Raw genomic sequence first — 57,671 nt, 5'->3', positions numbered from 1 at the left:
GTTGAAAATTCCCAAAAAACGAACATTGGTAGTGAGATCGATATAGAAACCGATAAGTATACCGATGATGCTTAGCACCAGGTGCCACACGATCACCCATCGGCGGTGGATTACCTTTGCCACAACCAGTTTATCAGGTTTGTTTATAAGGTCTATATCCAGGTCGAAGTAATCGTTGATGATATAACCAGCTGCCGCTATGAATACTGAAGAAACAATAAGGAGAAATAAGTTGATTCCACTGATGTTAGCCACACGCCCTGCATTGGAAAATATAGGATGTATGATAGCATACACAAACAAAAGCTGTGTAATGGCTATGAACACCAGGTTGGGCCAGCGCACCAGATTTAGAAAAGCCTTTATTAATTTCAAACAGTTTGTTTAAGTGAAGCAAATAAATTGATATACATGTTACGACTTTAGCGCGATGGAATATGAGTGTCTTCTTTCCAATGGCCTCTAATCTTCAGTACCTTTTCTATTACATCGCGGCCGCAGCCATAGCCGCCAGCCTGGGGCGATATGTAGGCGCTTACCTCTTTTATTTCCGGAACCGCATCTGATGGGCAACAGGCAAGGGCTGCTTTTTCCATCACCTCCAAGTCGGGAATATCATCACCCATGTACATCACTTCCTGCCAGCTAATATTATTCTCAGCCAGGAAGTTTTGCAAAACAGTGATCTTATCCGTCACCTGCATATACACATCCTTTATTCCTAGCTTATTCAGCCTGTCTATCACTTCTACCGAGGCACCACCTGAAATGATAACTACCTTATAACCCCGCTTTACTGCAAGCTGAAGCGCATAACCATCTTTTACATTCATGGTCCTGGCCATCACTCCACCGGGAAGTAACGTAAGCCTGCCATCCGTTAGCACGCCATCCACATCAAACACTAGTGTAGTAATAGGTTTGAATAATTCCAGCAAATTCATCATTATCTAATTTAATGAGCAGCAACTGTACAGCAGCAAGCAGAAGGTGCAAAAACCTATTGCAACATGTAGAAGTGAAGGTGCGAATGGCGATAAGCGGCTTCTATCTATTATAAGCCGCTCATCTGCCACCCATTATTTCTGGTTATCGCGCCACTCGTACACCCACGAGCTTTGTATCATCTCCAGGTGACCTTCGTTGCTTTGTTCGCGGGTACCGACAAAATTGGGTAACTGAAGCACCCACTCCAGCAGGTCAGTAAACCTTACCCTGTAGATCTTTCCTTCATTGAACTCGTCTCCGAATTTTTCATATAGCTTAAGTGCTATGTCTTCATAATCATTCCAATGAATGGGTGGTTCATATTGTGCCATAATTTGTTCTTTATCGTGTATTGATGTTTGTTGTAAGCCTGCTGCTAAGCAGCAAGAAAAAGCTATTTTATTCTCCTAGGAATTGGGTCTGGTCAGGTAAAGTAACTTCTACTTCACCTTCACCATCCAGCAGAACGCACTGGCAGCCAAGCCTTGAATTCAGTCGAGGGTTTACTGCACGATCTATAAAGTCTTCTTCTTTATCAGTAAGCTCCTCCAGGAAATCCTCACCTTTCATTACATATAAATGACAGGTGCTGCAGGCGCAAACGCCACCGCAGTTATGATGAAGTTCTATATTATTCTTTAGTGCTACTTCCAGCAAACTTTGATCTGCCGTTATGCCTGAAAGGGTTACCGGCTCCTTCCCCTTTTCTTCAAAATTGAATTTGATCGTATACATACATCCTTATTTGAGCTGCAAAAGTATTGGAATGCACTCGCAAAAACTATCCAAATACTAAAGCAGGTTGAAAACTACCCTTACAACAGAATTTCTTCTATGTAGTTCGGCAGCTACTGGTCTAATATACTAGCGCTTATCAGCCGGTACATTCCCTGGAGCCGTGGGTAACTGCTTAGCAGGTCTATATGCATATTGATTGTTGGAATATCCTTCCTTATAGCCGGGCCTGTCTGTACCTCTACAGGTCGATGCATTTTTAAGCGACTGCTGGTTTCTTCTATCAACGGCAGCAGCATTTTAAAATTCAATCCTTCAGCAGTACAATATTCATCAGCCATTACATGCATGAAGGTGGTGAAGTTGCTGGAAAAAACTGCTGCTATATGCATTTTTAAACGTTGATCATCATCTGCAACTGCCACACTCTCAGACCAAATAGCAGCAAACTGAGTTAACTGCTGAATGGTATTTTCATCTACTCCATCAATCAATACCGGCACCTCCGGCACCAGCTGCGCTTCTTTATTTAAAGTTTGTAAAGGATACAGCACTCCATAACTGCAGGTAGCGGTGGCAGTTGATTGCAGTACAGTTTTAGAAACCGACCCTGCCGTGTGAACAATGATCTTGTTTTTTAGTTTCAATTGAGCAGCTACACTACTTATATAAGTATCGGAAACTGCTATCATATATAAATCTGCTTTCTTGCTCAATTCAGAATAGGTGGATGCAAATGCCGTAGAAAGAATACCTGCCAACTGCTGTCCCTGTTCCTTATTCCTGCTCAACACTTGTATTATCTCCACTCCTGCCTGCTTCATTTTCTTCCCCAATACCCAGGCTACATTACCAGACCCTATGATGACTACTTTCATTTAATTTTGATTTAATAACAGAAGGATGAAGTTAACACAAAGAATTGTGCTCGGTTTTTACACGAACAAACTGAAGCTGCTCGGACTTTTTTCGCCACATAAAGCAGCAGAAGAAGCTTTTCGCATTTTTTGCACCCCTTATAGTAAAAGAAAAAATTACCAGGCGCCTCCCATATTCGAAAAAGCAAACAAGGTCAACTTTATTTTCAATGGCGAAACAATTCATGGATTTCAGTGGTGGCCAGCGGTAAGCAATGGTCATAAAATATTGATCTGCCATGGGTTTGATAGCCATAGCTATAAATTTGATAGATACATTGAGCCACTGCTGGAAAAAGGTTTTGAAGTACTTGCCTTTGACGCACCTGCACATGGATTGAGTTCCGGCAAAACCATCAATGCCGCTATGTACCGCGACACCATCCTGGAGATTTGCAGGCGCTTTGGCCCGGTTGATGGCATAATGGCGCATTCACTGGGCGGATTAGCGGTGGCCCTTGCTGTAGAAAAAATGCCCTACAACCTGCACAAACGACTGGTGCTGATCGCTCCTGCTACCGAGTCTACCCGTGCTATAGAAGGTTTCTTTAAGTACATCCCAGTGAGCAAACGTGTACGCGCAGCATTTGATAAGATAATAATGGAAATGGGCGGTTACCCTGCTGAATGGTATTCGGTAGCACGGGTCGTGCAGCATCTTACCACTCCCACCCTTTGGATACATGACCGTGAAGACACCATTACGCCTTTTGCCGATATGGAGCACCTGATTGATCTGCAGTTGCCTCATCTAAACTTTGAGATAACCAAAGGGCTTGGGCACAGCAATGTGTACCGCGACAACGACATCAGCGAAAAGATCATAAAATTCCTTTCTGCCATTGTAAAAGAAGAAGCGACTCATTAAATATTTGCTGTGTTTTCACCGGAAATTGACCACTCTACCTATTATCTCCGGCATTCATATCAATTATTTTGTTGTTTAACGAGATGCTGTAATATTGCACCACTTCGGTTTGATGTACCATTAGCAGTTGATTTGACATTTGATCCCGATGTTGTATGTAGAGACATGATCCTCATTTTTAACCAAAACGGCTGCTGTAAAACATCGACCAGAAGGTGGATACATAATATAATTTTCCTGAATGAGTAAGAATTTATTGATAGTAGAGTCGCCGGCAAAAGCTAAAACCATAGAGAAGATCCTGGGGAAAGATTTTGAAGTTAAGAGCTGCTATGGCCACATCCGCGACCTGGAAAAGGATGACATGGGGATTGACCTGAACAACAATTACCAGCCAAGGTATAAAGTACCCGACGAGAAGCAGAAGGTGGTAAATGAGCTAAAGCAACTGGCAAGAAAATCGAAGGAGGTTTGGCTAGCATCGGATGAGGACCGCGAAGGTGAAAGCATAAGCTGGCACTTAGCGGAAGAACTAGGACTGGACCCCCGATCTACTAAACGTATTGTATTTCACGAGATCACAGCACCAGCAATACGTCGTGCTGTAGAAAACCCTCGTACCATAAATATGAACCTGGTAAATGCACAGCAGGCGCGCCGTGTGCTCGACAGGTTGGTGGGTTTTGAACTTAGCCCCGTACTTTGGAGGAAGATCGGTATGCAGGGTGGCCTTAGCGCAGGCCGTGTGCAGAGTGTAGCTGTAAGACTGGTGGTAGAAAGAGAAAGAGAGATCAACAACTTCAAGGTAGAAAGCAGCTATAAAATAGAAGCACTATTTTCTGCTAATGATATCAATGGAAGGCCTGTTACATTTAAAGCAGAAGGACCTTCAAAAATTGAGAAAGAAGAAACTGCAGAAAAATTCCTGCAAAGCTGTAAAGGTGCAGAATATACAGTAGCCGATGTAACCGTTCGGCCTACCAAACGTTCGCCTGCAGCGCCTTTCACTACTTCAACACTGCAGCAGGAAGCAAGCCGCAAACTTGGCTATAGCGTAAGCAAAACCATGCTGATAGCACAACGCTTGTACGAAAGTGGTAAGATCACTTACATGCGTACCGACAGCATCAACCTGAGCGAAACAGCCATGGCAGCAATACAGGACGAGGTGCAGCGCAGCTTTGGCAACAAGTATTACCAGCCACGCAAGTACAAGAACAAAAATGAAAGTGCCCAAGAAGCACACGAAGCCATCAGGCCTACTTATATGGAAAACAGCTCCATTGATGATGAGGAAGGCCGCAGGCTTTACGAGCTCATCTGGAAGCGTACCATTGCATCGCAAATGAGTGATGCAGAATTTGAAAAGACAACTGCACGCATAGATATTTCTACCAACAAAGACCAACTAACCGCTACCGGTGAGGTAATGAAGTTTGATGGTTTCTTAAAGGTATACCTGGAGAGCAAGGACGAAGAGGACGAGGAAGATACAGAAGGTGTTCTACCACCACTTACTGCACGCCAAAAGCTTGACCTGAAAGAAATGCGTGCATCAGAAAAATTCACACGCCCCGCTGCTCGCTATACGGAAGCTTCGCTTGTAAAAAAGCTGGAGGAATTAGGTATTGGCCGTCCGTCTACTTATGCGCCAACTATCACTACCATCATTAAAAGAAATTACGTAGAGAAGCGTGATAAGGAAGGGGTAAAGAGGCAGGTGAATATTTTACGCCTGAAGAATGACGAAATAAATAAAGAGGTACAAACAGAAAATACCGGTGCTGAAAAAGGCAAACTATTTCCTACTGACCTTGGAATGGTGGTAACAGACTTTTTGAAGCAACACTTCAAGCAGGTAATGGATTATGGTTTTACCGCTGGCATAGAACAGGAATTTGATGAAATAGCAGAAGGAAAAGTGCAGTGGAACAGTATGATTGACGACTTCTACAAGCCTTTTCATAATCATATAGAGGTAACGCTTGAAACTGCAGAACGCGCTAAAGGAGAAAGAGAAATAGGTGTAGACCCACAAACTGGCAAAAAGGTAATTGCCCGAATGGGTAGGTTTGGCCCAATGGTTCAAATTGGCAATGCAGACGAAGAAGAGAAGCCACGCTTTGCAAAATTAAAACCTACGCAAAGCATCGAGACGATCACTTATGAAGAAGCAATGGATCTCTTCAGGTTGCCGCTTACTTTAGGTGAATATGAAGGCAAAGAGGTAGCTGTAAATATGGGGCGCTTTGGTCCTTATGTGCGCTGGGGCGAAGATTTTGTTTCGCTTCCAAAAGGTGAAGACCCGCTGACAGTAGATATGGAACGTGCAATCAGCCTGATAAATGAAAAGCAACAAGCAGATGCGCCCATTGCTATGTACGAAGAGAAACCTGTTACAAAAGGTAAAGGTCGTTTCGGTCCATTTATAAAATGGAATGACCTGTTCATCAATGTTCCTCGTGCTTACAATTTTGACAATCTTACACAGAAAGATTGTGAGGAGCTGATAGAAAAGAAACTGGAAAAAGAAGCTAACCGATTTATCCAGCATTGGCCATCAGAAAAGATAGCAATAGAGAATGGTAGATGGGGGCCCTTCATTCGCTTTGGAAAAAAGATGTTGAAGATCACTTCCAAAGAAGACAAAGGAAAATACACGCCTGAAGAATTAGCTACCATATCGCTTGATGAAGTTAAGCGAATGATTGAAGCACAGGTGCCTGATGCTTTTGCTAAAAAAGCAACTGCTAAGAAAGCTGCGCCTAAAAAAGCTGCAGCAAAAAAGGCGGCTCCTAAAAAAGCATCTAAGAAAGAAAGCTAGGAATAGTTGCCACAAAATTGATGGCATCTTCCACTAGTATAACATCATGTTTATGCCGTTTCATATAAAACTGAAACGGCATAATTTTTTCTTTTTACGTAGCATAAGCCTAAGAATTCCTCCTGCCAACGGTTCAAGAAGAACAAAAGAAATTAACAGTTGTTGAATAACTATTGGTTGACCATCTAGAGAAAAAATCCGTAGTTTGATAAGGATGGATTAGTCAATGCAACAATTGTTTTTGCTAAACCATCCATTCCACTATATGCAGGAGACAAAAGAAATATCAGCACTATTCAATCTTCTCGACGATCCTGACCAGGAGGTTTTCTCTACTGTTTCTGACAGGATAGTTGACTATGGGCGGGGCATTATTCCAAACCTTGAAAACCTTTGGGAAAACACCCTTAGCGAGGAGGTGCAGGAAAGGATTGAAATGCTTATTCATAAGCTGCATTACAATGATCTTACTAAAGACTTCACCGATTGGAAGAGTAATCCTTACCACGATCTGTTGTTTGGTTCTTTACTCGTAGCAAAATATCAATATCCCGATCTTGCTACAGCGCCAGTATTACAAGAGTTGGAAAGAATAAGAAGGAATGTCTGGCTTGAATTAAACAGCTTTCTTACATCGCTTGAGCAGGCAAATGTTATCTCCAGCATTGTTTATAATTATTACAACCTAAAGGGTGTGGAGATGGGTTACAACAACCCTGATGATTTCTTTATTCACAAAGTGATTGAAAGCAAAAAGGGAAATGCATTGAGCAATGGTGTGCTATACTTATTGCTATGCGAGCTGCTGGATATTAATGTAAAAGCCATCAATATTCCTAAGCAATTTATCCTGGCTTACTTCCACAATGATTACGACCAGTACGAAGGAAGCATCAACCCGCAACATAAGATCCATTTTTATATAGATGCCATTTCCGGGCAGATCTTTTCGCACAAAGACATCGAGTCCTATTTCAAACGAATCTCTGTTCCAATTACACCGTTTTACTTCCAGCCAATGAGCCATAAACGCATCATTCAATTGCAGCTGGAAGAGCTGGCTAAATGTTTTGAGAATCCTAAGTTCCAGTACAAGTACGATGAATTAATGGCGTTGAGTAAACTATTGGATGAATAAGATTGCATAGCTGCAAATAAAAAAGAGGTTACAAATTCGCCTGTAACCTCTTTTTGTATACATAGATATTATATTAAGCTAATGAAGCATCCATGGTAATGTTCATGTTATATGCTTTACTTACAGGACAATTTTCTTTTGCTTCCTGTGCACATTTTTCAAACTCTTCAGCACTGATGCCTGGTATAGTAGCACGTACAGTAAGATGAGATGTAGTGATGGCACCATTATCTAGCGTGATCTCGCAATCAGTTTCTATTTTTTCAGGAGTGAAATTTGCCGCACCCAATACAAAGCTAAGTTTCATGCTAAAGCAACCTGCATGCGCTGCTGCCATAAGCTCTTCAGGATTGGTGCCTACACCATCTTCAAAGCGGGTTTTATAAGAATACTGAGCATCCTGTAGCACTGTGCTCTGGCTGGTCAATTTTCCGTTTCCTTCCTTTCCTGAACCATTCCAAACAGCTGTGGCTTTTCTTTTCATAATGTAGTTAAATTTAATTTTTAAAATGATTGAATGATAACCTGGCAAGACTTCGAAAAGATAAACATCCGCACAGGAACAATTGTTGAAGTTACAGATTTCCCTAAAGCAAAAAAACCTGCTTATCAATTGCATATTGATTTTGGACCTCTTGGTATTAAGAAGTCATCTGCACAGATAACAGCGCATTATACCAAGGGACAATTACTTGGAACGCAAGTGGTAGCTGTAGTAAACTTTCCGCCTAAACAAATAGCCAACTTCATCAGCGAGTGCCTGGTGCTGGGCGTATACGATGAGCATAACGAAGTCGTTTTATTGCAACCTAATAAGCCTGTTCAAAATGGTTTACTGATCGGATAATGGAAGCCACTTACCTTACATATTACCAGTCTCCTATTGGCTTGCTGAGGATTGCCGCCACAGAACATTTTGTGCAGGAAGTAACTTTCGTAGATAACGAGGATGACCTGCAACCGCCAAATGACCATCCAATACTGCACACGTGCTTAGAGGAAATCATTGAATATTTCAATGGTCATAGAAGAAGTTTTACCATCCCGGTGCACCAACTAGGAACGGAATTTCAAATTAAAGTTTGGGCGCATTTAATGAACATCAACTTTGGCAAAACCATTAGCTATACAGAATTGGCCAGGCGTATGGGCGATGTAAAAACAATAAGAGCCGCGGCAAGCAGCAATGGTAAAAACAAAGTTTGCATTATCATTCCCTGTCATAGGGTAATTGGAAGCAACCAATCACTGGTGGGATATGTAGGTGGCCTTTGGCGAAAGAAATGGCTGTTGGATCATGAGAATAAAATTGCGAATGGCGTACAAACACTTTTTTAGATGAATACACTACTAGAAGTATTGAAAGGAGATATAACAAAAGTGGAAGCGGATGCAATAGTAAATGCTGCCAATAATTCATTACTAGGTGGAGGTGGTGTGGATGGCGCCATTCATAAGGCAGGCGGGCCAGCAATCCTGGAAGAATGTATACAAATTAGAAACCGGCAGGCTGGATGTAAAACAGGTGATGCGGTTATCACTACAGCAGGCAATCTTCCGGCAAAGAAGGTGATACATACGGTAGGTCCTGTCTACATGGGTGGTGGCCATAACGAAGCTGCGCTACTTTCTAGTTGTTATACAAAATCACTCACACTGGCTATGGAAAACAACCTGCGAACTGTGGCGTTTCCAAACATCAGCACAGGCATATATCGTTATCCAAAACAGGAAGCTGCCATCATTGCCGTAAGAACGGTGCGGCAATTCATAGAACAACATCCTTCAGCTATTGAGAAAATCACCTTTGTATGCTTCGATGATGAGAGTTATTTCATCTACAACCAATTGATGAAATAAAAAAAGCTGGCAGTAAAAACCACCAGCTTTGCGCTTACTAACTCAAGCTCTTATTTCATATCTTTTGATGTAAAACTTAATGGTAACAACATCTCGGCCTTTTCTATTACAAACACCTTTCCTTCCATTCCCCCTAAGATTAACCTGATAGGATGACCTACTCTTGATTCATATTCAACCAAGCTTTGCCTACAAATACCGCAAGGCGATATGGGATGATCGCTATCCCCCTTTTCGTTGTGATAACTAATAGCAAGTGTATCAATAGGTACTTTAGGAAATAAAGAAGAAGCAGCAGCAAGCAAAACTCTTTCAGCACATAGACCTACAGGGAAACTCGCGTTTTCCTGGTTACTACCGGCTACTATTTCTCCATTATTCAAACGGGCTATAGCGCCCACCTGGAAATTTGAATAAGGTGCATATGCATGGTGTGTTACTTCACGTGCTTCATTCAGCAACCATTTATCTTCCTCTTTCAAATCATTGATGGTATCGTATACCTCGAAGTTGAAAGTATAATCTTGTTTTTTCATTGGCTCAAAGTTGATTAGACAAAAAGGCCTTGCTGGTTTGTACCAACAAGGACCCATTCCGCTTTAAAGATAATTATTTAATTGTTTTGAACAAGCGGTTCCAGCGGGGACCTCTATCCCAACTAAACCAGATAAGTGAGGCCTTACCCACAACATGCGTTTCAGGCACAAAACCCCATTTACGACTATCCTGGCTCCTATGCCTGTTATCTCCCATCATCCAGTAATAGTTGTACTTGAATGTGTAACTAGTTGTCTCCTGTCCGTTGATGAAGTATTTCCCATTCGCTTCTACCAATTCATTATTCTCATACACAGAGATTACTCTTCTATAAAGATCAATGTTAGCCGGCGTAAGCGTAATGCTGCTTCCTGCTTTTGGAACATATACCGGTCCGTAGTTATCAAAGGTCCAATTAAGTCCTGCTGTATATGGAAATACTGAACCAGGCACTACGTCGAATGCAGGTTCTATAGATTTAAAATTTGGTAGCTTCTTCACCAATTCTACATCAGCAGGCGAAAGGTTCATGATGTAAGAATTTGCTTTACCCTGGTAAGCCTGTATAATATCGGCTGCGTTCTCTTCAGTAATCTTTAGTTTCTGGGTAAGAAACTCTTCGGTAAAGAACTGGCCGTTGGTTTCCACTATATATTCTGTTTGCGAGCCTGGTGGAATTTCATTCGGCTGTCCGTTGATAAACACTCTTCCGTCTCTTATCTCTAATGTTTCACCCCCAATAGCCACACAGCGTTTTATGTAGTTATCTGTTTTATCCATTGGGTGAACATGAATAGGATAATCAGCCATCAGTGCATCTCGATTGCCATTGTAAGGAGAAGCGCGCAGCACATCGTAATACGGTTGCTTTGAACCAAACTGCGGAAGGTTGATAATGGTATCGCCTGCAGGAAAATTAAAAACCACTACATCATTACGTTTTACAGGACCGAAGCCTGGCAGACGTGTATAAGGTATCTGTACTGCTTTTGTATAAGAAGGCGTGGTAGTAGTAAACGGCATTACATTATGCACAAACGGAAAGGAAATTGGCGTTTGTGGAATACGTGGTCCATAGCTTAGTTTATTTACAAAAAGGAAATCATTTATCAGCAGTGTCTTCTCCATACTACCTGTAGGTATGGTATAAGCTTCAAAAATGAAAGTACGAATGATAGTAGCGGCTACCACAGCAAACACTGCTGCATCAATCCACTCGCGGCTGCCACTTTTTTGGTAGCGTCGCACTACATCATGACCCGCGTATTTTACATCTTTACTAAATCCTAAATAGGGGAAATAAATAAAAGGAAAAAATACAGTAGCTGCGTGGTGAAGGAGGTTGAACTTTCCAAAATGCATTACAAAAATGATCGTGATCCAGATCGTGATGAATTGTCCTGCAATGGGTATGAATTGCAACCAGAACCAGATCTTTCGTATGTTGGTTTTCTCTACAATACACCATGTATTATAAAATGGAACAAGTGCTTTCCAGGGTTCTATGCCTGCTTTCTTAAACATTCCATACATTCCCAGGTGCCAGCCTATCGTTCCAATAATAAAAATAATCCAACCCATAAGTAGTTTTTGAAGTGGACAAATGTAGCATTATAAAGTTTGTATCCGTTCCGGCCAAATAAAAGTTTTCTTAAATAGCCGCTCGTAAAATGATGGCAATCACCTATGTATGCTGCAGCTTTAACAAGAGATAATTACCTTTAATAGCATGAATCATTTTACGATAAGAGATATAGAAAATTTAACCGGTATAAAAGCTCATACGTGGCGTATTTGGGAGCAACGTTACCAGCTTTGCCTACCAGACAGGAAAGAAAGCAATCACCGGTTTTATGATGCAGAAAGGCTAAGACAGATTCTTAGAATCTCTTACCTGTACCATTCAGGGGTAAAGATTTCAAAGCTTGCAAAGATGAATGATGGTGAGCTTTCAACCCTGGCAATGCAGGAAAACCAACAAGGCCCTACCACAGATTTTTATGTAAAAGAATTATTGGAAGCAGCCGTATTATCCGACGATGAGACGTTCGAAAAAGTATCTTCTCATGTGTTCGATACTTTGAATACTGAAGATGCAATTTTGAAAGTGATATATCCATACCTGGAGCGTGTAGGTGTGTTATGGATAACTGAACATCTTGTGCCTGCGCAGGAACATTTCTCCAGTAGCATTTTACGCAACAAGATAATCGCTGCTATTGACAGCCTTCCACCTGTACGCAATACAGGAAAAGAAAATATAGTTTTATTTACGCCTGAAAAAGAATACCACGAACTACCGCTACTATTTATCCATTACCTGCTGAAAAAGAATGGTAAGAGAGTTACCTATTTCGGCTGCAACATAAAGCTGAAAGAGCTAAAGCATTTTGCAGAAAATAAAGAAGTAACGACTTTTCATTTTCACCTGCTTACCAATCTTACTAATAAAGACGCGCAGGAATACCTTTCCTATATAGCATCCGCATTTCCCGATAAATCAGTAGTAATATCTGGAATACAGGCAGCACAAGTACATAATAAGCCTGCTAATGCACGCACACTTAATTCAATGAAAGCCATTCTAGATTATGCCCGCGAGTGATTATAGATCCTTTCTTTATTACGACAACTAGATAGATACATATGCTTTTACATCATCAGCTGTAATTGTCTTTCCTGAAAGAATAACCAGACGCTCCACCACGTTGCGTAGTTCACGAATATTACCCGACCAATTATGCTGCTGTAATGCTTCAATTGCTTTACTATCTATTTCTTTCCTGGCCTGGCCATAATCTTCAGCTATATCCTGCAGGAAACGTTCAACCAGCAAAGGGATATCATCTTTACGATTATTCAGTGAAGGGACATTTATAAGTATCACACCTAGCCTGTGATATAGATCGAGCCTGAAGTTTTTATTTTCTACTTCCTGCAAAAGGTCTTTATTGGTGGCCGCTATTACGCGTACATCCACCGCAATTTCTTTCTCTCCACCTACCCTTGTTATCTTTCCTTCCTGCAATGCACGTAGCACTTTAGCCTGTGCGCTCAAACTCATGTCCCCTATTTCATCCAAGAAAAGTGTACCTCCATTGGCTTGTTCAAACTTGCCTATGCGTTGTTTGATAGCTGATGTAAACGAACCTTTTTCATGACCAAACAATTCGCTTTCTATCAGCTCACCTGGTATGGCTGCGCAATTCACCTCAACCAGCGGACCATCTGCACGATTACTTTTTTCATGTATCCAGCGTGCTACCAGTTCTTTACCGCTACCGTTCTCTCCGGTTATCATCACACGAGCATCTGTAGGCGCTACTTTTTCTATCGTCTCCTTTATTTTTTTGATCGGCTCACTCTCCCCTATCATTTCCTGCACCTTGCTTACACGACGCTTTAAAACCTTAGCTTCTTTAGCAAGTACATTTCTATCCATTGCATTGCGGATAGTGATCAACAGCCGGTTAAGGTCTGGTGGCTTTGAGATATAATCGTAAGCACCTTTTTTTACTGCCTCTACAGCTGTTTCTATATTTCCATGTCCACTGATCATGATGATAGGCACATCAGGATTAGATTCTATAGCTTTCGAAAGAAATTCAATCCCATCAAGCTTTGGCATTTTGATATCGCACAATACCACATCATATGTAGTCGACTGAAATTTCTTTAGACCTTCTTCACCGTCTGCGGCCTCATCTACTTTATATCCTTCGAATCCGAGTATCTCTGTAAGTGTTTTACGTATAGCACGTTCATCATCTACAATAAGTATTGTTGCCATTGTTTTCTTGCTCATTCTTTAATAGGGGTTGCTAAGATAAGTGATTAGCAGATGTAGAAGATGCAGCTTTGTGTTGCAAGCAGTTAAAATAAAAGTTTGAGAACTACTGTGTTAGGTCACGTTTAAAAGCAATTACATAAGCTATATCTATTATAGGTTGTTGAAGAGTGCGGAAATTATTCTTCACAACAAATCAGCCGCATATTTTATAAATCATTGAGAACTAGCCCTTCAGGATAATGGCTTGGATATTGTCTTATACACCATATGGCACGTAGATATTTTTCCGTTTTTAAGACACACATATACCTGTTAATGATATTGGTAGTCCTTGTAGTTGTAAGTTCAATTACACCAGGATATGTATCAACCATTACCAGCGTACTGGCAGGACTAGTAATGATAGTATTGGGATTAGCTGTTACTGTTTGGATAATAAAAACTCCAGCAAAGAGTAAGGAAGAGGGCGTTAGTAATTAATGGGATGTGATACTGAAACGTGGCTGTTGCTAACCAGGAAGAAAAGGAGCACGTAATAAAAAATCCCGGCTAAAACCGGGATTTTTTTGTTGATATGTTTCAGTAATTACTTCTTTACGTACATCACCTCTTTTACCACCTTTACTGTTTGAGGTATAGTAGGAAGATAAGCTTCTACCAGGTTTGGTGCGTAGTGCATAGGAGCATCAGCACTGGTGATACGACGGATAGGCGCATCCAGGTAATCAAAAGCTTCTTTTTGTATTCTATAGGCAATCTCAGAACTTACAGAAGCAAACGGCCACTGCTCTTCTACTATTACAAGACGGTTGGTCTTCTTCACACTTTCTACTATAGTATGCCAATCAAGCGGGCGAATGGTTCTCAAGTCAATAACTTCTGCGCTGATACCTTCTTTTTCTAATTCAGCTGCGGCACCAAGTGCTACTTTCATCATTTTGTTGAAAGAAACAATGGTTACATCTGTTCCTTTACGCTTGATGTCAGCTTTACCTATTTCAATTATATATTCTTCTTCAGGCACTTCACCTTTATCACCATACATCACCTCGCTTTCCATAAAGCATACAGGGTCGTTATCGCGAATGGCTGCTTTCAACAATCCTTTTGCATCATAAGGTGTGGATGGAGAAATCACCTTTAAACCAGGTATGTTAGCTAAGGTGCTTTCGAAAGCAGTTGAGTGCTGAGCACCCAATTGTCCGGCGCTTCCGTTTGGTCCGCGAAAAACGATAGGACATCCTACCTGGCCGCCACTCATAGCAAGCATTTTACTGGCAGTATTCAAAATTTGATCTAATGCCAGTACAGCAAAGTTCCATGTCATGAATTCAACAATAGGACGCAAGCCATTTTGTGCTGCACCTACTGCAATAGCAGTAAAACCAAGTTCAGCAATCGGTGTATCAATTACACGCTTAGCACCAAATTCTGCCAACATACCCTGGCTAACCTTGTAGGCGCCATTATATTCCGCCACTTCTTCTCCCATAAGGAATATTCTGTCGTCTTTGCGCATTTCTTCACTCATAGCTTCGCGAAGGGCTTCTCTAAAGGCAATTTGTCGCATATGTAATGTAGGTATTAGTCTAAAAGATTAAGCTTATTAAAAAGATGGGCAAAAATATACGTTTATGGTATACAATCCCAATATTGGTTTCGAATACGTTTGCATAAAAAAACCCCTTGCAGTTGCAAGAGGTTCTTTATTTAAAAAACAGTTGAATTAAAAGATGTTATAACCAAAACTGATGTAGTACAATCCACCGATCTGCGGGTTACCAAATGCAGACCTATAGTACTTATTGAACAAGTTCGTAGCACCAATTTTACCAATGCTCCTAATGTTTGTGAACTTGTAACTGATCATTGCATCAACAGTTTTGTAAGCAGGCACTTCTCCTGAGCCGAAAGTTCCTTCCCAGTTTATCTTATCCTGCCACCTGTATATCACGTTGAAGCCCCATCCCTTGTAAACATCGCTGTTAGAAACACCAAGGTTAGCACGATACTTAGGTGTATTGAAGAAAGTAACAAGACCAGCAGGTACATCCTGCAACTGGTCGCTGTAGAAGTTTCCAGATGCAAGGAAGTTCTTATAGAAGCTGTATTCCACACCAATACCATAACCAATTGCTTTAATTGGCGTGGATGAATTGGTAACAAAAGAATAGTTAGTAGTAGTTAAAGGATTAACAACTGAACCAACAGCACCCAGTAAAGGATTTTCTCCCCTACCCACTGCTACACGGGCAATGAAATCTTCATAACGACTATGGTAACCGTATACATCAACAAAAAGTTTTTTAGCTATCAATGATTTGTAGCCTACTTCAATTGACTGTACTCTTTCTGGTTTTACACCTGTAAAAGTAGCTGCCTTTAAATCATTAGGATTTCCGGAATTCCTGAAGTTCACGATACTTTCTGCAGTGTATGCAGGTCTTCCTTCAAAGTTGAAGTAAGTGTTGAACTGGGGCAATCCACCAATCAATCTTGCCGCAGGAGTTTGCAGGTTAATATATTGATCTTGTGTAGAAGGGAAACGATATGCTGTCTGGTACGAAACACGGATGTTGTTATTCTGTGCTACTTTGAAGAGAGCAGTTAATCTTGGTGTAAAGCGACCTTCAAAATTCTGATTTTTATCGTAGCGGATAGAACCAGTTAGCCTTACCCTGTCTTTCAACAAGTTCTTCTGTGCCTGGATGTAACCACCATATTCGTTGATACCTATTTTGCCGGTAGTGTCGGCAAAAATGGTTCCGTTAGAATTAAGTTCGTAGCGACGTACATTGGCACCAACCAATACCTCTACAAACTGTACATATTGAGAAAGGTTTACCTGGCCTTCAGCATGGTAAAGATTTGTCCTGTCATCAAACTGCGCACCGCCTTTGCTTATTGGCGTATTCACTGCATTATTAAAAGCATTTTGAAATGCCTCTGTTCCCGGAGCCAGCCTGCCAGTTTCAGCTCTTGCACGTGCTACAGAGTGTGCATTAGCATTTGGCAACATGGTTGGAACGCCAGGAAGCAATCCTAATCTTGCAGCACTATATGTACCTGCATACTCCTGGAACCATTGCTGGTTTCCTTTCCATGAATTGTTGATAGCAACAGCAGCAGTGGTAGCTGTATAAGAATCTCCTGAATTTTCCTGGGTAGTATAACCACGCACAAACCAGTTAGAACCTTTTACTTCCAGTTTGTATTGTCCCATTTTTAAATTGCGTAAAGAATACCTGTCTGCACCTGTATAAACTGTAGTACCTGTACCAAAGTGTGCTAACAACGAAGCTTCTACAGAAGGTGTGATCTTGTAGTACAAGCCACCGCTCAGGCGAACATTATAACTATTATAATCTACCAGGTGACGCTCCTCGTAACCAGTCCGGCTCACCAGTTGATTACCAAAAGTTGTCCTGTAAGGGTTGTTAGCTACACTACTTGTAGGAATAAGAAAAGGTAAAGCACTAGCTAAAGGAGCTAATCCAGGATTTGCCATCCATGCACCAGCTATTTGTTGTGGTGTCATACCAGCTGCTATCTGAGCATCCAAGGCTGTAAGCGCAGGAGTTCCACCTTGTGCCTGTACAGTAAGACGAGCGAGTTGAGCAAATGCCTGCATGCTGGCACTTGCTTCATCACCAAATACATTCACACCATCGTAGTTAGGATCGCTCATTCGATCGCCTTCTTTTATGGAGCTGAACACGTTATTCCTGTTCAGGTTCCTCATATCACGTGCCTGCCAGTCTTGTGCTTGTATAAATTGACCACCTATTTTAAATGCAAATTTTTCAGACACTTTTTTACCCCAACGTAGTGACCAATCGAAGAATGGAGCTGCGCCACGTTGTGCATTATCTATATGGTTCACACCTTGCTTTACTTGCCAGCTAAGTCCCTGGTAACGGAATGGGTTCTTACTATTAATAAGTAAAGTACCGTTCATTCCACCCGGACCATATAGTGCAGATGATGCACCTGGCAGTAGTTCCATGCTTTCTACATCAAGCTCAGTTAACCCGATGATACTTCCCACAGAGAAGTTCAATCCAGGCGCCTGGTTATCCATACCATCTACCAATTGGTTGAAGCGAAGATTACCACTACCGTTGAAACCGCGGGTACTGATGGTTTTAAAGTTGAAACTAGAAGTGGTTACGTCTACTCCTTTAAGGTTGGTAAGGATGTCGTAGTAGTTAGGAGCAGCAGCATTACGAATGGTGGCTGTACTTACTCTTTCTACAGTCACCGGGGCTTCCAACACTCTTTCGGGTGTACGTGTAGCCGCTACTACTACACCTTCTGCTTGCATAACCGAAGGCTCCAGGCTTACAGCAACATCTCCGGTAGAAGAGGTCACCGTTACATCTTTAGTAGAGAAACCTACAGAAGAGAAAACAAGCGTAAGGGGTGGACGTTGAGAAGTAGTAATGCGGAATTGGCCTCTTTCGTTGGTGTATGTTCCTACGCCAGTGCCCTTTATCAGGACAGACACAGCCGAAACATTTTCATTATTAGTACCGGATGTTACCGTACCTGTGATGGTGATGTTTTGGGCCAGGGCAGCAATCGAAAACATACCGGCCATTAGCAACATTGCTAAGTAGCGATAGTTAACTCTCATATGTAGCAGTTTTTAGTTAATGAGGCAAAATAGGAATTGTTATTTTCCTTTGAAAATTTAATTTGTCCACACCGGTTGATTTATATTGTATAGCCACTGTACCGTGATACCTATTTTTGCGGGCATGAACAATTTGCAGTTTCCAAAGCAGGTAAATTATTATAAAGGAAAAGTACGGGATGTATATTCCATTGGTGAAGAATGGCTGGTAATGATAGCCAGTGATCGCATTTCTGCTTTCGATGTTATTCTACCAAAACCCATTCCTTACAAGGGACAAGTATTGAACCAGGTAGCGGCTTATATGCTACATCAAACATCTGATATATGTCCAAACTGGCTTTACGACACCCCTGCCCCTAACACCGCTATTGGTAAACGCTGTACACCATATAAAGTAGAAATGGTGGTAAGAGGAAACCTTACAGGCCATGCATGGCGCACCTACAAAGGTGGTGGGCGCATGTTGTGCGGTGTTCCATTACCTGAAGGTTTGAAAGAAAACCAGCACTTCCCCTCTCCTATCATAACTCCCACAACCAAAGCCGAAATAGGACACGACGAAGACATTTCTAGAGAAGAAATTATTTCAAGAGGAATTGTACCTGCCGACGAATATGAGCAATTGGAAAATTACGCGCTGGCTTTATTTGAAAGAGGCAAGGAATTAGCTGCCAGGCGGGGACTTATATTAGTGGATACCAAATATGAGTTCGGCAAAATAGGCGATATCATTTATTTAATGGATGAGATTCATACACCCGATTCATCCAGGTATTTCTATGCTGATGGTTTTGAAGAGAAACTTGAAAAAGGAGAACCTCAAAAACAACTAAGTAAAGAATTTGTAAGGGAATGGCTAATTGCAAATGATTTTATGGGTAAAGAAGGGCAGACAGTTCCAGAAATGGATGAAGAATGGATAGCAACAATCAGCAAAAGATATATAGAACTATATGAGCAACTGATTGGAGAAACATTCCAACCACAACAACTAACACAGGAGGAGACATTCAATAAAATTGTCACCTCTTTACAGGCAGCTGGAGCTATTTAATTTCATATATGATGTTGTAAAATCAAGTCGACTTCTATTAGTATTGATGGGTAGAAGTTGGCTTTTGTCTGTTAATTGAATAGAAAATTATTCACCTTGTAAGGCAATAGGTGAAATCATTACTGGCCATTTCCCGTGAACATTTCCATCATTTCCATTACTGCCACACCCTCGCTTGCAGAGCAAGGATTACCAGCATTGCCTAAAAAGTACTGAACTACTTTTTCTATTATGGGTTGCTGAACATGTGGAAGATTTTCAAAATGGTATTCTTTTACGTCGGAGACTATAGTTACATACAGCTTTTCATGGTTGAAAATGCTGAAGCTTAACTTGCCTTTACTGCCAATTATTTCGCAATGATCTTTTGTTTCGGCTGGGGGCACAGTAAAACACCAGGTTCCCTGGAACAATATATTCTTTGGGAATAATAAGTGCCCATGTACCATATCAGCTGCATTGTAAAAACCTCCTTGATTTAAAGAAACACCACTTCCGTTTATTGCATTTCCAAAGAAATACAACATAAGATCAAGTTGGTGTGGAGCAAGATCATGAAATAAACCACCACCGGAAATGGTTGGATCAACACGCCAGTTATCATGTGTTTGAGTGATTAATGGTGCATTGTGAGGTTGCAGCATCATTAAGTTCACCATCTTTATCTCACCAATAACTTGCTCTTGTAGTAGTTCTTTTATTTTTAGGAATAATGGCAATTGCCTGCGATAATGTGCAACAGACAGTTTAATTCCACTTTTTTCTGCGGCATGCTTCATTCTTATAGCAGCAAGTTTAGAAATGGCCATTGGTTTTTCTACATAAACAGGTTTTCCTGCCTGTAATGCGGCCAGGCAATATTCTTCATGATAAAGAGGAGGCGTAGCCACATATATTGCATTTATGTCCGGGTCATTTATCAGCTTTTCAGCATCAGTATACCAAACAGGAACATTATGCCGCTTTGCATAATCTTCAGCTTTTATAGCATCTCTTCGCATTACCCCATGCAATGAAGAATTAGGCACTTTATTGAATGCAGGACCACTCTTTACTTCAGTAACATCTCCACAACCTATAATACCCCATTTTATCTCGTTCATGAAACCTATATTATTAGCAACAAATCTAATTACGAATTGTTATGAACTCAACTGGGCCTTTTGTATATTGATGAGAGCATTAGTTATACCTGCCCAAGACCAAGAGTAAATTATTGACGTAGGATTATATAGACGATCGTTTGTAAGGATTTTTGTCGCACATATAAATGAAATAAACGAATTAAAAAAGAAATAAATGACATTAATTTAAATTAATCCCATAGCTTCGAATATTATTTTTAATCCCCAAATCAAAATTTAATGGAAACAAATCTTGTTTTAAAAGTTGAAGATTTAACACCTGATTTTGCCGATGGTATGCGCAAATTATTTGCTAATGCTACATTGTACATACGAGTAGAAAGTGGTGCAAGCAGCTCGCAAACTACAAGTGGCGGCGAAACGCCATCTCGTAGGGGACGTCCTGCTAAATCATCTTCTGATGCTGAAACATCCAATAATGCTGCTCCAAAAAAACGTGGCCGCAAACCTGGATCAAAAGCATCAAAGCCTGCTTCAACAGAAGGTCCTAAGAAAAGAGGTCGTAAGCCTAAGAATTCTTCACCTGCAGAATAGTGTTAAGTAACTATATTAATAAAGCCAGCTCATGAGCTGGCTTTATTGATTCAAGAAAAAGAACCTTTCTTCTTTTTCCTACAAAACTAAACGTTCACTGCACGGCTCTTAGCCTTTGAAAATGCATTTGTGATATGATGAGATTTAGAAGCAGGTGAATTGCCGGCTTCAGGCATAGAATTAGATGACCTGTTTTTCCTTATAAAATAAGTAGCAACCCCAGCTCCGGCTACAGCCAATGCTGCAGCGATTATTGTATTTCTTTTCATAAATAGATTTTTGTACATAAAGGCAATTGCCATGCCACCACAACTAGCTACCATCCAACAGTTCTTCCAGCTAAACACATAAACAACATGAAGCACCTATACATAAAATGAAATAAACATATAAATATTCACCTCGCAGTATTGTAGAAAATACACCTGTATCTGTGCATGTTTAACACTCGCCTCCATTCTACTTTTGCTTTGCATTATTTCTATCTCCCTTGTCATTAGAGATGCAAATCACATTGAACATATACATTTGCCCCATGAAAAATTGGCTATTCCTGGTACTAATTGGGTTAATCTTCTTTAGCTGTAAAGAAAGCACCAGCGAAGAAAATTCAAAATCACAGGCAGTACACCTTCAACTAGTAGAGTCACTTAACAAGCAAGTGCAGTTACACCCTGATAGTGCTCCTATTCGCATGCAACTTGTAAATGCCTTGGACAGCCTGGGCAGGTATGGTGATGCACTTGCTCAGGTAGACAGCATGATAATACGAGACAGCCTGAATAATGGGTTGTGGTTCGCCAAAGGCCAACTGCAGGAAAGCATGAAGGATACTTCAGCCGCCATCCGCAGTTATGAAAAAGCCATCAATATTTATCCTTCGCTGGAGTCGCAGTTGCACCTGGCTAATCTATATGCCGAAATGAAAGACAGCCGTAGCCTGCAGATTTGCCAGGCAGTAAGCCGGGTGGCAATGGATAGAGAAAATATTGCTCATTGCGACTTTATTGCAGGTATTTATTATGCACGTACAGGGCAGGCTTCACAAGCCATTGCAGCTTTCGACAGGTGCATCAATAATAACTACACCTACATGGAAGCTTACCTTGAGAAAGGATTTGTTTATTATGAACAAAAGAAATACAACGAAGCACAGCAGGTATTTGATCGTGCTATAACCGTAAATAACTTGTATGCTGATGCATATTACTGGAAAGCAAAAACATTGGAAGCAATGGGTAATAAACAAGAAGCAATCACCAATTATCAACGTTCTTTGGGATTGGATAAAACATTAACCGAAGCACGCGAAGCCCTTAACCGGTTGAATAGTTAAGGCTCAATATTCTAACTAATCATTGCACAGGAAGAATTAATAAATCATCTTATCATGCCAATCATAGCCCCCTCTTTACTTGCCGCTAATTTTTTACATTTAGGAGAAGAATGTAAAATGCTGAACGAAAGTGAGGCTGACTATTTTCACCTGGATGTGATGGATGGACGATTTGTACCAAACATAAGCTTTGGTCTTCCTGTTATAGAACAAATAAGAAAGGCAACAAACAAGGTTTGCGATGTGCACCTGATGATACTGGAACCGGAGAAATATGCTGAAGCATTTAAAAATGCCGGTGCTGATATTCTTACAGTTCATATAGAAGCCTGCATTCACCTGCACAGGAATTTGCAGCAAATTAAATCCTTAGGAATGAAAGCTGGTGTAGCTATCAACCCACACACTCCTATTAATTTCCTTACAGATATCATTCATGACGTGGACCAGGTTTGTATCATGAGTGTGAACCCAGGTTTTGGCGGACAGGCTTTCATTCCGCAAACGATCAACCGCATAAAGCAGTTGCGCCAGTTAACAGATGAGAAAGGGCTTAATGTTGATATAGAAATTGACGGAGGAGTAACAGTAGAGAATGCCGCTTCCATTGTGGCAGCCGGAGCTACAGTTTTAGTGGCCGGTAATACTGTTTTCAAATCGCCTGATCCAATTAAAACTATTTCGCAACTAAAGGCAGTAAGCTAGTAGCTGGTTAACAACTTGGACAAGCATATTCATTCTCCAGGTCGATAACCGTAACTACAGATGTGTGCTTTTGTTTTGGCGCAAAAATGATCCTTACCCGCTGACCATCATCTGTAGTTCCTTCTATGGCATAAGTTGGCCCTTTGGGATCATCGAGCCTACTCTTATTATAGTTCACTTTTCCTTCAGCCTGTATTTGCCGCACCTCCGTTTGTGTGATCTTCCTGCACGCCATCCTGCACTTTGCATGCTTTGTAAAATACAACTCCTGCGTCCGGTCGAAACCGGCAGAATTAGAACTTTCTTTACTTGCCGGTGCTTGTGACGATGCTTTTATGTTAGAATATGTTTCACTTGCTACTGGTGGCGCTTCTTTATATTGTTTAATTATAAGAGTGATAACAGCCAGCATCACAAAAAACAGGATCGGGAGTAGTTTCTTCATCTTCATAACTGAAAGTTAAAGTGGATGAACTACATGCGGAAAAATGGTGGACGCAGGTAAGTACATGCTGCTTCAAAAAGAGCAAGTGAAGCAAGTCAGCTATCTTTGCGCCTCTTATGGAACAGACAAAATCAGTAGCATTTCATACACTCGGATGTAAACTAAATTTTTCCGAAACCTCTACCCTATCCCGCTTATTGGAGAAAGAAGGCTTTGAGAAACGGGAGTTTAATGATAAAGCCGATGTATATGTTATTAATACGTGTTCTGTTACAGATAATGCTGACAAAGAATGCCGCATGCTGGTTCGCAGAATTCAGCGTCGTGCACCGGAAAGCATGGTTGTGATAACCGGTTGCTATGCACAGCTAAAGCCACAAGAGATTGCCAGCATCCAGGGAGTTGACCTTGTACTGGGTGCGGCTGAAAAATTCAATATTGCGCAGCACCTGAAAGAACTAACGAAAGGCGACAGCACAAAGATCTGCAGCTGCGATGTGGCGGATGTTTCTGGTTTTATTTCATCCCATTCTATAAATGACAGAACCCGCACTTTTTTAAAAGTACAAGACGGCTGCGACTACAACTGTTCATTTTGTACCATACCTATGGCGCGTGGAAAAAGCCGGAGCGATACGGTAGAAAACGTGGTAAAAAACGTACATCAATTAGCCGCTACAGGAGTAAAAGAAATTGTTTTAACAGGCGTTAACCTGGGCGATTTTGGAAAAGGTCCAGAAGGCAAAAAACATGAAGAAACATTTTACCAGCTAGTACAGGAATTAGATAAAATTGAGGCAATTCAACGGTACCGCATTTCTTCCATAGAACCCAATTTGTTGACAAATGACATCATAGATTTTGTTAGCAAAAGCCGCAGCTTTATGCCCCATTTTCATATTCCGCTACAAAGCGGCAGCAATACCATTCTTGGATTGATGAGAAGGCGCTACAGGAGAGAATTATATGCTGAAAGAGTTGCGCAAATCAAACAGCTTATGCCTCATTGTGCAATTGGTGTTGATGTAATAGTTGGTTTTCCGGGCGAAACAGATGAACACTTTCAGGAGACGTATGATTTCTTGCATGAATTAGATGTAAGTTATTTACACACATTCACTTACAGTGAACGAGAAAATACACTTGCTTCAGGCATGAAAAATGTAATACATATGAATGTGAGGAATGACAGGAACAAAAAGTTGAGAAACTTAAGTTTTATGAAGATGTCCGAACATACCCGCCGCCATATAGGTGATACCCGGAAAGTGTTGTTTGAAGCCAATGATAAGAACGGTATGATGGAGGGCTACACAGATAACTACATAAAGGTGACTACGCCGCACCGGCAGGATTGGGTAAATGAAATAATAGATTGGAAAATTTAAAAATGAAAGGTCATGGAAGACATTTTATCATTAAGAAAGTTCTTGGTCACCATAAATTTTTTCATGGACGATGAGTTCATGACGTATGTTCCGCCGCATCGTACTTACATCAACTTTCTTATCAACAAAGGCGTGATTGACTCTTATGCTGTAAGCATGGAAAGCTACAGGAGCTGGATCTTACTTAGCGCAGAAAGCAAAGAACAAGTAACTGAGTATTTAACCAAGTCTCCACTTTTCAAATACTGGACAATTGAAATAGATGAATTGTTTATGTATGATGGCCAGACTTACAGGCTGCCTGCTCTACAGTTAAACTAGTTCATTTTCAACCCTACACTTTTGCCACATAGGCTTGCTCTCAAGCACCTTTGCATATACCGCACACGATGGTATATTAGCTCCTTCTAAATAGCCCGTGCTCATAAGAAACTCGTTCACGATCTCTCCTCCCGTAAACCTGAAAGTCTTTTTAAAAATCTTTATCCACTCATTCTTACTAAGCGGGTAATGATGATTGAGCCATTGTTCAAACGAACCATACTGCTGCTGTAGTGCAAGTATCTGCTGTGCATTATAAATAGCTGCCTGCACCTTCAACCTGTTGCGGATAATCCCTGCATCAGCCAGCAAACGTTTTACATCTTCTTCACCATATTCTGCAACAGCGGCTATATCAAATTGGCTATACGCCTGGTAAAAGTTTTCTTTCTTTTTTAGAATGGTTGTCCAGCTAAGACCAGCCTGGTTGATCTCTAAAACAAGTCGAGCAAAAAGTTCATTGTCGTCATGTATAGGAAAACCATATTGCTCATTATGGTAATGAATATGAACATTCCCCGGCTCCATACTGGTTACTGCTTCGCAATAAGTCATAGTTTAAAACAGATTATGTCTTAAAGGTAATAGCCAATAATTTGTCCTGATGAAGAAATACACGATTGGAGTTACAGTCAAATATGGGTATGATAAATTGCCTCTTCAGAAAAAGCAACTACAAATAGTGGTTGAAAAAATTAAGCATAAAAAAAGAGTTAGATTTCTCTAACTCTTTCTCTGTGGGAGCACACGGGTTCGAACCGCGGACCCTCTGCTTGTAAGACAGAGTTGCTAACTTTCTCTTGTTTTCCTTTGTCTTCCTTTATTACTTTAACTGCTTAATTATCAATTATTTGTGGAAAAATAGTTTCCTTTTTTGCTACTTTCTTTAGCATTTATTAGTAACTTTATGGTCACATTCGTGGTCACATTCACTTAATTAAACGCTTAGAAATATGGAACAGCCACAAGTTTTCGTTAGCTTTTTTTTAGATGCTTCCCGCCCAAATTCTGATGGCAAATGCCTGATAAAACTCAACATCTACCAGAAGCCCCACAAAAGAAGGTACGCTACAAAATTTCATGTTACCAAAGAAGACTGGGCAAAGCTCAACAGTGCAAAACTTCGTGATGAGGATTTGAAGGAAATCAAGAAAAAGCTGAATGCGCTACAGTCGCAGGCAGAAGATGTAGTTGCAACCATCAAACCTTTTTCCTTTGTAACTTTTGAAGATGCGTTTATAAAAGGCATTGTAACCACTCCCACCGCTACCACCAGCAGAATGTTAACCGACTGGTTCACCACTTCAATAAACCTGTTAAAAGCAAATGACCAGGTAGGTACTGCCGGCACTTATCAAACTACCATCAACTCAATTAACGAGTTTAAGAAAAATCTTCAGATACAGGATATTACTCCGGCGTTCTTGCAGTCTTACGAAAAGCACCTGCGTAGCGAAAACAAGTCTCTAAGTACTATCAGCATTTACATGAGAAACCTTAGGTCCATAATTAATAAGGCAATCAAAGACAAGTTTCTTTCTCGGGATGCTTATCCTTTCAAAAGTTATGAAATACCTACAGGGCAGAATGTAAAGAAGGCTTTGAAAGATTTTGACATTAATCACATACTTACTTACACCCCCGAGAAAGCAGACCAACAGAAAGCAGTTGATTTTTGGATTTTCTCTTATTTATGTAGCGGGATAAATTTCGCTGATATTATTGCTTTAAAGCCAAGCAATATCAGCGGCAACTATCTTACTTTCTACAGGCAAAAAACTATCAGAACCAAAAAGAAAGATTTGCGTCCTATAAAAGTCGGTCTCAATTCCAGAGCTCTTGCCATCATCGAAAAATATAAAAATACAGACCCACAAAACCCTTACTTGTTTTCAATCCTTGAAGCTGGTCTATCTGCCAAAACAATTAAGAACCGTTGCCAGCGCTTTATTAAGTGGGTTAATAAAAGAATGTATGAAATATGCGAAGATTTAGGCATTGAAAACAAAACAGGTACTTATGCAGCCCGTCATACTTTCTCTACAGTTATGAAGCGCAAAGGAGCTCCAACATCATTTATAAAAGATGCTTTAGGTCATAGCAGCGTAGCCACTACAGAAAATTATTTAGATAGCTTTGAAGATGAAGTAATTTTAGAGTATGCAAATGCATTAACTACTTTCAATCAATCAGTCTTAAAGGCAGTATGAGTAATGGCTTAGAGGTATTCAATAAAATATTATTTCTGAACCTTCGCCCCTGGATGCAGGGGCAGGTTTCAGAGCAAAAGTATCTTGAACTATTACAGGAGGTTCAGAAAGAGCACTACCAGTTCCAACCCTTATTTAAAGTAACCTTTCCAAAGCCGGTAAACAACAAAAGAAAGTACTATGCCTTTCTAATGGAAAACGCTGCTATCAGCTATTTTAATTCTATTCATTCTCTTATCTCGAGGGCTAACGATAACGGTAAGAAGTATTGGGTCAATGATACTATAAACAAAAAGCTGAAGCCTAAGCTGAAAGAAGCACAGCAGGTAATAAAAGAAAACGGCTACACACGGGAAGCCATCAACACCACTTCAAACACTACAAACTACGAAGACCTTCGTGATAATTCTTATATTATCCAGCTTCTAAAGTTCCATCTTATTCACATCTACCTTGAATTTCAAAATATATATGCACACCTGCTAAGTGAAGACCAGTTAACCGAAGAGGAAATACGACAGTATTATTTTAGTGAAGCTGTGATTGATAAGCCAGTACTTACTAAAGCTGATGAAGTAAAACTTCCTGCAACGTCTGTTCAAATAAAAGTGGAACCTGAAGAAAAATCTTTACCGGTTTATAAATTAGACTTTCGACCTGAAGAAAAAGGAGTATTGCCTTTTGACGTAATGATTAAGAACCCGGACAGGTTTGCAAGTTTTGAAGAAGAGCTTTACAGTCACGACCTGATTGACAACAACCGAAACTTCAAAAATATTCACGGACAGTTGCAAGAGTTAGCTGCAGTTTATTATGTGTTAATCCGAAAGGGATATTTCAACAAGATGAACTTACAGAAGCGCAAAGAAATTACTCCTTTGGACGTAAGAAAGTTTTTAGACCACCGTTACGCCGCATCAACAATAAAACAATTCAATATCTGGAAAAACGACCCTGACGGCTTAGCCGCATTTATAGAAAAATACTACTGGTTAGCGGCTTTACCCACCTGCTAAATTGCGGTAATTTGCTGCCAAATTACCAAATCAAATTTCCACTCTTTTTCATAACTGCTTCTCTTACAACAGTTACAAGGATTTCCAAATTTCCACTTTCAAACTTCCACCCACCTCTAACTTCCTTTACAAAGTCTTTGAGAAAACAAAGATGACTTTAGCGCTAAAGTCCTTTTGATAACAATTTCAATCGTTTCAAAATGGACGAAATATTAAAACGTCTCGACAAGTTAGAAAGGCTTATCCAAAGCCAGGCACAGTTACAGAAATCAGTGCTCAATTTAAATGAAGCCTGCTCATACCTGGAACTTTCGCCAAGTCATTTGTACAAGTTGACAAGTGATGATACCATACCTCACTACAAGCCCAACGGGAAGAAAATCTATTTCCTACGGCTGGAGCTGGACCAGTGGTTGCTTCGCAACCGCAACACCACCAAAGAGGAGATGCAGAATAATGCAAGTGATTACCTAACCAAAAAAGGAGGAGCATAATCATGAACGAAGTACTAAATATGCTCATACAGCTAAGTCAGGACTTTGCTGTAATTAAAGCCTACATCCTCTCTTTGAAAAAGTCAAAACTTGACAACTTCAACGAAACATGGATAGATGGACAGGTAGTAATGCAAACAATGCATCTAAGCAAACGGACATTACAAACCTTACGGGATAATGGTACGTTACCATACAGCCGCATCAATGGAAAGTTTTACTACAAGGTGGCTGATGTAGAACAACTGCTGGAAGCGAATTATTCAAATTCTAAATCAGCAGGTCATGGAACTAAGTAAAGAAGCCATCCTCAACAAGACACATTACGGGCTTAATATCTATGCCCACGTGTTAAAGCAGTATTATCCAGGCACAGTCCTTTCCCTTTCGGGAAGGGACTGCCAACCTGCTTTGAACCCATTTAACAACGATAAGTCAACGCTGCTTATATCTATTGAAAATAATTTGGCAGTACATAAGGATGCTGAACTATCAGACTTCAATGGAAATGTTTTTGACTTTGCAACACTGCATTACAAGTTGCAAGAGCAGGACCTTATTGCAAAGCTGAATGAAGAATTGCATTTACACTTAGGCGAAGAGTATTCTTTCTACAACAGGGGAAACATCATTGTTCGACCAGAAGTAAAAGAGCCTGCACAACTGCCTTTGCCATGCTTCAGCTATTTTCTTGCTCCGATAAAAAATACCATTCCCGAAAAGGCAGTTACACTTATCGACGTTTACAAAATCATCAGGAGTGACAAGTTTGCAAAGCAAACAATTTCGCTTCGCTCAATAAATGATAAGAAGGCAGCCAAAGACTACAAGGCAGCACACTTTGACTACGTTACCTTTTCAGGCATCTTTTCTAAACGTGCAGACAATGCATTACAAAAGCATTCAGGTTTACTTACTGTCGACCTTGACCACATCAGCAATGCCGGCGAATGGGTTGACAGGCTATTGCAGGATGAATATTTTGAAACAGAACTGTTGTTTGTTTCCCCTTCAGGTGATGGTCTTAAATGGATAATTCCTATAGACACAACGAAGGCAACACACAGTGTTTATTTCAAAAGCATCAGCAATTACTTACAGCTCACCTACAGTTTACAATTAGACACCTCGGGCAGTGATTGTTCAAGAGCCTGCTTCTTACCACATGACCCGAACATTTACATCAATCCTAAATATTTATAGCAATGGAGCGGAAAATATTCAAACCTTCTGAATGGTTGCTTCCAGAAGAACCAAAGGAAGAAATACAGGTACAGGAATTAGCAACGGGTGAAGATGTATCAGAGATAGAACACGTAATAAAACAGATAGAAGAAAACAAACTTGATATTGCATCAGCTTATGGAGATTGGCGTAACATAGGCTTCGCCTTCGCCGATGCCTTCGGAGAACACGGTCGCAATTACTTCCACCGCATCAGTTGCTATTATGCTGACTACAGCAAAAATGAATGTGATACGCAATTTGACAATTGCTTGAAATCAAGAGGTCAGGGAATAACATTGAAAACATTTTTCTATTATGCCAAACAAGCAGGCATCAATATAGCAACCGGTCAACTACAGGACCAGGTTCCAACCCTGCCAAATACCTTGTTTCCTCAATTACCTGAATTTCTGCAAAAGGTTGTTGCTATCGCAACATCAGCAGAAGAAAAAGATATTTTATTATTAGGCTCTATCGTGGCAATGAGTGCCTGCTTTCCAAAACTGTTTAGCATCTACGATGGCAAGAAAGTGTTTGCAAACCTTTACTTATTTATTACAGCACAGGCATCAGCAGGTAAAGGAAGGTTAGTTCATTGCAAGCAAATAGTAGCACCCATACATAAGCACTTTCGTGACCAGGCTAAACTGATGAAGCAACAGCACGAATTAGAGATGATGGATTACAACGAGAAGAAGGGGAAAGATGCAACAGCAGAAAAACCAGCCAAGCCACCAGAGAAGATGTTACTGATACCTGCCAACAATAGCACCACCGGTGTATTTCAATTGTTGTTTGAGAACGATGGTAGAGGGTTACTGTTTGAAACTGAAGGCGATACTTTAGCCCAGGCGTTTAAAAGTGATTATGGCAACTATAGTGACGGCTTTAGAAAAGCCTTTCACCACGAAACAATTTCCTATTACCGCCGCACCGACCGTGAGTATGTAGATATTCCTTTGCCCTGCCTTTCGGCAGTGCTTTCAGGAACGCCAAAACAGGTTTCCAGTCTAATACCAAATGCAGAGAATGGTTTGTTTAGTCGGTTCATATTCTATTTCATGAATGTAAAGCCGGTATGGAAAGATGTCTTCACTTTCTCTACTGATAACGGCTTAGACGATTACTTTAATGCATTAGGTGAGCAGTTCTTTCATTTCTTCCAATCACTACAAGCCAGCCCTGAAATTCATTTTTCACTTACAATTGACCAGCAACAACAATTCAACACATTCTTCCAGCAGGTACAGCAAACCTATATTACCTTAAAAGGCTTAGACTATATGGCAACTGTTCGTCGCCTTGGCTTAATAGCCTTTCGTATTGCAATGATACTTTCAGTATTAAGACTGATGGAAACTGGAGAAATGCCATCAAGATTAGTGTGTGAGGAAAGAGACTTTCAAACAGCGATGGGAATTGTAAAAACACTTGTTATCCATTCTGCAAAAGTATTTTCAGAATTGCCGGCAGAAGCACAATTGCCTAAAAGAAAAAATCAAAAAGAAAAGTTCTTAGATGCATTACCAAAAGAGTTTAACAGGCAAGGATATTTAAAAGTGGCGACCAAAATGAAAATTCCCGAAAAAACTGCTGAAGGATACATTGGTGAGTTTTCAAAAAAAGGTTTGCTGCATCACGAAAAGAAAGACCATTATCTAAACCTGATGTTTAAGGAAACTAAGGAAACGGAGGACACTAAGGAGTAGTTTCCTTGATTTCCTTAATCTCCTGAACTTCCTAAAACCTGCACTTCTATTATTTCTTACCTATATTTAAAATCCTTTGGGAGGCGAACTACATAGTTCGCCTTTCGTCTTTCCGCACACCTTTTCCACATTTGCAGCATTCTGCACTTCTTTGCGTAGTTCTGCTAATGTTTTTAGTAAATTTACGGTAACAACTAAAAATTTTATTATTTATGAACAAGCCAATTTTGATGTTCAACATCCTCACATTCGACTTTCCGAAGAGAAAGCCGACCTTTTACTTTAGCACAAACGAAGAAGGTTCTTTTTGTAAGCTCCACAAATCGCTATTCCCGAAACGTATCGATAATTTATTTCCTGATGCAAGCACCACCGTACAGGAAATTTACACAACTTTCGATTATCCTCGAACGGGCTTTCTTGGTTTGGAAATGGATTTTAAAAATGAAAACCCTGACTTAATCAAAAAATACTACAACAGGATTATCAACTACCATTTCAAAAAGACAAAGAAGCAACTGGTAAAAACAGGCTTCATCAACGAAACACAGGTGTGGGTTAAGTCAACCAAACAATCAACAGAACAATTTACAGTGTATGAGAAGTTCTCTATAAAGGTTCAGCTCTGCCATGTAAGCAACCATCCCGAACTACTGGTTTCTTATGATGGTAGGTCGAGAGTAAGCAAGCAAAATATACAGGTACTAACTCATGATGTTTCACAAAGTGATTTCAATTGGACGGTGCAGGATAACAAGCTGCTACGCTTTGAAGATTTGGAGAAGTTGCCTGAACCCCATTTTGAGACAGCGTACCCTCTTATAAATAACAGGCTGCGCCGTCACCTGAATTTACCTGTGCCCGAAAACAAACGGGACAATCCTTACGACAAGTACCTCGATAAAATTCAACAGTTTGCTAAACACTTTTTGTTGAAGAAAGAGTTTAGAGATGTAATACCACTTAACACCGACAGCTTTATAAAAGTTAGCCAGGGCAGAATAAATGAGACTGAACTTGAAAGCAACGAACTAACTTTTGGAGGCAACAACACCGGGAAAGTACCGAAGTATGGTATAAGAGATTTCAAGCCATTCAAGAAAAGTCCTTGGTCGAAAGTTCACCTGTTCTTTGTCATGCATAAGGATGATGTAGAAACTGCAAAGACGTTAGACACCTATTTTAAAAGTGGCTTTGGCTGGTTCAAAGGCTTGTATGATTATGCACGAATACTGTTTCATACCGAAAAAAATTTCAGTGTAATTTTCAACGACAAAGACAATCCTTTACCTGAAATTGAAGATATACTAAGTACTAAAAGAACCTTTAACCCTGATGTAAAATACATTGCTATTTACATTACTCCACACAGTAAAAACGTAGATGATGAGAGCAAGCACATCCTATACTACAGGGTAAAAGAACTGTTGTTAAAAAGGGATATAACATCACAAGTCATCGACCCTGCTAAACTCATTGAACAGGGTAAGAATTACACCTACAGCCTAACCAACATAGCAGTGGCAATGTTAGCTAAGTTAGATGGTATCCCTTGGCGATTAGATACACCAATAAAGAATGAACTGATTGTAGGCATAGGTGCGTTTCGTCATAAAAAAGACCAGGTGCAATACTTAGGTAGTGCCTTTAGCTTCGATAATACCGGAGGCTTCAACAACTTCGATTATTTCATGAAGCACCAGACGGACCAGCTTGCAGGTAAGATAGAAGAAACAGTAAAAGATTTTGCAGCCATCAACAATGCACCCGACCGCTTAATTATTCACTTCTACAAAGAGCTTAGCCGCAAAGAACTGGAACCAATAGAAAAGGCGTTAGACAATCTTGAACTTGACAGGAAAATTCCTATCTATATCATCACGGTTAACAAAACAGAGGCTGAAGACATTGTTGCCTTTGATACCGAATGGGAAGGACTGATGCCTGTTAGCGGCACTTATATAAATATCGGTCAGGACAAATACCTGCTGTTCAACAACACCCGTTATCCTGATGGAACTTTCAGTTCCGCAGATGGTTACCCTTTCCCGGTAAAGCTAACCATCAATTGTAATGAGAAGAACCGGCTAAGAGATGCAAAAGTTATGAGAGAACTTATCAATCAGGTATACCAGTTCAGCCGGATGTATTGGAAATCCATCAGGCAGCAGAACTTACCCGTAACAACCAAGTACCCTGAAATGGTCGCACAGATAGCACCTTATTTTCAGGACGGTGTGATACCGGAGTACGGTAAGAATAACCTTTGGTTTTTGTAAAACAATTGTTTTGATTTTCATAACCTCAATTTATAGCTGTCACATGTATTTCTATGATATGTTTTTTTCACTTCCAACAATGGAAGACTATGTTGCCAAAGGCTGGGCAATTAATGGCACTAAAGGAGGTCTAATTTTAGGTCCGTCTCATGATGAAGGTGGAATAATGATGTGGCAAAGAACAACCGAAGGTGATGGCTATAGATTGAAGGGTGAGGTTGAAGGCTATGAATATATTTTAAATCCAGGTGCATCACATTGCTATAGAAATATATTTTCGTCAATAAACAAGCATGATGAACACCAAAATGAAAACTGGGCAGAGTATAGCATTCCTGAAAATATTTCTATTATCGATACACGAAGAAGCGGCGAACCGAGGTTTATTCTTTTAGATGCGAACTTCAGTATTGTGAACAAGTATTCTACTAAGTGCTATCTCAATACAATTGAAAAAATGAATAATGCTCGTTCCTTTGAAATGTTAGATGAAAAAACGTTAAAAATAGTATACGCTAACCTTGCCCCTATTGACATTTACAATAGCTGTACTAACGAAGTGGAAGGTACTTTAGTAAGGCAGGAATAAGCTCCAACCTAAAAGTATACCAGCTATCGAGTACGAGTTTTCCAAATAAAATCTTCCACAAAGTTAATTGCCGTCCCGGCAGTTGCATAAATCCAAACTAAGCCAGAGCCGGACAGCCAAAAGACTACGGCATAAACACAATTCCACACACAGAAGCCTTCATTTATTCCGTTTCCTTTTGGCTTGGGAATGACGGCAATTTAGGCATAGCGTCATTTTATTTTCATCATTTAAAATTTACGTTATGTCCAAGTCTGCACGTTTCATCGGTTATGCTTACTCACTTAGCCTTACTACACCGCCTCATTATTCCTTTCATTGGCAGCACCGTCGCACTTATGTTCGTGTGTTTCATTTGCCGGCTTCAGGCATGTACTTGCACCAACTGGTTCGTCAGCATCGTTGTTATCTTTCACAGCTCCCTTTTTAGGGGGCTTTTTTAATTTCAGAAACCCCTTGCAACAACGCTACAAATATTCATTTGTCTTTAATTGTTCAGGAGCGTTACCTTTGCACCCGATGAAATTCTTTGCTTTCATAATGGCTTTTCTTGTCTTAGCACTTAGCGTCATGCCTTGTGCTGATACCGGTGCTGCCCCTAAAGACCCAAAAGCAAAGACAGAAATAACGAAGACGGCAGACCAGCCAGACCATCAGGAAGAGGATGCTTGCTCTCCTTTTTGTCATTGTGCCTGCTGTGCAGGTTTCTCAATTAACCATACTCTTGCAATTGTAACTAAAGTACCTACCTACTCTCAAAGTCACGAGACAAGTTTCCTTCCAAAGGAAGTCATAGAAATTGTCTTACCTATTTGGCAGCCCCCCCGCTTAGTATAACCTTCTCATTTTTACCAGAATGCTTTTCAGCCTGTTCGGCTGTTTAGGCGTGTATTATTTCACGTTTAGAAAGGTTATATAATGTTAGATAAGATTATACTGTTCAGTATAAAAAACAAACTTGTCATTGGCGTAATGACAATAGCCCTCATTGCATGGGGTGTATGGAGTGCAACAAAACTGCCGATAGATGCAGTGCCGGATATTACAAATAATCAGGTTCAGATAATTACCAATGCTCCAACCTTGGCAAGCCAGGAGGTAGAGCAATTTATTACCTACCCCATAGAGCAAAGTATTGCCAACCTTCCCGACCTTGAAGAAGTTCGTTCTATTTCAAGGTTTGGTCTTTCAGTAATCACCGTTGTTTTTAGCGATGATGTAGACATATACTTTGCACGGCAACTTATAAATGAAAGACTAAAGGAAGCCGAAGACCAGATACCTGAAGGTTTAGGCAAGCCGGAGTTAGCACCAGTAAGCACAGGATTAGGGCAGATATTTGAATACGTCTTACATCCTAAAAAGGGCAGTGAACACAAGTATACTTCCAGCGACCTAAGAACAATGCAGGACTGGATAGTTGCAAGGCAGCTTTACGGAACACCCGGAGTAGCAGAAGTTAACAGCTTCGGCGGAATGTTGAAACAGTATGAAGTAGCTGTAGACCCCAACAGGTTAAAAGCATTAAATGTAAGTGTTGCAGAAATTTTTGAAGCACTTGAGAAGAACAATGCCAATACAGGCGGTGCATACATAGACAAAAAGCCAAATGCTTATTTCATAAGAGGCATTGGTTTAGTTACTTCTTTGGAAGACATAGGGCGAATAGTTGTCAAGAATACAAACGGCATCCCTACCATGATAAGCAATGTTGCTGATGTTCGTTTTGGTCATGCTACACGTTATGGAGCAATGACAAGAAACGGTGAAAGCGAGGTTGTAGGTGGTATTGTTATGATGCTAAAAGGTAGCAACAGTGCAGAAGTAGTAGCCCGTGTAAAAGAAAGAATGGAAGTTATAAAAAAGTCACTTCCACCTGATGTACTAATAGAACCTTACTTAGATAGAACCTCACTTGTAAGCCGGGCAATATCAACAGTTGAAACCAACCTTGTTGAAGGGGCATTGATTGTAATATTTGTATTAGTACTGTTTTTAGGAAATCTAAGGGCAGGGTTAATTGTTGCTTCAGCTATTCCATTAGCCTTACTATTTGCTTTAGGATTGATGAATGTATTTGGAGTATCAGCAAACCTGATGAGCTTAGGCGCTATTGATTTTGGTTTAATAGTAGACGGTGCAGTAATCATTGTTGAAGCAACCCTGCACCACTTAGCTACAAGAAAATCAAATAAAGTACTTACTCAAAAAGAAATGGATGAAGAAGTATATCAATCAGCATCCAGAATAAGAAGCAGTGCAGCATTCGGTGAAATCATTATCCTTATAGTTTATATACCAATACTAACCCTCGTAGGCATTGAAGGCAAGATGTTCAGACCAATGGCGCAGACTGTAGGCTTTGCCATCTTAGGTGCATTAATTCTTTCGCTTACATACATACCAATGATTTCAGCCGCCTTCTTATCGAAGAAGATAAGTCATAAGGTCACCTTTTCAGATAGAATGATAAACTTCTTTCAGAAGTTATATGCTCCGGTTCTAAATGCAGCTATCAGAATGAAGTACATTGTTATCACGGCTGCAGCCGTTCTAACTATCATTTCTATTGTCATTTTCACCCGTATGGGTGGTGAGTTCATACCACAATTAGAAGAAGGCGATTATGCCTTTCACTGCATCTTACCCCAGGGCTCTTCATTGTCCCAGAGTATTGAAACATCAATGCAGGCATCAAGAATAATAAAAGCATTTCCTGAAGTAAAAGAAGTAATTGGCAGAACAGGAAGTGCAGAAGTACCAACAGACCCGATGCCACCTGAAGCAAGTGATTTAATCATTGTTCTTAAAGACAAAGACGAATGGACAACAACCGAAGATTACAAGGAATTAGCTGAAATGATGTTAGAGAAACTGGAAGCAATACCAGGTATTTTCTTTGAAGCCAACCAACCAATTCAAATGCGTTTTAATGAATTGATGACAGGTGTACGGCAAGATGTAGCTATTAAAATATTTGGGGAGAACATAGATACATTAGCTGCTTTAGCACCAAGAATAGGCAAAGTAATTCAATCAGTGGAAGGAGCAACAGAACCACAAATCGAAAGAATTGAAGGCTTACCTCAAATAACCATTACATACGATAGAAGCAGGATTGCAAACTACGGTTTAAACATAGAAGACATAAATAAGGTAGTGAGTACAGCCTTTGCAGGTCAGGCAGCAGGAGTTGTTTTTGAGAACGAAAGAAAGTTTGATTTAGTAGTAAGACTTGATACAACCTATCGTTCATCAATTGAAGATGTTGCCAACTTATACATACCAACAACGGGAGGTAATCAAATCCCTTTAAACCAAGTTGCTTCTGTTGAGTTCAAAGAAGGTCCTGCACAAATTAGTCGTGAAGATGCTAAGCGAAGAGTTGTAGTAGGCTTTAATGTAAAAGACAGGGATGTACAATCAGTAGTAAAAGACATACAAGCCAAACTAAGCACATTCAAACTGCCTGCCGGTTATTACTTTACTTATGGTGGAACATTTGAAAACTTAGAGAAAGCATCTGCAAGATTGCAGATTGCAGTACCTGCGGCACTGCTATTAATTTTCATTCTGCTTTACTTCACATTCCATTCTGCAAAACAGGCAACACTAATCTTTACAGCTATACCAATGTCGGCAATAGGTGGTGTGTTTGCACTACTGCTTAGAGGTATGCCTTTTAGCATTTCAGCAGGTGTAGGTTTTATTGCATTGTTTGGTGTAGCAGTTTTAAATGGTATAGTACTTATAGGAACATTCAACCAGTTAGAAAAAGAAGGATGGGATGATATAATAGCAAGAGTAAAAGAAGGAACAAAAATCAGGCTTAGACCCGTATTGATGACAGCAGCAGTTGCTTCATTAGGTTTTTTGCCGATGGCTATTTCATCAGGTGCAGGTGCAGAAGTACAAAGACCATTGGCTACCGTAGTAATCGGTGGCTTAGTAACGGCTACACTACTCACCTTAGTTGTTATACCTATACTATATATCCTCTTTACAAAACCAAAGATGAAATTAAATACAACGTTACCAAAAGTGGTAACACTACTTTTAGCAGTCTTTATTTCTCAATCAATATTTGCTCAAAGTCCGGGTGCAGCCAATCGTATTTCATTCAATGCTGCATTTGATACAGCGTTAAGAAATAACCTTCAGATAAGAGCAAGTGATTTGCAAATACAGCGCAGCAGAACATTGCAGGGCACATGGCTTGACATCCCAAGAACAGGAGCTTTCATAGAGAACGAAGACATTAACCCACAAGACCCGAAAGGCATTCTTAAAATAGGCTTATCACAAAGCATTGAACTGCCATCCGTATACAGGGCAAGAAGGAACTTGTTGCAGGAACAGGTAAAGTCAGTTGAAATCTCAAAACAGATAAGAGCATTAGAAATTAGAAGAGAATTGCAGGCGACCTATTACAACTTGTGGTACTTGCAGAGCAAGCAGCTTCTTTGGCAAAGATTAGATAGCATTTACACATCATTAGCTAAAGCAGCAGTGCTAAGGGTTAAGACAGGTGAGAGTGCAGGGCTTGACAGCCTTTCTGCAATGGCAAGGGCAAGAGAAACAACGGTACAACTAAGCCTGTTACAAAGAGATATTCAAACACAGCAGGAAGTCTTAAAAAGGGTTCTTAATACTACAGGCATTTACCTGCCTGATACCACAACAGTTCAAAGAATACAGGTAGATTTTTTAGATACGACTTTTAATACACATCCTCAATTACAATTACAGCAACAAAACATTTCTATTGCACAGGCAGAATTGAATGTTCAACAGCAGAACCGAAAACCAAACTTTGAAGGAAGGTTTTTTTCTCAAAGGTTGTACGGTTTGTCTAATCCCTTTTCAGGTTTTTCAGTTAGTGTAGGTATTCCACTTTTTGCTTCTAAAACATATAAGAATAGAGTAAGAGCAGCGGAGTTAGAACGAAGCTACCAGCAAAGTATACTTGATTACGAAAGGCAAGCATTAAGAACAAACTACAGCCAGGCGTACATACAGCTTCAAAAAGATTTGGAACTGCTTACATACTATGAAAGCACAGGACTTGCACAGGCTGAAAAAATCATAAAGTCATCAAACCTTGCTTATCGTGGAGGCGAAATAAATTTCGCTGAACTAACACAATACCTAACACAAGCAATAGACATTCAGAGAAACTATTTGGAGGTACTAAACCAGTACAACCAATCAGCAATACAACTAAACTTCTATTTAAATAAATAACTGAAATGAAGAAATTATTTTTAATAATAACCATCCTAAACCTGCTTGCCTCTTGTGGTAACAAGAAGACGGAAACAGTAAAGGAAGAAGAGCACCACGAAGAAGCACCAGGCACCATTGTTTCTCTTACTGAAGAACAGATAAAAACAGCAGGTATACAATTAGGTACAATTGAGCTTAAAAACCTGCAAACATCAATCAAGGCAAATGGTATGTTATCTGTTCCAAATGAGAACAAGGCTTTCATTACATCTGTTAACAGTGGAGTGATAAAAACATTGCTTATCCATCCCGGCAAATACGTAAAGAAAGGACAGGTTGTAGCTACAATTGTAAATCCTGATGTTGCTAACCTGCAACAACAATTACAGACAGTAAATGCACAAATTAGCCTTGCAGAAATTGAATATAAAAGGCAAAGAGAACTGGTAGCTGGTGATGCAGCACCATTGAAGAATGTACAAAGAGTACAAACAGAATTGGCAACGCTAAGGGTAACCAGAAATTCGCTGCAAAAGCAGTTGAGTGCAATGGGTATATCTGCAAGCAGTGTAGGTAGAGGAAACATTATTACTACCCTTACCATTACAGCCCCTATAAGTGGCACAGTAAGCAATGTAATTGCTCAAATTGGTTCCAATGTAGACCCTTCAACACCTCTTGCAGAAATAGTAAACAATTCAAGGTTGCACCTCGACTTATTTGTTTTTGAGAAAGACTTGCCAAGGCTTCATGCAAACCAAACAATACATTTCACCTTAACTAACAATCCAGGCAAAGAGTATGATGCACAGATATATTCGATAGGTACAGCCTTTGCAAATGAAACGAAAACAGTTCCAATTCATGCAGTGGTGATGGGTGATAAAACAGGATTGATTGAAGGCATGAATATAACCGCAGTAATAAGTATAGGCACTAACGTTGTTCCTGCTGTACCAACAGAGGCAATTGTAAACTCACAAGGACAGGATTACATTTTTGTATTAACAACGGCAGAAGAAGAACATCATGAGGAAGGCGAAAAGGAAGAAGGTCATGAAGAAAAAGAGGCAGGACATAAAGAAGGTGAAAGTCATGCAACAACAAATTTTGAAAGAATAGCAGTTATTAAGGGCGCAACAGACGTAGGGTATACCGAGGTCAAACTATTAAAAGACCTTCCACCACAAACAAAGATTATTACTAAAGGCGCATTCTTTGCCTTAGCCAAAATGACAAATACAGGAGGACACGAACACTAAACTATTTCTATGTTACAATACCTAAAATACTATCTGCCGCTTTTCTTACTTGTGTACCTACTTATCACTTTCGTTCTGCCAAGTATAAGAGTTTATAAGAAGACAGGCATTAATCCTGTAACCTTCGGTAAAAGTGATAATGCACATGATTACATAGGAACAATAATGAAAGTGTTAACAGGGCTGCTTGTTATAGCAGTCCTGTTATTCTCTTTATCTGCAAACACATATATATACCTAAATCCAATTCCATTTCTTCAAAAAGATTGGTTGCAATACACAGGCTTATTCATTATTCATGCTTCACTTATCTGGATAGTAATTGCACAATACCACATGAAGCAATCCTGGAGAATAGGTATAGATGAAAAGAACAGAACAGAATTGATAACAAATGGTTTTTTCAGCTTATCACGTAACCCTATTTTTTTAGGAATGATACTTAGCACCATAGGTATCTTTTTAATCATTCCTGATACAGTTACATTCTTTGTAGCTGCTACATCTTACATCGTCATACAAATTCAAATACGATTGGAAGAAGAGTTCTTAATAAAACAACATGGCACAGTTTATACCGAATACAAAAGAACAGTAAGAAGACTATTATGATTTCAATAATTACAGGTGCTTTAATAATCAGTTTGCTTCATGCAGTAATACCTAATCATTGGTTGCCTGTAATTGCTATAGGGAGGAAAGAGCATTGGTCAATACAAGAGGTTACAAAAGTTACACTGATTTGTGCTTTAGCACATGGCGTAAGTACAATCCTTATCGGTGTCTTGTTAGGTGTATTAGGTGCTAAGCTCGATGATAGAGTAACCCACTTCACAAACATAATAGCTCCTGTTATACTTATATCTATAGGCTTAATATTCATTTACCGGCATCACAGGCACAAGCATTTTCATGTAGATAGTGAATTAAAAAGAAAGAAGTCTAAAAAAGCAATAATAACAGCTTTGACAATAGCAATGTTCCTTTCTCCATGTATGGAGATTGAAGCATATTTTCTATTAGCAGGCACACAAGCCGGGTGGCTTGTAGTGCTTATTGCCCTTATGTATTTAGTAATTACAACAACAGGCATGATGCTGCTTGTTCGCTACGCTTACAAGGGCTTACTAAAATTGAATTGGCATTCAATAGAACACAATGCAGGTATAATAACAGGAGTGACTTTAGTTGCTACTGGTATCATTTCATTTTTTATACAATAATTTATTTATGGAACACAATCATAACAACGAACAAGCTAAAGACTTACAGTTAGACCAGCTTGAAAAGATAACAGACAAAAACGAAGAACATCAGCATTCTGCTGATGATGGTCACAATCATGGAGCAGAAGAGCCAGGATGGAAAGCGCATTGGGACTTGTTGTTAGCTTTAGCAATACTCATCGTATTGCTTGTATTAGAGTATGGCTTTCATATAGAGTTGCCTAATATTCCATCATTAATCATCAACCTTATAGCTTACATCCTTGCAGGCAGAAGTGTATTAAACTTGGCGTTCCGCAAATCAAAACGTGGCGACTTCTTCAACGAGTTTGTATTAATGAGTGTGGCAACAATTGGTGCATTTATAATCGGAGAGTATGAAGAAGGTGTTGCCGTAATGGTATTCTACCAGATAGGCGAATGGTTTCAGGATGCCGCAGTAAATAATGCAAAGAAGAATATAAAGGCATTATTAGACATAAGACCTGATGAAGTAACAGTATTAAGAAATGGACAGGCTACAGTTATAAATCCATCAGCAATTGAATTAGGTGAAAGCATACAGGTAAAGCCAGGAGAAAAAGTTGCCTTAGATGGAGAACTATTATCTGAAAATGCATCATTCAACACAGCCGCATTAACAGGAGAAAGTAAACCAGATACAAAATACAAGGGCGAAGCTATCTATGCAGGAATGATAAACTTAAATACAGTATCAGAGGTAAAAGTAACCGCACTATTCAAAGATAGTAAGCTAAGTAAGATTTTAGAAATGGTGCAGGATGCAACAGCAAGAAAATCACAGACACAATTGTTTATTTCAAGGTTTGCTAAAGTGTATACACCAATAGTATTTTTCTTAGCACTTGCAGTATGTTTAGTTCCTTATTTGATTGTAGATGATTATGTATTTACAACATGGTTTTATAGAGCATTAGTATTCTTAGTTATCAGTTGTCCATGTGCATTAGTAGTGTCGATACCATTAGGATATTTTGGAGGAATTGGTTTAGCATCAAGAAATGGAATACTCTTTAAAGGTGGCAACTTCTTAGATGTGATGACTAAGATTAATACCGTAGTGATGGATAAAACAGGAACACTAACCAAAGGTGTTTTTAAAGTTCAACAGGTAGTACCAAACAACATAAGCAAAGAGGAACTTGTAAAACTCACTTCAGCATTAGAACAAAACTCAACACATCCAATTGCTAAAGCAGTAACAGAATATGCAGGTACTGCAAAAGACAATGTAAAAGTAGAAGGTGTTGAAGAAATATCAGGTCATGGTTTAAAAGGTAGTGTCGAAGGCAAGGAAGTATTAGCAGGTAATTTAAAGCTGTTAAAGAAGTTCGGTATTAATTATCCTGAAGAGTTAGAACAGGAAGTTAATACAATAGTAGTAGTAGCAGTAAACAATGCTTATGCAGGTTACATTACAATAGCAGATGAAGTTAAAGAAGATGCAAAGCAGGCAATTGAAGAAATGCATAAACTGAATATCCAAACCGTGATGCTTTCGGGCGACAAGCAAAGTGTGGTCAATCAGGTGGCAAAGAGCATTGGAATAGATAAAGCATTTGGCGACTTACTACCCGAAGGCAAAGTAGAAAAAGTACAACAACTAAAGAACGAAGGAAGGCGAATAGCATTCGCAGGTGATGGAGTGAACGATGCACCGGTAGTTGCTTTAGCAGATGCAGGCATAGCAATGGGAGGTTTAGGAAGTGATGCAACAATAGAAACAGCAGACATAGTAATTCAGAACGACCAGCCTTCAAAAATTGTATCAGCAATCAAAATAGGAAAGATTACAAGAAACATTGTTTGGCAGAACATCATCTTAGCAATGGTTGTAAAAATCATTGTACTTATTTTAGGAGCCGGTGGCGTTGCCACCCTGTGGGAAGCAGTAATTGCAGATGTAGGAGTAGCACTGTTAGCCATCCTGAATGCTGTTCGCATCCAGAAAATAAAAGTGTAGTTCTCTTTTCTTCAGTTTGCTCCTTTTTTCCAAAATCTGCTTCTATTTCAGGTTAAACTTTGATATATTTACCTAACAATAAATTTAGGCTCGTCTAAAAATATATTTAAAGCTCCTGAAAATGAGAAGACAATTACTTATTGTAGCATCCCTTGCAGCCTTTGTTTTCGCTTACATTTCATGCTCTAAGATTTTACCCAAACTACCTAAAGACGATGAAATCTTAGATGGTCCGATTGAAGGCTTAACATCAGAGCAAAACAGGATGTTCCTAAGAGGTGATGTAGCATTTAATGATGAAATCTTTAACCAGGCAAACGGCTTAGGTCCTTTATTCGTCAACAACTCCTGCGGCAGTTGTCATGCCGGTGACGGCAAAGGACATCCCTTTACAACACTTACAAGGTTTGGACAAAGCGACACTTTAGGAAACAACTTCCTGCACCTTGGAGGTCCACAATTACAGCACCGTTCTATAATTGGCTTTCAGGCAGAACAAATACCGGCGGGTGCTACCTCATCCAGCTTTACCCCACCTGCAAACACAGGTTTAGGCTTCTTTGAAGCCGTTTCCGATGCAACACTATTAGCCTTAGCAGATGAAAACGATGCTGATGGAGACGGCATTTCAGGTCGTCCTACTTGGATTACAGTTCCCCAGTATTCTTTACTTCGCCCCGGCTCTATATCACGTAATGGCAAGTACATTGGAAGATTTGGTAAAAAGTCAGCGGTCTACGACCTGCTGCAACAAACAGTAAATGCCTACAACCAGGACATGGGTATTAACTCCACCTATGAACACTTCAGCACCTACAATGGACAAGATGCAGACCCCGAAGTTTCCAATCAGACCGTACAGGATGTAGTATTTTATTTGCAAACACTAAAAGCACCAATACAAAGAAATCAGAACGACCCCGATGTTCAGGCAGGCAGACAGCACTTTATAAATATTAGTTGTGGCAAGTGCCACACTCCCGAGATGCAAACAGGCAACCATCAAATAGCTGCGCTATCTAATAAAACTTTTTCCCCCTTCACTGATATGCTACTCCACGATATGGGTTCAGCTCTTAATGATGGCTATACAGAAGGTACAGCACTACCGGCAGAATGGCGAACACCGGCTTTATGGGGCTTAGGCTTATCTCAAAATTCACAAGGCGGACAATTATTCTTAATGCACGATGGGAGGGCAAGAAGCATAGAACAAGCTATTGCATTGCATGGAGGTGAAGCATTGAAAAGCAAACAACGTTTCGACCAGTTAAATGCAACACAAAAAGACCAATTGATAAAGTTCCTTAAATCACTATAAGCAGCATTAAACCATGAAGAGAAGAGATTTTATTAAGAACAGTTGTGCTGCCTGTTTATCAATGGCAGCTATACCAACAATACTAAGCAGTTGTTCAGCATTGGTTAATACAACGGGCACACTCGGTAAAGACGGTCTTACACTTACTACCGAAGATTTTATTATCAAAGACAAAGGCAATACAGCTTACAGGTCATTTCTCATTATTCGTAACGATGCTTTAAAGTACCCTATTTGTGTCTATCGTTTCAATGAAAAGCAATACTCCGCCTTATGGATGAAGTGTGCTCACCAGGGAGCAGAATTACAGGCATCAGGCGATTACTTGCAATGCCCGGCACATGGCAGTGAGTTTAACAACAAAGGACAAGTTACTAATGGTCCTGCAAGTACAAACCTTAGAACGTTTCCGGTTACTGTAAACGACAAAGAAATATTTATTGATTTAAGAAAGCAATCATGAAGAAACTCAACATACTATTTCTACTCTGCTTTATAACCTACACTTCAACAGCACAAATAGACCCTGAACTACTACGGTCAACTACCGATGATACGGGTAGTCTTAAACTCAACATGGATGCAGTTTATGACCGTCCCTTTATACAACCGGGCAAATTACCGGTTTCATTAGGTGGGTATGTTGAAGGCAATTACCAGTACGTAGGAGAAAATGGAGTAACAGAAGGACACCAATTCAAATTCAGAAGACTAACATTATTTGTATCATCAACAATCTACAAACGATTAAAGTTCTTAACAGAAATAGAGTTTGAAGACGGAGCCAAAGAAATCAATATTGAGTTTGCATCAGTTGATTTAGAGATAGCACCATTACTGAACTTCAGAGGTGGTATAATCATGAACCCAATAGGAGCATTCAATCAAAACCACGATGGACCTAAATGGGAATTTGTAGACAGACCAATATCAGCAACCCAAATGTTACCGGCAACATTCAGCAACGTAGGTTTTGGTTTGTACGGCAAGAAGTATACAAGCGATTGGGTGTATGCTTATGAAGCATATCTAAGCAACGGTTTCGATGAGAGCATTATAGACAATCCGGAAAACAAAACATTCTTACCCGCTACTAAAAATAACCCCGATAGGTTTGAAGAAAGTTTTAATGGTACGATGTTATTTACAGGCAAGTTTGCTTTAAGAAACCGGAAGATTGGAGAGATAGGTTTATCATACATGGGAGGCATTTATAACAAGTTTCAGGAAGACGGATTAGTGCTCGATAAGAAGCGAAGAGTAGATGTGTATGCAGTAGATTTTAATACAACAATTCCACGTTTAAATACTTACATAAATGCAGAGTATGCAATGGTACGAGTAGACATTCCTGATACATATACAGAACAATTCGGAAGGAAACAACATGGTGGGTTTATAGACATAGTTCAACCTGTTTACAAGAAGCCATTATTAGGTTTTGACAAATCTGTATTCAATGTAAGTGTAAGATTAGAACACGTAGATTGGAACAAAGGAACATTTAAATCAACCGGAGGAAACATAACAGATAACGTTGAAGCAATAGCAGCAGGTTTTTCTTGGCGACCAACACCACAAACAGTATTCAGATTTAACTACAAATACAGCAAGCAAAGAGATTTATTAGGTAATCCACCATCAAGAATAGGAGCGATACAATTTGGACTATCAACCTATTTTTAGTTCTTTTTTATGTAACCGGCAGAAGTATTTCATAGCATCATCGTTGTGTCACTCACTTGTACAGCAAACCATTAAGCAACAATTAGAAAAGATAATAACCAATCTGAATACCTATTAATAGCGACATAACAACAAAAACCATTAACCTGAACAATACAACTCCATCCCTGATGTAGTCGGGCACATCAAAGAACTGCCTGTATAATTTGATTAACTGTTTTATCACATTTTAAAGATAACAAAGCAACTGCCACACAAAGCATATAGCTGCCCTTGCACACAAAATCTATGCTTCGCAGCCAAATGCTTTTACCCACCCATTAAACCCACCGCACAAGCTCACACCTCTTCACTCACTCATTTCGTTTCACTACATTCATTCGTTCATCGTCGTCAGCTTTCTGCCAGGCTTCTTTTCCCACCGCACAGAACCTAATCCCCAGACCCTGAACCACACCCACGCTGCAAGGTAATAAGGTGTTCCTCATGCTTAGTCGGCAAGCTATGCGCCAAAACAAAGCAGCAGTGCCAATAAAGCCATTTATATACTTTAAGGTATTGGCACACCTGCTTTGCCCTTCGGGTGCTTCGTTGCACTACGCATTTTGTCACACATCTTGCTGCTCCTACAGCATTCGTCACGGCAGCTACTTGTGTCCTTTCGCTACGCTTCATTCATTACGTCCTTCGTTCCGCTACCATTACACCACGTTCGTAGCTATCCTGATGCTACATTTCATGGCTTCCCACCAGCAATAACACAAAGCCAACACACGGCGGGAAGCACATTCCATTTCGCAAAACCTGCGCTACAATACTCACTGGGTTTCATTACCGCTACACTACGTCCTGCATTCATTTCAGCATAGCAAAGTCCACCCGCTGCCAATAATTTTGCGTGCCTTGCTTGCCTGCCGCAGCTACGTGTTTGTCATGGTTTTTGACCCACAACACAAAGCCTTGAAGGAAATCAAAAACACACGCCAAACCCTTGCGTAAAACGTAGCTGTCAATCGCCGTTTCACGGCTTCCTTGCCACCACTGCGGCAGGCACACGCAGCCACCTTCGTTCGTACCTCTCTACGGTGTCTTTCACGGCACGCTACGCTTCCAGGCTACAGTGGCGGTTACTCCCCGCCACGGCTCTGCTTCTTTTGGCTCAAGGCTGTATTACCTTTTTTGCCCACCCACAAGGAAGAAAAAGCAAGGGAACATTCGACCAGGATTGAAGTGAAGGGAGTGCGTTTCATTGTCCTTTCTGCTTTCAGCAAGGAATTACACATTTGTGGAGCGCCGCTCCATATAGGACAGATGCCGCACTAAAGCGCATATTATGTCCAGGAAGAAAAACAAAAAAAAGCGGCGTAACCGGAAGCTATTTTACAAGTGTTTACCATTCATTATTCCTTTGCTGGAATTACTTTGGAAAGTGATGGAACATTTCATGAAGAAGTAGCATATTACTTTTCCAATTCACTGCTAAAGCAAAGTTAGCCCACTCCATAGGCATGAACCCTTCGGGTTTCCAAAAGACTACGGCATAAACACATTGCCCACCCACAAGGCTTTCATTTATTCCGTTTCCTTTTGGAAATGCCTATTCCGTGCTGCTTTTGGTTGCCTACGCAGTTATATTGTCATTTCATGCTCATAGCAAGGATGAGGAAGGGATAAAAGCACTATGAGCCGCCTCTTAACAGGGAAGAAAGGAGAGAACATAAAAAAGCCCCGGAAGAAACCGAGGCTGTAAATGGAGTGTTTTCACTTTAACGCTTAGAAAATATCCACAATCTTTAAGGCATTGCCTGAATTGAAAAGATAATAATTAGGACCAACTGCCTGATAAAACTCGATACCTACTGCAAACACAACACTTGCATCAGCAGACAAAGTAGGTGTACCTGGTAATGTTGATGTGACTGCAGTTGATGTAGAAACGGGAGCAGACAAATCAATATAACCAGAATAAGCAACGGCTGAAAGTTCATTATTTGCTGCATCCACTGGTTCGTAGACACCGGTAGTGTCATTGTATGCGAAATCAGAAACAGCAGCTAATGCTACAAGCAAACGAAAGTGAGTTGCACCGGCTGGTGCATTAATCAAGTTTGCTGGATTGAAAGCTGGTACTGTAAGAGTTGCAGCGTCACGAGCAACAGTATTTGAGAATGTGTAAGGTGCTACAAAAACACCATCAAGGCTTACACTTTTATCAAAAGCAAAACCTTTCAAATACTGCCTTTGTTGAGAAATCAAAATAGCTCTATAACCTCTTGCTTCAGTTCCGTCTTCCAAATTTATTTTCTTCATTACAGCAGTAAGGCGACCAGTCATTTGCGGGTCACTCATTTGCTTTAGGATTTGGCTAAGACCAACCCGTAATGATTTTGCAGCTGTGGCACAGCCACCAAATTCATTCATGTTTTCCCTTGTCCTTTCAAACTCGGGAGCTGTATTTATTTGTTCTCCGGAAGGTCCACCAACCATGCCTGCAAAGTCGCCTTGCAAGCCTTTAATTTTAAAGTGCCTTACTCCACCCATAGTGCCGGAGTACTTCACTAAACCTGTTTGCTTTGCCATTTTTTAAAGTATTTATGTTGTAATTTTAATAAGTCAAATTTACCACGTAATACATTGGTTAACAGAAGCATAAGCAGTGCAAAATGGTGCAACTAAAAGCATACGGACAGGCTTTAATAAAAACACATCTTACAGTAACAGAAATTGTCGATGGTGATGGCTTAATTGTTCAAAATATGTTCAACCAGGAGGAAGAAGAAATTCGTTTGATTGGTATTGATGCACCTGAAATAAAACGTTCAAGAAAGTTATTGCAAGATGAAAGAGAAACACATTTGCCTGGTGAATTGCTTTTGCAATTGGGCATTCAGTCTAAAGAATTTTTATCATCACTTGTACCAATTGGCAGCATTGTAACAATTCAGATGGAGAAGAAAAGATGTTATGATAGTTACGGCAGAACGTTAGCTTATGTGTTTTTGCAAGATGGAACTTGCATTAATGAAGTTTTGATAAAAGAAGGTTTTGCCAAACCTTACAGCCGGTACTATTGCGAAGCATTACCAGAGTTCCAGTCCATAGCATTTACAGCAAAAATTCAGAAGAAAGGATTGTTTGAAATCGTACCGCTTTTTTAGTTTCCGTGGTCACATTTTTAGCCTTTGTGGTCACATTCCTGTTATGGTCACATTCATGGTCACATAAACAAAAAAAGCAGCCAAGTTTTATCTTAACTGCTTGATTATTAAGTGGGAGCACACGGGTTCGAACCGCGGACCCTCTGCTTGTAAGGCAGATGCTCTAAACCAACTGAGCTATGCTCCCTTTTTTTGTTTCTCAACCGCTTAAGTGTTGTGCTCTTTCGCTGTTGGGAGTGCAAATATAGGAGCAGGATCTTTTTCAGCAAAAATATTTTTCCATCTTTTTCAGATATTTTTTCTTGCTATTTATTCCACCCAATAATCTGAAGCAAAGGGATATAAAAATTAGATGTAGAAGGGAAAGAGTTTGATTACCTACAAAAAAATAGGGGTCCGGATAGAAATCCAACCCCATAATATCCAATATTCTAAAAACCACACATAAGATGGCTAAACAACCCAAAGGTTACACCGGCAACATACATTTAACATTTAAAGCCTTAATAGTAGTTCCCGCTATTCTTTTTGCTTATAAAGCTTTTGTTTTACTTCAGCTACCTGTCGTGGCACTTTAGGAGCGTAAAAGAAATCTTTAGGATAATGATAGAAGAACCTTGCCATAATACCGAACAGTTCTGGAAAATCGCGTAGGCGAACGCCGCGGCTTTTTACCGCCACAAAAAAGGCAAACGAAAAACTTACAAGGAAGTTGAATAAACCTATTAGTAACACACCGCCAACTACAGTAAGCAGGTAAGCAGTTCCAGGTGCATTCCCTGTAGTGAAATAAGCAATAGAAGTATTACCGGCCGCAATAGTAATATGCCTGATGTCAAAAGGAATTCCGAAAATAGCACCAAAGAAACCAGCCATACCGAGGAAAAATCCAAGAGCTATATTACCGACCAGGGCGCCAAAATTATCTTCAACATATGCTGTAAGGCGGTTCAACCGCTTTGGCGCCAACGTATTTTTAAACACCGGGTGGTTACGCAAACGCAGCGCCACCTTACCGTAATTGATTCCATTTTCTACATATCCTGCTATCAGTCCACTGGCAAACAAAAAGAAGCCGGTAAAACACGCATACATGATAGAGAAACTAAAGAACGGGTGATTATCCCGCAGCAGTTTTTCTGCTACTTGCTCATTTACCAGGTAACTACCAGAAATAAAATAATACAAGGCCGCCAAACCAAAAGACATTGGGAAAACCACAACCAGGTTACCAATAAAACTTGCTAACTGGCTGCGTATGGTGCGTGCTACTATAATCACCAGTCCATGCAGATCAGGATGGTCCTTATTCTTTTCAAGGTCAAGCGAACTAGCAATGGCCGATGCAGTATAAGCAGGCTGTTTGGTGGCCAGCGTAGCCTTTGTTTCATGCATCAACTGGAAACCAAAGCTATAGTTGACACTATAAGCAAAGCCCTGCCAGAAAGGAGCCAAAGCCATTTTCCCAATCAGGTTCTTTATAACAGCAATAAATGAAATGATAAAACCCCCAGCCATTGCCGATGTTATCATCCACCAATATTGCGAACGCGTAGTGGTTATATAGGTCTCCCCTCTTTTACCACCGTGCTCGGTTATTTTGTAGGCAATGAAAGCAAGATTCGCACTTACAAATTCACGCAGGCTAGTCTTCTTTTTTTCATAGTAAACGATCTGCTTGAAGTAGTTAAGAAACCTTTCAGCATCAAAAGATTTATCCTGGTCAAGAACATCGGTGATCATGAACATTCTCTCAAGATGCTGCTCGATTCGAAGAAGCAGGTACGTTTGCGAAAGACTTGTACCATTTACTTTTCGCTGGTCATTTATATATTCCACAATTCCCCTGCACTCTACCAGCGCCTGGTTTATTTGCTTCAGATATTTTTCCAGTTGCAGAGGTCCAGCGTCTTGCATAAACAGCTGCAAATAATTTTGCACTGCTATGTTCAGTTTTATAAAAGGGAAATCTGCATGTCCAACTTCAGGCGCATTATCTTTTATATCTTTTTCAAGCGACAGTGTCACACAACGCTGCGTAAGTATGAATAAAGCTTCATTCAACTGGCTGATGATAGCCGGCTCTTTTACATTGAACTGGAAACCTACTAGGGTAAAGAAATTGATCCATAGGTCCGGGTCTATGCCCCGCACCCATATATAATCCGTCTTTTTATAAAAAACATGATTGATTACGTATAAAAAATTATTTGGACGCTGTAAAGGCGGCAAGAATTTATGCTTCATCTTGGTCGAGATCTCCTGGATGAAACCCCTCGATTTCACCATACCGCTTTCTGTTAGTGCAGGCACTATGGTAGCATTATGAAACTGTGTAAGCAAAGCCTTGCGCAGGGAGAACAACAAAACCTTATCCTGTTGCAACTGGTAAAACATCGCCTTGAACTTCAATTCCGCTTGTTCAAAATCGCGAGGATGCGCAGGCCTTATACGTTTTATAAATTCAACCAGGTAGTCTAAACCACGAAAAATGCTATCAATTTTTATCACCGGCGCAGCACCTGTAGATTGGTTGTTTGGTTGTTTTATATGCCGGGAAAAAAGACGCATGAATTAATAGCTTAAATGTAAGGGAGTTTATAATATTTCTACACCCGCCATTGTTATAAATATATTACGAATAACTTTGCCAAAAACCCGATACCATGTGGAGAAATGCAGCTGTAAAGCCTTACGAGGAGCATGAAGTAGATATACTGACAGCGCTGGAAGATACGTACCAGATCATTGTTTGGAACGATGATGTAAACACTTTTGACTTCGTTATAGAAACTTTGATTAAGGTTTGCGGCCATTCAGAAGAGCAGGCAGAGCAATGCGCTTTACTTATACATACACAAGGAAAATACGCTGTTAAACAAGGTTCTTTCGAAGATCTTAAACCAATGGTAGAAGCCATTACCGACAGAGGTATAAGTGCCACATTAGAAGTGATGGCATAATCATTTTCATTTATTCTCTTTTTATGTAACCAGCATTACCGCTCTTATTTACATCGTTGCGTCGCACACTTGTACAGTAACACTTCTTTCAACAGTATCAGCCAATATTGTATTTGGTACTGCTAAACATCATCTATGCCATTATATGCCTTGGATAACAGCCTCTGGTTTCCTCCTGTGGAAGAAGCCTTACCAGATGGGCTGCTAGCCATTGGAGGCGATCTTAGCACCGAAAGATTACTGATGGCATACCGCCAGGGCATATTTCCGTGGTACGAAGATGAAGTGCCGCTTTGGTGGTGTCCCGACCCGCGCTTTGTTCTTTTTCCTGGTGAACTTAAAGTGAGCAAGAGCATGCAACAACTGCTCAAGAAACAAGCATTTGACTTCAGAACCAATACTGCCTTTGCGCAGGTAATACACCATTGCAAATCTTCTATCCGCACCGGGCAATCAGGCACATGGATAACAGCTGAAGTAGAAAGTGCATATACAAAACTGCATCACCTTGGAGTAGCGCACAGCGCCGAAGCCTGGAAAGATGGCACTTTAGTAGGCGGTTTGTATGGCATAAAAATGGGCAAGATCTTCTTTGGCGAAAGTATGTTCAGCCACCAGAGCAACGCAAGCAAATATGCTTTCATTAAGTACGTACAGCAACTCCAGCAAGAAGGAATTTTGATGATAGACTGCCAGGTTTATACCGAACATCTTGAATCACTTGGAGCCAACATGATACCCAGAACACAGTTTATCGAGATCCTAAAACAACATGTTCAATAACCGGCAGAACCACCTGTAAATTTGCCGCACATATTTTTGTTCTAAACAACAAACCACACCCAAACAGGAACCAGAAACCAGGAACCAGGAACCAATAACAAACCCCGCTTATGCCGCACAAGGTCATCCCCATCTTCCGCATTTTTGATTATGATAAAGCAGTAGAATTCTACGTGCATTTCCTCGGCTTTTCTATTGCGTGGCAACATCAACCGCCTCATTCACCTGTTTATATGGAGGTCCGGTTAGAAGACATCACGCTTCATCTTTCGGAACATCATGGTGATTGCACACCAGGTGCAAAGGTTTTCATTGAAACGTCGGGCGGCCTTCGGGATTATCACGAGCAGTTGCTGGCAAAGAACTATAAGTACAACAGGCCCGGCCTGGAGGTTGCTCCCTGGGAAGCGCTAACCATGGAAGTGAATGATCCATTTAACAATAAGCTGCTGTTCTCTGAACCCCTGCCTAAGAATAACATTATCTGACGTCAATAAATTATCAGCATAAAAAAGAGGATAACTCACCACGTGAATTATCCACTTTTTTTATTCAACAACAACCTCCTGCGGATCTATATTTACTTCCACGTCATAGGCATTACTTTCCAAACTTCTTCTTCAGCGCAGCCAGGGCATCATCCATAGTTGCAGGCTCACGTTCTTGCTTTTTGAAGTTGCCTTTGTTATTGAAGTTGCCTTTGCTCTGGTATTGCTGTGGGCGCTGCTGGCGTTGCGGCGCTTCCTGCGTTTGCTTTATAGAAAGCGCAATACGTTTACGCGCCACATCCACTTCCGTCACTTTCACCTGCACCTTTTGGTTCAGCTTCAGCGCTTCGTTCGGATCAGTTATATAAGTGTGCGAAATTTCTGAAACGTGCACTAGCCCATCCTGCTTTACACCTATGTCTACGAATGCGCCAAAACGCGTAATGTTGGTTACCACACCCGGCACCACCATTCCCACTGTTACGTCTTCTATTTTGTAGATGTTAGCAAACTCAAACTGCTGTACTTCGCTCCGTGGATCAAGACCTGGCTTCTTTAATTCATTTAATATATCGCGAATGGTTAGCTCTCCAAATTGCTCCGTTACATACTTCTTCGCATCTACCTGCTTCACCAGTGCTTCATTTCCAATCAGCGTCTTCACTTCCACTCCCAGGTCTTTAGCCATTGCTTCTACCAAGGCATAAGCTTCAGGATGCACTGCACTTCCATCCAATGGATTTTCTCCTTCATTTATGCGAAGGAAACCAGCACATTGTTCAAAGGCTTTACCACCCAATCTTGGCACTTTCAACAGTTCTTTCCTGCTGGTAAACTTGCCAACCTCTTTCCTGTGCTTCACAATATTTTCAGCCAGTGATCCACCAATACCACTCACATAGCTCAACAGGTGTTTACTGGCAGTATTCAAATTCACTCCCACCAAATTCACGCAGCTTTCTACTGTCTGGTCTAGTTTTTCTTTAAGCCTAAACTGGTTCACATCGTGCTGGTATTGGCCGACACCAATGCTCTTAGGATCTATTTTCACCAACTCCGCCAGCGGATCCATTAATCTTCTTCCAATACTCACTGACCCACGAACCGTCACGTCATAATCAGGAAACTCTTCACGTGCTGTTTCAGACGCACTGTATACAGATGCACCGTCTTCGTTTACCAAAAACACCGGCAGCCCCAGGTTCAGGCCACGAATAAATTGTTCTGTTTCCCTGCCTGCAGTACCATCACCAATTGCAAATGCTTCTACCTGGTAAACCTCTACCAGGTGACGAATGGTTTTTTCTGCAGCAGGCAGCTTTTTTTCTTCGTGAATGTATATCAGGTCAGTATTCTTCAGGTCACCTTTTTCATCCAGGCACACAATCTTACAACCCGTTCTATAACCCGGATCTATTGCCAGCAATCTTTTGCTTCCAAGCGGCGAACTCAGCAGCAGCTGACGAAGATTTTCAGCAAATACATTGATAGCCTCTTCGTCTGCACGCGCCTTCAATGCAGTTCTGAATTCGCTTTCCAGACTAGGCTGCAACAGGCGGCGGTAAGCATCTTTTATCGCTTTACGAATATGCTCATTGCACACGCTCATTCCCTTTATATACTGCTCTTCCACCTGCTCAATAGCCACTTCTTCCTCAGGCGATATACCTATGCGAAGCACTCCTTCTAAAAAGCCACGCAGCACCGCCAGCGCCCTATGCGATGGCATCTTATGCACAGGTTCATTGAAGTCAAAATAATCTTTATACTTCTGCCCTTCCGCTTCTTTTTCAGGCACCACTTTACTCTGCACCGTTGCCTGCTCTTCAAACAATTTACGCATCTTAGCACGTACAGTTGCATCTTCATTCACTATCTCAGCAATGATATCACGTGCACCTTGCAGTGCCTCTTCCGCACTCTTCACATTATCATTAAGAAAACCTGCTGCAGTAGCTGCAACATCAAAATCTTTCTGTTCCAACAGTTGCAACGCCAATGGCTCCAATCCATTTTCGCGCGCCACAGTAGCTTTTGTTTTACGCTTCGGCTTGTAAGGCAGGTAAATATCTTCCAGCTCAGCAATGGTGGTAGTAGCATCTAGTTTCGCCTGCAGTTCTTCCGTCATCTTTCCCTGCTCGGTGATCGTTTTTTCAATAAACGTCTTGCGCTCAGCAAACTCCTTCATTGCTTTCGCCTCATCCTGTATCTGCGCTATTTGCACCTCATCCAGGCCACCTGTTTTATCCTTACGATACCGCGCAATAAATGGTATAGTCGATCCTTCTTCAAACAATTCCAGCACAGCATCCACCTGCGCCGGCTTCACATTTACCTTATGTGCTATTTGTTGTGCAAACTCTCTCATTTCATTTTTTATTTTGTTACCAGCTGCATCACGCTTTTCATCTTTACTTGCGTCGCACACTTCAACTGGTAGTTCTTTATTCTACATTTTGTCCTGGCTGTATCTTTTGACCCGCCAGCCTATCACTTTAAGCATCTGCACCAATGAACGCCATGGTTACAGCGCCGCGAAAGTACCAGCCAATCATCAAATCAAAAAATGAGATAATCCCCACTCAAGTGCAGGAAAAAAATAATATTAGCAGCATCAATTACAGCTGCTGCAAGAACTCGTACTTCTTATGAGGATTTTTTGAAGCGTAAGAATATATCAACCCGCGGATGTAGCCATTCTCGGGGTACGGAGTTACTTGTTGTTTTAATTCATCCAGTGCTGTTACAGATACATTAGCAGGCAGGTATCCCATTCCATAGAAACGGCCATTCTCCACCACGATTACACTTTGCTGTTTTTCTTTCT

The 57,671-nt window shown here is 40.4% G+C and carries 55 protein-coding genes and 1 tRNA gene (2 of these 56 running past the window's edge); 35 read left to right on the top strand and 21 right to left on the bottom strand.

What is annotated here, in order from left to right; genetic code table 11:
* The 5 genes from J4N22_RS06995 to J4N22_RS06975 form a co-directional block, all read right to left on the bottom strand.
* Positions 1 to 375, bottom strand: partial view of a geranylgeranylglycerol-phosphate geranylgeranyltransferase gene (locus J4N22_RS06995; RefSeq protein ID WP_207493211.1) — the 5' end (the start) only. The gene continues 564 nt to the left of window position 1, outside the view; only the first 375 of its 939 coding nucleotides appear in the window; the start codon lies at positions 373 to 375; the stop codon falls past the left edge of the window.
* Between the two features lie 47 nt (positions 376 to 422).
* Complete coding sequence (locus J4N22_RS06990; protein WP_242692084.1) at positions 423 to 947, bottom strand: KdsC family phosphatase; 525 nt, start codon at positions 945 to 947, stop codon at positions 423 to 425.
* Between the two features lie 132 nt (positions 948 to 1,079).
* Positions 1,080 to 1,319, bottom strand: a complete 240-nt coding sequence (gene iscX / locus J4N22_RS06985) for a Fe-S cluster assembly protein IscX (RefSeq protein WP_207493210.1) — start codon at positions 1,317 to 1,319, stop codon at positions 1,080 to 1,082.
* A gap of 67 nt (positions 1,320 to 1,386) precedes the next feature.
* Positions 1,387 to 1,722 carry a 2Fe-2S iron-sulfur cluster-binding protein gene (locus tag J4N22_RS06980; protein ID WP_207493209.1) on the bottom strand — a complete coding sequence of 112 codons (336 nt, stop codon included), beginning with the start codon at positions 1,720 to 1,722 and terminating at the stop codon, positions 1,387 to 1,389.
* A gap of 113 nt (positions 1,723 to 1,835) precedes the next feature.
* The gene (locus tag J4N22_RS06975; RefSeq protein ID WP_207493208.1) at positions 1,836 to 2,600 is read right to left on the bottom strand and encodes a Rossmann-like and DUF2520 domain-containing protein; all 765 of its coding nucleotides are present in this window, start codon (positions 2,598 to 2,600) and stop codon (positions 1,836 to 1,838) included.
* A gap of 25 nt (positions 2,601 to 2,625) precedes the next feature.
* Between J4N22_RS06975 and J4N22_RS06970 the strand changes: the two genes are divergently transcribed.
* The 3 genes from J4N22_RS06970 to J4N22_RS06960 all read left to right on the top strand — a co-directional run bounded on the left by J4N22_RS06970 (position 2,626) and on the right by J4N22_RS06960 (position 7,469).
* Positions 2,626 to 3,507, top strand: a complete 882-nt coding sequence (locus J4N22_RS06970; protein WP_207493207.1) for an alpha/beta hydrolase — start codon at positions 2,626 to 2,628, stop codon at positions 3,505 to 3,507.
* Positions 3,508 to 3,748: 241 nt separating this feature from the next.
* Positions 3,749 to 6,331, top strand: a complete 2,583-nt coding sequence (topA, locus tag J4N22_RS06965; RefSeq protein ID WP_207493206.1) for a type I DNA topoisomerase — start codon at positions 3,749 to 3,751, stop codon at positions 6,329 to 6,331.
* Between the two features lie 265 nt (positions 6,332 to 6,596).
* A complete protein-coding gene (locus tag J4N22_RS06960; RefSeq protein ID WP_207493205.1) occupies positions 6,597 to 7,469 on the top strand; it encodes a transglutaminase family protein in 873 nt (290 codons plus the stop codon).
* A gap of 73 nt (positions 7,470 to 7,542) precedes the next feature.
* Here the strand turns inward: J4N22_RS06960 and J4N22_RS06955 are convergent, their stop codons facing one another.
* Positions 7,543 to 7,953, bottom strand: a complete 411-nt coding sequence (locus J4N22_RS06955) for an OsmC family protein (protein WP_207493204.1) — start codon at positions 7,951 to 7,953, stop codon at positions 7,543 to 7,545.
* Between the two features lie 33 nt (positions 7,954 to 7,986).
* On the opposite strand from J4N22_RS06955, the gene J4N22_RS06950 reads away from it, so the two are divergent.
* Genes J4N22_RS06950 through J4N22_RS06940 form a run of 3 tightly spaced genes read left to right on the top strand, consistent with a single transcriptional unit; the run spans position 7,987 to position 9,329 of the window.
* A complete protein-coding gene (locus J4N22_RS06950; protein ID WP_207493203.1) occupies positions 7,987 to 8,316 on the top strand; it encodes a tRNA-binding protein in 330 nt (109 codons plus the stop codon).
* On the top strand, positions 8,316 to 8,807 hold the full coding sequence (locus J4N22_RS06945) for a methylated-DNA--[protein]-cysteine S-methyltransferase (protein ID WP_207493202.1): 492 nt from the start codon (positions 8,316 to 8,318) through the stop codon (positions 8,805 to 8,807). Before J4N22_RS06950 ends, J4N22_RS06945 begins: the two co-directional genes overlap by 1 nt.
* Positions 8,808 to 9,329 (top strand): O-acetyl-ADP-ribose deacetylase, encoded by a 522-nt coding sequence (locus J4N22_RS06940; RefSeq protein WP_207493201.1) that lies wholly within the window; start codon positions 8,808 to 8,810, stop codon positions 9,327 to 9,329.
* A gap of 50 nt (positions 9,330 to 9,379) precedes the next feature.
* On the opposite strand, the gene J4N22_RS06935 is transcribed toward J4N22_RS06940, so the two are convergent.
* Positions 9,380 to 9,865 carry a cytidine deaminase gene (locus J4N22_RS06935; RefSeq protein ID WP_207493200.1) on the bottom strand — a complete coding sequence of 162 codons (486 nt, stop codon included), beginning with the start codon at positions 9,863 to 9,865 and terminating at the stop codon, positions 9,380 to 9,382.
* A gap of 73 nt (positions 9,866 to 9,938) precedes the next feature.
* Positions 9,939 to 11,447, bottom strand: a complete 1,509-nt coding sequence (locus J4N22_RS06930) for a S26 family signal peptidase (RefSeq protein ID WP_207493199.1) — start codon at positions 11,445 to 11,447, stop codon at positions 9,939 to 9,941.
* Between the two features lie 148 nt (positions 11,448 to 11,595).
* On the opposite strand from J4N22_RS06930, the gene J4N22_RS06925 reads away from it, so the two are divergent.
* Positions 11,596 to 12,471 (top strand): MerR family transcriptional regulator, encoded by an 876-nt coding sequence (locus J4N22_RS06925; RefSeq protein WP_207493198.1) that lies wholly within the window; start codon positions 11,596 to 11,598, stop codon positions 12,469 to 12,471.
* A 27-nt stretch (positions 12,472 to 12,498) separates the two neighbouring features.
* Here J4N22_RS06925 and J4N22_RS06920 read toward each other — a convergent pair whose 3' ends face one another.
* A complete protein-coding gene (locus J4N22_RS06920; protein ID WP_242692083.1) occupies positions 12,499 to 13,671 on the bottom strand; it encodes a sigma-54-dependent transcriptional regulator in 1,173 nt (390 codons plus the stop codon).
* A 300-nt stretch (positions 13,672 to 13,971) separates the two neighbouring features.
* Between J4N22_RS06920 and J4N22_RS06915 the strand changes: the two genes are divergently transcribed.
* Complete coding sequence (locus J4N22_RS06915; RefSeq protein WP_207493197.1) at positions 13,972 to 14,136, top strand: hypothetical protein; 165 nt, start codon at positions 13,972 to 13,974, stop codon at positions 14,134 to 14,136.
* A gap of 106 nt (positions 14,137 to 14,242) precedes the next feature.
* On the opposite strand, the gene J4N22_RS06910 is transcribed toward J4N22_RS06915, so the two are convergent.
* Both J4N22_RS06910 and J4N22_RS06905 read right to left on the bottom strand, forming a co-directional pair.
* Entirely contained in the window at positions 14,243 to 15,226 is a 984-nt protein-coding gene (locus J4N22_RS06910) for a pyruvate dehydrogenase complex E1 component subunit beta (RefSeq protein ID WP_207493196.1), read from the bottom strand.
* A 156-nt stretch (positions 15,227 to 15,382) separates the two neighbouring features.
* Complete coding sequence (locus J4N22_RS06905; RefSeq protein WP_207493195.1) at positions 15,383 to 18,292, bottom strand: TonB-dependent receptor; 2,910 nt, start codon at positions 18,290 to 18,292, stop codon at positions 15,383 to 15,385.
* A 124-nt stretch (positions 18,293 to 18,416) separates the two neighbouring features.
* On the opposite strand from J4N22_RS06905, the gene J4N22_RS06900 reads away from it, so the two are divergent.
* Entirely contained in the window at positions 18,417 to 19,349 is a 933-nt protein-coding gene (locus tag J4N22_RS06900) for a phosphoribosylaminoimidazolesuccinocarboxamide synthase (RefSeq protein WP_207493194.1), read from the top strand.
* 119 nt (positions 19,350 to 19,468) lie between these two features.
* Here the strand turns inward: J4N22_RS06900 and J4N22_RS06895 are convergent, their stop codons facing one another.
* Positions 19,469 to 20,452 carry a Gfo/Idh/MocA family protein gene (locus J4N22_RS06895; RefSeq protein WP_207493193.1) on the bottom strand — a complete coding sequence of 328 codons (984 nt, stop codon included), beginning with the start codon at positions 20,450 to 20,452 and terminating at the stop codon, positions 19,469 to 19,471.
* Between the two features lie 261 nt (positions 20,453 to 20,713).
* Between J4N22_RS06895 and J4N22_RS06890 the strand changes: the two genes are divergently transcribed.
* The gene (locus J4N22_RS06890; protein ID WP_207493192.1) at positions 20,714 to 21,028 is read left to right on the top strand and encodes a hypothetical protein; all 315 of its coding nucleotides are present in this window, start codon (positions 20,714 to 20,716) and stop codon (positions 21,026 to 21,028) included.
* Between the two features lie 86 nt (positions 21,029 to 21,114).
* Here the strand turns inward: J4N22_RS06890 and J4N22_RS06885 are convergent, their stop codons facing one another.
* Positions 21,115 to 21,297 carry a hypothetical protein gene (locus tag J4N22_RS06885; protein ID WP_207493191.1) on the bottom strand — a complete coding sequence of 61 codons (183 nt, stop codon included), beginning with the start codon at positions 21,295 to 21,297 and terminating at the stop codon, positions 21,115 to 21,117.
* 266 nt (positions 21,298 to 21,563) lie between these two features.
* Between J4N22_RS06885 and J4N22_RS06880 the strand changes: the two genes are divergently transcribed.
* Both J4N22_RS06880 and rpe read left to right on the top strand, forming a co-directional pair.
* Complete coding sequence (locus J4N22_RS06880; RefSeq protein WP_207493190.1) at positions 21,564 to 22,364, top strand: tetratricopeptide repeat protein; 801 nt, start codon at positions 21,564 to 21,566, stop codon at positions 22,362 to 22,364.
* Between the two features lie 54 nt (positions 22,365 to 22,418).
* Entirely contained in the window at positions 22,419 to 23,069 is a 651-nt protein-coding gene (gene rpe, locus J4N22_RS06875; protein WP_207493189.1) for a ribulose-phosphate 3-epimerase, read from the top strand.
* Positions 23,070 to 23,076: 7 nt separating this feature from the next.
* Here the strand turns inward: rpe and J4N22_RS06870 are convergent, their stop codons facing one another.
* Positions 23,077 to 23,520 (bottom strand): DUF4258 domain-containing protein, encoded by a 444-nt coding sequence (locus tag J4N22_RS06870; RefSeq protein WP_207493188.1) that lies wholly within the window; start codon positions 23,518 to 23,520, stop codon positions 23,077 to 23,079.
* 110 nt (positions 23,521 to 23,630) lie between these two features.
* Here J4N22_RS06870 and mtaB point away from each other — a divergent pair, with 110 nt between their 5' ends.
* Positions 23,631 to 24,902 (top strand): tRNA (N(6)-L-threonylcarbamoyladenosine(37)-C(2))-methylthiotransferase MtaB, encoded by a 1,272-nt coding sequence (gene mtaB / locus J4N22_RS06865; protein ID WP_207493187.1) that lies wholly within the window; start codon positions 23,631 to 23,633, stop codon positions 24,900 to 24,902.
* 12 nt (positions 24,903 to 24,914) lie between these two features.
* Complete coding sequence (locus tag J4N22_RS06860; protein WP_207493186.1) at positions 24,915 to 25,223, top strand: hypothetical protein; 309 nt, start codon at positions 24,915 to 24,917, stop codon at positions 25,221 to 25,223.
* Here J4N22_RS06860 and J4N22_RS06855 read toward each other — a convergent pair.
* Positions 25,215 to 25,778 (bottom strand): DNA-3-methyladenine glycosylase I, encoded by a 564-nt coding sequence (locus J4N22_RS06855; protein WP_207493185.1) that lies wholly within the window; start codon positions 25,776 to 25,778, stop codon positions 25,215 to 25,217. The genes J4N22_RS06860 and J4N22_RS06855 overlap by 9 nt on opposite strands.
* Positions 25,779 to 26,176: 398 nt before the next feature.
* Here J4N22_RS06855 and J4N22_RS06850 point away from each other — a divergent pair, with 398 nt between their 5' ends.
* From J4N22_RS06850 to J4N22_RS06815, 8 genes are all read left to right on the top strand, one after another.
* Entirely contained in the window at positions 26,177 to 27,433 is a 1,257-nt protein-coding gene (locus J4N22_RS06850; protein WP_207493184.1) for a site-specific integrase, read from the top strand.
* Positions 27,430 to 28,449, top strand: a complete 1,020-nt coding sequence (locus tag J4N22_RS06845) for a DUF6617 family protein (RefSeq protein ID WP_207493183.1) — start codon at positions 27,430 to 27,432, stop codon at positions 28,447 to 28,449. The genes J4N22_RS06850 and J4N22_RS06845 overlap by 4 nt, the downstream gene beginning before the upstream one ends.
* 200 nt (positions 28,450 to 28,649) lie before the next feature.
* Positions 28,650 to 28,943 carry a helix-turn-helix domain-containing protein gene (locus J4N22_RS06840; protein WP_207493182.1) on the top strand — a complete coding sequence of 98 codons (294 nt, stop codon included), beginning with the start codon at positions 28,650 to 28,652 and terminating at the stop codon, positions 28,941 to 28,943.
* A gap of 2 nt (positions 28,944 to 28,945) precedes the next feature.
* Positions 28,946 to 29,242, top strand: coding sequence for a helix-turn-helix domain-containing protein (locus J4N22_RS06835; protein ID WP_207493181.1), 297 nt, complete (start codon positions 28,946 to 28,948; stop codon positions 29,240 to 29,242).
* Complete coding sequence (locus tag J4N22_RS06830; protein ID WP_207493180.1) at positions 29,229 to 30,146, top strand: BT4734/BF3469 family protein; 918 nt, start codon at positions 29,229 to 29,231, stop codon at positions 30,144 to 30,146. The genes J4N22_RS06835 and J4N22_RS06830 overlap by 14 nt, the downstream gene beginning before the upstream one ends.
* Before the next feature lie 2 nt (positions 30,147 to 30,148).
* Positions 30,149 to 31,879 carry a DUF3987 domain-containing protein gene (locus J4N22_RS06825; RefSeq protein WP_207493179.1) on the top strand — a complete coding sequence of 577 codons (1,731 nt, stop codon included), beginning with the start codon at positions 30,149 to 30,151 and terminating at the stop codon, positions 31,877 to 31,879.
* A gap of 212 nt (positions 31,880 to 32,091) precedes the next feature.
* Positions 32,092 to 34,158 (top strand): Piwi domain-containing protein, encoded by a 2,067-nt coding sequence (locus tag J4N22_RS06820; protein WP_207493178.1) that lies wholly within the window; start codon positions 32,092 to 32,094, stop codon positions 34,156 to 34,158.
* A 79-nt stretch (positions 34,159 to 34,237) separates the two neighbouring features.
* Complete coding sequence (locus J4N22_RS06815) at positions 34,238 to 34,747, top strand: hypothetical protein (protein ID WP_207493177.1); 510 nt, start codon at positions 34,238 to 34,240, stop codon at positions 34,745 to 34,747.
* Positions 34,748 to 35,040: 293 nt separating this feature from the next.
* Here the strand turns inward: J4N22_RS06815 and J4N22_RS20090 are convergent, their stop codons facing one another.
* The gene (locus J4N22_RS20090) at positions 35,041 to 35,163 is read right to left on the bottom strand and encodes a hypothetical protein (protein ID WP_255551665.1); all 123 of its coding nucleotides are present in this window, start codon (positions 35,161 to 35,163) and stop codon (positions 35,041 to 35,043) included.
* Between the two features lie 103 nt (positions 35,164 to 35,266).
* Here J4N22_RS20090 and J4N22_RS20240 point away from each other — a divergent pair, with 103 nt between their 5' ends.
* From J4N22_RS20240 to J4N22_RS06775, 9 genes are all read left to right on the top strand, one after another.
* Positions 35,267 to 35,584, top strand: coding sequence for a DUF6660 family protein (locus J4N22_RS20240; RefSeq protein WP_425339413.1), 318 nt, complete (start codon positions 35,267 to 35,269; stop codon positions 35,582 to 35,584).
* 81 nt (positions 35,585 to 35,665) lie between these two features.
* Positions 35,666 to 39,991, top strand: a complete 4,326-nt coding sequence (locus J4N22_RS06810) for a CusA/CzcA family heavy metal efflux RND transporter (RefSeq protein ID WP_207493176.1) — start codon at positions 35,666 to 35,668, stop codon at positions 39,989 to 39,991.
* A gap of 5 nt (positions 39,992 to 39,996) precedes the next feature.
* Entirely contained in the window at positions 39,997 to 41,235 is a 1,239-nt protein-coding gene (locus tag J4N22_RS06805; RefSeq protein ID WP_242692081.1) for an efflux RND transporter periplasmic adaptor subunit, read from the top strand.
* 9 nt (positions 41,236 to 41,244) lie between these two features.
* Positions 41,245 to 41,847, top strand: a complete 603-nt coding sequence (locus J4N22_RS06800; RefSeq protein ID WP_207493175.1) for a methyltransferase family protein — start codon at positions 41,245 to 41,247, stop codon at positions 41,845 to 41,847.
* A complete protein-coding gene (locus J4N22_RS06795; RefSeq protein WP_207493174.1) occupies positions 41,844 to 42,458 on the top strand; it encodes an MntP/YtaF family protein in 615 nt (204 codons plus the stop codon). Before J4N22_RS06800 ends, J4N22_RS06795 begins: the two co-directional genes overlap by 4 nt.
* Positions 42,459 to 42,465: 7 nt before the next feature.
* On the top strand, positions 42,466 to 44,445 hold the full coding sequence (locus J4N22_RS06790) for a heavy metal translocating P-type ATPase (protein WP_207493173.1): 1,980 nt from the start codon (positions 42,466 to 42,468) through the stop codon (positions 44,443 to 44,445).
* 121 nt (positions 44,446 to 44,566) lie between these two features.
* Positions 44,567 to 45,766 (top strand): di-heme oxidoredictase family protein, encoded by a 1,200-nt coding sequence (locus J4N22_RS06785; RefSeq protein WP_207493172.1) that lies wholly within the window; start codon positions 44,567 to 44,569, stop codon positions 45,764 to 45,766.
* Between the two features lie 13 nt (positions 45,767 to 45,779).
* Positions 45,780 to 46,229 (top strand): QcrA and Rieske domain-containing protein, encoded by a 450-nt coding sequence (locus J4N22_RS06780; protein WP_207494677.1) that lies wholly within the window; start codon positions 45,780 to 45,782, stop codon positions 46,227 to 46,229.
* Positions 46,226 to 47,452, top strand: coding sequence for a hypothetical protein (locus tag J4N22_RS06775; protein WP_207493171.1), 1,227 nt, complete (start codon positions 46,226 to 46,228; stop codon positions 47,450 to 47,452). Before J4N22_RS06780 ends, J4N22_RS06775 begins: the two co-directional genes overlap by 4 nt.
* 1,773 nt (positions 47,453 to 49,225) lie before the next feature.
* Here the strand turns inward: J4N22_RS06775 and J4N22_RS06770 are convergent.
* Entirely contained in the window at positions 49,226 to 50,032 is an 807-nt protein-coding gene (locus J4N22_RS06770; protein WP_207493170.1) for a hypothetical protein, read from the bottom strand.
* An 83-nt stretch (positions 50,033 to 50,115) separates the two neighbouring features.
* Here J4N22_RS06770 and J4N22_RS06765 point away from each other — a divergent pair, with 83 nt between their 5' ends.
* Positions 50,116 to 50,610 (top strand): thermonuclease family protein, encoded by a 495-nt coding sequence (locus J4N22_RS06765; RefSeq protein WP_207493169.1) that lies wholly within the window; start codon positions 50,116 to 50,118, stop codon positions 50,608 to 50,610.
* Positions 50,611 to 50,722: 112 nt separating this feature from the next.
* On the opposite strand, the gene J4N22_RS06760 is transcribed toward J4N22_RS06765, so the two are convergent.
* A tRNA-Val gene (locus tag J4N22_RS06760) sits at positions 50,723 to 50,797 on the bottom strand.
* Positions 50,798 to 51,129: 332 nt separating this feature from the next.
* Entirely contained in the window at positions 51,130 to 53,181 is a 2,052-nt protein-coding gene (locus tag J4N22_RS06755) for a site-specific recombinase (RefSeq protein ID WP_207493168.1), read from the bottom strand.
* A gap of 95 nt (positions 53,182 to 53,276) precedes the next feature.
* Between J4N22_RS06755 and J4N22_RS06750 the strand changes: the two genes are divergently transcribed.
* The 3 genes from J4N22_RS06750 to J4N22_RS06740 all read left to right on the top strand — a co-directional run bounded on the left by J4N22_RS06750 (position 53,277) and on the right by J4N22_RS06740 (position 54,844).
* Positions 53,277 to 53,573, top strand: coding sequence for an ATP-dependent Clp protease adaptor ClpS (locus J4N22_RS06750; protein ID WP_207493167.1), 297 nt, complete (start codon positions 53,277 to 53,279; stop codon positions 53,571 to 53,573).
* Positions 53,574 to 53,708: 135 nt separating this feature from the next.
* Positions 53,709 to 54,356 (top strand): leucyl/phenylalanyl-tRNA--protein transferase, encoded by a 648-nt coding sequence (gene aat, locus J4N22_RS06745; protein WP_207493166.1) that lies wholly within the window; start codon positions 53,709 to 53,711, stop codon positions 54,354 to 54,356.
* A 110-nt stretch (positions 54,357 to 54,466) separates the two neighbouring features.
* The gene (locus tag J4N22_RS06740) at positions 54,467 to 54,844 is read left to right on the top strand and encodes a glyoxalase superfamily protein (protein WP_207493165.1); all 378 of its coding nucleotides are present in this window, start codon (positions 54,467 to 54,469) and stop codon (positions 54,842 to 54,844) included.
* Positions 54,845 to 54,956: 112 nt separating this feature from the next.
* Here J4N22_RS06740 and J4N22_RS06735 read toward each other — a convergent pair whose 3' ends face one another.
* Entirely contained in the window at positions 54,957 to 57,212 is a 2,256-nt protein-coding gene (locus J4N22_RS06735) for a Tex family protein (protein ID WP_207493164.1), read from the bottom strand.
* A 250-nt stretch (positions 57,213 to 57,462) separates the two neighbouring features.
* Positions 57,463 to 57,671, bottom strand: partial view of an exonuclease domain-containing protein gene (locus J4N22_RS06730; protein WP_207493163.1) — the end only. Its footprint extends 1,153 nt past the window's final position; the window shows 209 of its 1,362 coding nt (coding positions 1,154–1,362); the start codon falls outside the window, past its right edge; its stop codon occupies positions 57,463 to 57,465.

Origin of the sequence: Aridibaculum aurantiacum, from assembly GCF_017355875.1 — a bacterium.
GTDB classification, from domain to species: Bacteria; Bacteroidota; Bacteroidia; order Chitinophagales; family Chitinophagaceae; genus Segetibacter; species Segetibacter aurantiacus.
Note: the sequence above shows the minus strand (reverse complement) of the source record. Positions and strands in the feature narration are given on the sequence as shown.

Bases quoted from the DNA above. Each gene is read 5' to 3' on its own strand.
- J4N22_RS06775 (WP_207493171.1), top strand. From the start codon at position 46,226: ATGAAGAAACTCAACATACTATTTCTACTCTGCTTTATAACCTACACT.
- J4N22_RS06855 (WP_207493185.1), bottom strand. From the start codon at position 25,778: ATGACTTATTGCGAAGCAGTAACCAGTATGGAGCCGGGGAATGTTCAT.
- J4N22_RS06810 (WP_207493176.1), top strand. From the start codon at position 35,666: ATGTTAGATAAGATTATACTGTTCAGTATAAAAAACAAACTTGTCATT.
- J4N22_RS06785 (WP_207493172.1), top strand. From the start codon at position 44,567: ATGAGAAGACAATTACTTATTGTAGCATCCCTTGCAGCCTTTGTTTTC.
- J4N22_RS06970 (WP_207493207.1), top strand. From the start codon at position 2,626: ATGAAGTTAACACAAAGAATTGTGCTCGGTTTTTACACGAACAAACTG.
- mtaB (WP_207493187.1), top strand. From the start codon at position 23,631: ATGGAACAGACAAAATCAGTAGCATTTCATACACTCGGATGTAAACTA.
- J4N22_RS06920 (WP_242692083.1), bottom strand. From the start codon at position 13,671: ATGAGCAAGAAAACAATGGCAACAATACTTATTGTAGATGATGAACGT.
- J4N22_RS06960 (WP_207493205.1), top strand. From the start codon at position 6,597: ATGCAGGAGACAAAAGAAATATCAGCACTATTCAATCTTCTCGACGAT.
- J4N22_RS06880 (WP_207493190.1), top strand. From the start codon at position 21,564: ATGAAAAATTGGCTATTCCTGGTACTAATTGGGTTAATCTTCTTTAGC.
- topA (WP_207493206.1), top strand. From the start codon at position 3,749: ATGAGTAAGAATTTATTGATAGTAGAGTCGCCGGCAAAAGCTAAAACC.
- J4N22_RS06840 (WP_207493182.1), top strand. From the start codon at position 28,650: ATGGACGAAATATTAAAACGTCTCGACAAGTTAGAAAGGCTTATCCAA.
- J4N22_RS06750 (WP_207493167.1), top strand. From the start codon at position 53,277: ATGTGGAGAAATGCAGCTGTAAAGCCTTACGAGGAGCATGAAGTAGAT.
- J4N22_RS06795 (WP_207493174.1), top strand. From the start codon at position 41,844: ATGATTTCAATAATTACAGGTGCTTTAATAATCAGTTTGCTTCATGCA.
- J4N22_RS06915 (WP_207493197.1), top strand. From the start codon at position 13,972: ATGATATTGGTAGTCCTTGTAGTTGTAAGTTCAATTACACCAGGATAT.
- J4N22_RS06870 (WP_207493188.1), bottom strand. From the start codon at position 23,520: ATGAAGATGAAGAAACTACTCCCGATCCTGTTTTTTGTGATGCTGGCT.
- iscX (WP_207493210.1), bottom strand. From the start codon at position 1,319: ATGGCACAATATGAACCACCCATTCATTGGAATGATTATGAAGACATA.
- J4N22_RS06860 (WP_207493186.1), top strand. From the start codon at position 24,915: ATGGAAGACATTTTATCATTAAGAAAGTTCTTGGTCACCATAAATTTT.
- J4N22_RS06925 (WP_207493198.1), top strand. From the start codon at position 11,596: ATGAATCATTTTACGATAAGAGATATAGAAAATTTAACCGGTATAAAA.
- rpe (WP_207493189.1), top strand. From the start codon at position 22,419: ATGCCAATCATAGCCCCCTCTTTACTTGCCGCTAATTTTTTACATTTA.
- J4N22_RS06815 (WP_207493177.1), top strand. From the start codon at position 34,238: ATGGAAGACTATGTTGCCAAAGGCTGGGCAATTAATGGCACTAAAGGA.
- J4N22_RS06890 (WP_207493192.1), top strand. From the start codon at position 20,714: ATGGAAACAAATCTTGTTTTAAAAGTTGAAGATTTAACACCTGATTTT.
- J4N22_RS06945 (WP_207493202.1), top strand. From the start codon at position 8,316: ATGGAAGCCACTTACCTTACATATTACCAGTCTCCTATTGGCTTGCTG.
- J4N22_RS06955 (WP_207493204.1), bottom strand. From the start codon at position 7,953: ATGAAAAGAAAAGCCACAGCTGTTTGGAATGGTTCAGGAAAGGAAGGA.
- J4N22_RS06895 (WP_207493193.1), bottom strand. From the start codon at position 20,452: ATGAACGAGATAAAATGGGGTATTATAGGTTGTGGAGATGTTACTGAA.
- J4N22_RS06825 (WP_207493179.1), top strand. From the start codon at position 30,149: ATGGAGCGGAAAATATTCAAACCTTCTGAATGGTTGCTTCCAGAAGAA.
- J4N22_RS20240 (WP_425339413.1), top strand. From the start codon at position 35,267: ATGAAATTCTTTGCTTTCATAATGGCTTTTCTTGTCTTAGCACTTAGC.
- J4N22_RS06905 (WP_207493195.1), bottom strand. From the start codon at position 18,292: ATGAGAGTTAACTATCGCTACTTAGCAATGTTGCTAATGGCCGGTATG.
- J4N22_RS06950 (WP_207493203.1), top strand. From the start codon at position 7,987: ATGATAACCTGGCAAGACTTCGAAAAGATAAACATCCGCACAGGAACA.
- J4N22_RS06830 (WP_207493180.1), top strand. From the start codon at position 29,229: ATGGAACTAAGTAAAGAAGCCATCCTCAACAAGACACATTACGGGCTT.
- J4N22_RS06930 (WP_207493199.1), bottom strand. From the start codon at position 11,447: ATGGGTTGGATTATTTTTATTATTGGAACGATAGGCTGGCACCTGGGA.
- J4N22_RS06845 (WP_207493183.1), top strand. From the start codon at position 27,430: ATGAGTAATGGCTTAGAGGTATTCAATAAAATATTATTTCTGAACCTT.
- J4N22_RS06740 (WP_207493165.1), top strand. From the start codon at position 54,467: ATGCCGCACAAGGTCATCCCCATCTTCCGCATTTTTGATTATGATAAA.
- J4N22_RS06800 (WP_207493175.1), top strand. From the start codon at position 41,245: ATGTTACAATACCTAAAATACTATCTGCCGCTTTTCTTACTTGTGTAC.
- J4N22_RS06935 (WP_207493200.1), bottom strand. From the start codon at position 9,865: ATGAAAAAACAAGATTATACTTTCAACTTCGAGGTATACGATACCATC.
- J4N22_RS06770 (WP_207493170.1), bottom strand. From the start codon at position 50,032: ATGGCAAAGCAAACAGGTTTAGTGAAGTACTCCGGCACTATGGGTGGA.
- J4N22_RS06765 (WP_207493169.1), top strand. From the start codon at position 50,116: ATGGTGCAACTAAAAGCATACGGACAGGCTTTAATAAAAACACATCTT.
- J4N22_RS06755 (WP_207493168.1), bottom strand. From the start codon at position 53,181: ATGCGTCTTTTTTCCCGGCATATAAAACAACCAAACAACCAATCTACA.
- J4N22_RS06850 (WP_207493184.1), top strand. From the start codon at position 26,177: ATGGAACAGCCACAAGTTTTCGTTAGCTTTTTTTTAGATGCTTCCCGC.
- J4N22_RS06990 (WP_242692084.1), bottom strand. From the start codon at position 947: ATGATGAATTTGCTGGAATTATTCAAACCTATTACTACACTAGTGTTT.
- J4N22_RS06835 (WP_207493181.1), top strand. From the start codon at position 28,946: ATGAACGAAGTACTAAATATGCTCATACAGCTAAGTCAGGACTTTGCT.
- J4N22_RS06940 (WP_207493201.1), top strand. From the start codon at position 8,808: ATGAATACACTACTAGAAGTATTGAAAGGAGATATAACAAAAGTGGAA.
- aat (WP_207493166.1), top strand. From the start codon at position 53,709: ATGCCATTATATGCCTTGGATAACAGCCTCTGGTTTCCTCCTGTGGAA.
- J4N22_RS06735 (WP_207493164.1), bottom strand. From the start codon at position 57,212: ATGAGAGAGTTTGCACAACAAATAGCACATAAGGTAAATGTGAAGCCG.
- J4N22_RS06820 (WP_207493178.1), top strand. From the start codon at position 32,092: ATGAACAAGCCAATTTTGATGTTCAACATCCTCACATTCGACTTTCCG.
- J4N22_RS06790 (WP_207493173.1), top strand. From the start codon at position 42,466: ATGGAACACAATCATAACAACGAACAAGCTAAAGACTTACAGTTAGAC.
- J4N22_RS06780 (WP_207494677.1), top strand. From the start codon at position 45,780: ATGAAGAGAAGAGATTTTATTAAGAACAGTTGTGCTGCCTGTTTATCA.
- J4N22_RS06980 (WP_207493209.1), bottom strand. From the start codon at position 1,722: ATGTATACGATCAAATTCAATTTTGAAGAAAAGGGGAAGGAGCCGGTA.
- J4N22_RS06910 (WP_207493196.1), bottom strand. From the start codon at position 15,226: ATGCGACAAATTGCCTTTAGAGAAGCCCTTCGCGAAGCTATGAGTGAA.
- J4N22_RS06805 (WP_242692081.1), top strand. From the start codon at position 39,997: ATGAAGAAATTATTTTTAATAATAACCATCCTAAACCTGCTTGCCTCT.
- J4N22_RS06900 (WP_207493194.1), top strand. From the start codon at position 18,417: ATGAACAATTTGCAGTTTCCAAAGCAGGTAAATTATTATAAAGGAAAA.
- J4N22_RS06885 (WP_207493191.1), bottom strand. From the start codon at position 21,297: ATGAAAAGAAATACAATAATCGCTGCAGCATTGGCTGTAGCCGGAGCT.
- J4N22_RS06975 (WP_207493208.1), bottom strand. From the start codon at position 2,600: ATGAAAGTAGTCATCATAGGGTCTGGTAATGTAGCCTGGGTATTGGGG.